Consider the following 55,219-nt stretch of genomic DNA (forward strand, 5'->3'; position numbering starts at 1 on the left):
GTGCGACCTGGAAGGCGTGCTTGCGGACGATCTTCGACTCGGAAACGCCGTAGGCGCGGGCGAGCTTGACGTACTCGCCCTGGAGCGACTCCACCATCGACGACCGTTCGATCCGCGTGATCTGCGCCATCTGGAGCGTTCCGAGCGCCACCATCGGCATCACGAGGTGGTACAGCGACGTCCGGAGGACCTGGAGCTGCGTCTCGGCTCCCCTGACGTCGGCCGGCGACGCCCACGGCACCGGGAGTCCCCGCGCTGGGAACCACCCTAAGTAGAACGCGAAGACGATGATGAGCATGAGGCCGATCCAGAACGACGGCGTCGACACGCCGATGAGCGAGACGATCCGCGAGACGTGGTCGGCGGGCTTGTTGCGCCGCTTCGCCGAGATGACGCCGAGCGGTATCGCGGTCACGATCGCGAAGACGAACGCCGACACGGTGAGGTACAGCGTCACCGGGAGCCGGAGCATGATCATCTCGAGGACCGGCCGGTCGTAGTAGATGCTCCGCCCGAGGTCCCCGGTCGCCACCCCGCCGAGGTAGGTCAGGAACCGCTGGTACGCCGGGCGGTCCAGCCCGTACCGCGCCCGGATCGCCTCGACCTGTTCCTGTGCCGGGGTGGGCCCCAGCATGATCTCGACCGGGTCCCCCGGGATCTGGTTCGCGAGGAAGAACGTGATCGTGATGATACCGATCAGTACCGGGATCGCCTGTGCGAGCCGCCAAAGTGTGTACCGTAAGAGCCCCATCTGTGTCGTTGCTATCGTCGATGTTCTTGGACGGTTATTTAGTCTGCCCGATTTTTGCCGCTTTCGCTGCGCCGCTGTTCCTCGAAGCGTTCGAACCGGAGGCAGACTCACCGCGTTCCGGTTTCGAATTGGTGCGGACGAGGCGGTTCGGGACCGAACCACCGCTCGACCGGACCGCTACCTGACCGAACCGTTACTCGACCGCGACGTTGTTGTGCCCCGTGAAGAGCTGGATCTCGCTGGAGATGGCGTGGGAGCTGAAGTCCGACACGCTGTTGTGGATGCCGTAGGAGTTCTTGAGGTTGTACGCCGGGAGGTGGACGCGCTCCTCGAGCAGCTCCGTCGTCGCGTCGATGTAGAGCTGGCGCCGCTCCTCGTAGTCGGCGCTCTCGCGGGCCTGAGTCAGCATCTCCGAGGCCTCGTCGTACCCGTGGAACGTCCCGTTGGTCGTCCCCTCAACTTCCTGGCTCAGCAGCTGGTACGCGAACGCGTCCGGGTCGGGCGAGCCGGACCAACCGAGCGTGTACATGTTGTACTGCTCAGAGTCGCCGGTGATGTACGCGTCGAGGAACGTGCCCCAGTCCAGCCGCTGGACCTGAACGTTGTTGAACCCGGCGTTCTGGAGCCCGTCGCCGATCGAGATGCCGATCTGTTCGCGCTTGTCGTCCGGCGGGACGATGATGCGCCAGTTGTAGTCCATGTCCACGCCGGCCTCCTCGAACAGCGCCTGCGCCTGCTCGAGGTCCTGATCGTGGGAGATGTCGCCCCACTCGTCGAGCGGGAACTCCCACTCCTCGGCCATCGTCCGCGGGTACGGACTCACCTGTCGCACGCCGGCCGGCTCGACGAAGTTCGAGACCGCCTGGTCCATCGAGACGCAGTAGTCGACCGCCTCGCGAACGAGCGGGTCGGACGTCGGCCCCTCGCCGCAGTTGAACGCGAGGTAGTAGTAGCCGATGCCGGGCGTCTCGCTGATCGTGGCGTTCTCATTGTTCCGGACCGTCTCGTACAGCTGCGGCGGGATCGTCTCGATGATGTCGACGTTGCCCGTCTCGAGCTCCGTCACCCGCGTGGTCTGCTCTTCGATCGGGTCAAACTCGACGGTCGCGAGGTTCGGCAGCCCGTCCGAGTCGCCCCAGTAGTCGTCCCAGCGCTCGAGTGTGGCGGAGCTCTCGGGCTCCCACTCGGCGAGTTGGAACGGCCCCGAGCCGACCGGGTCGGTGTTGTACGCCTCGCGGTCGCTCGTCCGGACCTCCTTGTTGACGACGCTCCGGACCAGTGCGGTCTCGAACGCCCCGTAGGGGTACGCCAGGTCGAACTGGACGGTCGTCTCGTCGATCACTTCCGCCGTGTCGACCATGTTGACCTCGGAGGCGTTCTCCGTCTCCTCCTCGGCGGGCGCGAGGACCGTGTGCATCACGTCCTCCGCCGTCACCGGGTCGCCGTTCTGGAACATGGCGTCGTCGCGGACCGGCACGATGAACCGGGTCCCCTCGCGCTCGACCGTCGGCATGTCGGAGGCGACCCCCGGCACGAGTCCGACGCCCTCGTCGTACTCGTAGATCCCGTCGAAGATCCGGCCCGCGATCTGCGCGGACGGGACGTCGTTGATGATGATGGGGTCCATGTCGAGCGGGCCCTTCACCTGCGCGAAGAACAGCTCCTGGTTCGGCAGGTCGCTCCCGTCGCCGCCGTCGCTCCCGTCGCCGCCGTCGCTCCCGTCGCCGCCGTCGGACCCGTCTCCGCCGCCGGAACACCCGGCGAGGAAGAGCGAGGTGCCGGCCGCGGTGCCGGCGAGGACTTTTCGTCGCGAAACGCGCTGTGTGCTTTCTCGTCGCATACAGGCAACTCTTGTTTTCATCTAATAAGGCTTGGGGTCGGCGTGTTCGTACGGTCACTCTGTTCGGCCGGTTGTCCTTTTGTCGAGACAAATTCGCACGCTCACCGCTCGGATCAGCGAAAACAACGGAATCTGTCGGTAGATGTCGGTCGAAACTCGGATCAGCGTTCGGCGACGGTCGAACCTCCGGATCAGCGGTCGGCGGCCGACGGCCCGCCGTCCGTCCCCCCGATGTCCGTCACCGTCCCGACGCCCTTGCTCGACCCCTCCCGGAAGACGAACCGCTGTCCCGACTCGATCAGGTACGGCCGGAACTTGAACCGGACGCGCGCGTTCCCCGTGTCGCCCGGGAGCAGCCGCCCCTCGTCCGGGAAGAACGCGGCCGCCTCGGAGAGCGTCTCCAAGTGGACCACCGGCTCGTACCCCTCCTGGATCCGGGTCGGGTGGTTGAGCACCATCACCTCGGCTTCGAACTCCCGGACCGGCCGGGGCTCGCTGTCTCTCGGCACCAGCGCCATTCCGCGTTCGATCTCCGCCTCGTCGACGCCCTTCAGCGCGATGCCGACGATCCGCCCGGCGGTCGCCTTATCGACCCGGTGGTAGTGCATCTCGATCGACCGCACCTCCACCTCGCGGAACGAGCCGTCGGGCATGGGCCCGAGCAGGAGCTCGTCGCCCGTCTCGACGGTTCCCGAGTTCACCGTGCCGGACGCGACCGCGCCCACGCCGGTCACCTTGTAGCTGCGGTCGACGTACATCCGGAACGCCTCGCGGTCGGGCGTCGCGCGCTTCGGGAGGCGCTCGAACAAGCGGTCGAGCGTCTCGATTCCGTCCTTCGTCACCGCGCTGGTCCGGAGCAGGGGGACGACGCCGTCGCCGACCTCCGCGACCGCTGTATCGACGCCGTGCCGGTCGACCAACAGCGGGGTCTGGCCGGCGTCTCGAAGCATCGACTCGACCTCTCGCTCGACCGCGGCGAGCCGGTCGTCGCTCACGGCGTCCGCCTTCGTGACCGCGACGATCGTCGGGAGTTCGGTCGCGAGGAGGATGCCGAGGTGCTCGCGGGTGGTCTTCGTCGGGCCGTCGTCGGCGGCGACGACGAGGAGCCCGTAGTCCAGCTTTTGACCGACGATCCCGCGGATCGTCGTCCGCAGCCACGGCTCGTGGCCGACGGTGTCGACGAAGGAGACGAGCCGGTCGGCGGCCTCGACGACCCCCGCGCGGTCGGACTTGCGGTGCGGGTTGTCCATCCTCACCGGCTCGTCCGCGCCGTCGGCGAAGCCGTACACCGCGTACGAGAGGTCGGCCGAGAGGCCGCGCTCGACCTCGTGGGGCTGGACGTCGAGGAAGCCGCGCGTGCCGCCCTGACCGTCGTCGGCGCGCCCCGTGACGAGCGTCCCGACGAGCGTCGACTTGCCGTGGTCGACGTGGCCCGCCGTGCCGACCACGAGGTGGTCCTCGTCGGCCTCGAACACGCCGCCGTCGCGGAGCGTGGCGAGCCCCACGAGCCCCGCCTCGTCGCCGTCGCCGCCGGAGCCGGCGCTCCACGTCTCCACGTCGGCGATGTGGGCGTCGGCCTCGTCGGCCAAAAGCGAGAGTACGTCCATCGTCTCGGAGAAGGCGTCGGGGGAGACGCCCGCCAGTCCCCCGTCGTCGGTCACGCCGAGGACGTAGGTGGCCTCGCCGTCGCCGGAGAGGACGCGGTGGCGGAGCTGGGCCACGAGCGACTCCATGCGCCCGTCGGCGAGGTGGACCTCGCGCGTCAGCCGCTCCTTGAACTCGATCGCGCCGCCGTCCCGCTCGCCGCGCTCGATGGCCCGCCTGAGGGCGGACCGGTCAGCGCTCATAGGCGAACGTAAGCGACAGCCGGGCTTAACGGTTTTCGTGGTACGTGGCCTCACGGCACGTGATCGGTACCGAGCGCTCCGGCGGACTATTTAACAGACCGCCGCGAGGAACGGCGGTATGGACACCTCGGTCCCCAGCGTCGCCGAACGCCGCGTCCACGTGGTCCCGCTCGGCTACGAGCGCGACCGGATCGTCGAACCCCTCCGCCGCCACGGTACCGACGTCGCCTACCTCCTCGTCGACGCCCCCGACCGCGACGGGGCCCGCGGCGACGTGGACTTCGACGCGGCCGCCGCCGCCGACCCGACAGACACCCGCATCGATCCCGACGGGCTCACCGACTACCAGCGGGACGCGTGGACGACGGTCGCCGAGTTCGCGGAGGTCCGGCCGATCCCGGTCGCGCACGCGGACGTGTACGACGTGCTTGGCGTGACGACGACGGTCGCCGCCCGCCACCGCGCCGCCGCGGCGGACGGTGACCGGCTCTTCGGCAACGTCTCGACCGGGCCGCGGATCGCCGCGGTCGGCGTCGCGTTGGCCTGTATGATCGTTGGCGCGCGCCCCTACAGCGTCGAGCCCGAGCGCCACCGCCACGACCGCCGCAGCGAGCCGCTCACCGAGGGCGTCGAGCGCACCGTCGACCTCCCCATCTACCCGATGGACGCGCCGACGACCGACCAGGTCGCCGTCCTCGGCCGGCTCCTCGACCGCGCCGACGAGAACCGGACCACGGACAAGTGGAACCTCATCGAGTGGGCGCGCGAGCGCGGCCTCACGTTCCTTCGCGAGGCCGGCGAGAGCCGGACCGCGAAGTACCGAGCCCTGGAGACGCACGTGCTCTCGCCGCTGCGCGAGCGGGGGTACGTCGAACTGGAGGACGTCGGGCGTTCCGACACCGTGCGGCTCACCGAGACCGGCCGCCGCGTCTTCTTCGCGTTCGAGCACAAGGTCGACGGGTAGCGGGACCCTGTATCCGCCCCCGAGCGGTGACCGGTCGGCACGCGCGACCCGATGCGTCCGATCCGCCCGCATTGTACGGTTTGTCCGTACTATCGACGGCTAACGTAGAATTGCCCTCCGGCCTTCGATCCGAATGCGTGACGCCCGCCGGGCGGCCGGGGTGCCCTCCCTGCCCTCCACGCCGCCTGTCCGCTATCAGCCGCCGGCCGCCACCGCTCCCTCCCGTGGCGACCGGCCCCCGCTGACGCCGCCGCGGCCGTCCGGTGGCCCGTCACGGCCGACGGAGCCCCGTCGGTGCCCTTTCGACTTACTCCGCCGTCAGGTCGACGTACGTCCGCCGGACAGTCACCGGCGTCACGCCGGCCACGTCCGCGGCCTCTCGTTGGGTACACTCCGCGTCGAGCTCGCGGGCCGCGGTGTAGAGGCAGGCGGCCGCGACCCCGACCGGGTTGCGGCCGTTGGCGATCCCCTCCTCGACGGCGCGTTCGGCCAGCTCGCCGGCCCGGCGCTCGACGGCGGTATCGCAGCCGAGGTCGCTGGCGAACCGCGGGAGGTACTCCGCGGGACCGCTCGGCGCGATGGGGAGGCCGAGCTCGCGGTTCATCGCGTCGAAGGCGGCCTGGTGCTCGTCCTCGGTCGCCTTCGCCTCGGCGCACACCTCGCCGACCGTGCGCGCCACGTCGGCGGTGCGGCAGGCGACGTAGACGCAGGCGGCCGCGAACCCCTCCAGCGAGCGCCCGCGGAGCAGGCTCTCCTCCTGCGCGGAATCGAACAGCGCGCAGGCGGCGTCGCGGACGCTGTCGGGGAGCTCCAAGACCCCTGTGAGCCGCCGGATCTCGGTGTACGCGTACACCTTGTTGCGGTCGCGCTTCGTCGAGATCTGCGCACGGTTGTGCTGGGTCCGCATCCGCGCGAGCCGGCGGCGCTTGCGGCCCTTCACCTTCGTCGACCGGCCGATCTCCGTCGAGAGGCCGCGGTCGTGGCGCGACCGCGTCAGCGGCGCGCCGGTCCGCTTCGGGTCCGCGTCGTCGTCGTCGAACGAGCGCCACTCGGGGCCGTGGTCGATCCGGTCGGCCTCGACGACCAGCCCGCAGTCGGCGCAGACGCGCTCCGCGCCGTCGACGCGCGTGCGACCGCCGCACTCCGGGCACGTCTCGCGGTCGCCGGTCTCCTCGGTCGTCGCGGCCGTCTCGCTCGCCCGGCCTTCGTCGGCGGCCGCGGGGCGATCGGTCGTCGCGGCGTCGTCGGTTTCGGTCCGGGGCGAACGAACGCGGGTCGAGCGTGCGTCACTCATCACACGTCGAACTCCGGCCCGATCCCTTACTTAAACCCGGGCGAATCGGCGGTCGATCGGCCGGATCGCCGCGGTCGAACCGACCGATAATCGGTCGGTGATCGAGGGACCGATCGCGACGCAGTACGGTGGTTTTAACGTGCAGTGCGAGACAGCGATTCGCATGACGCTGTCGGAGATCGCGGCGGGGGTCGAGGTGACCGCCCACCAGCGCGACCGCGGTGTCGCCCTCGCCGACGACACGGAGACGCCGCTCGTCGACCGCCTGTCGGACCACGCCGAGTCGCTCCCGTGTACGCCCGAAGCCACCGCCACGCTCGTCGACGCTTACACCGCCGGACGGAGCGTCGGCGACGCGGCGAGCGAGGCCGGCGTCTCCCCGATGACGGCCGCGAAGACGCTCCACCGGTGCGGCGTCGCCGGCGTCTGTCCGCTCTCGCCCACCGCCCGCGACGTCGTCCGCGATTGGCTCGCCGGCCGGACCGCCCGCAGCGAGGCGGTCACGCTCACCGGCGGCGACGAGGCGGACTTCGCGCTGGCGACGTACGTCGAGACCCACGACCCGGTCGGGCCCGTGGCGGAGGCGGTCGACGCGCAGGTCGCCGGCTCCGCGCCGCTGGGCGACGGCCTCGGCGCCGACGACCCCCTCGGCGACGCGCTCGGCTCCACCGACGGCCTCCGCTGAGCGCCCTTCGCTTCCTTCCGCTCCGCTTCAGGGCGCGAACCGCTCGACGAGCCCCGGTTCCGGAAACTCCACGTCGAGCGTCGCGTCGAACGCCGCCTCATACGCGGTCGCGACCGCCCGCGTGTACGCGTCATCTCCCACAGCCACGGTCGGCGCGGCCGCCACCTCGGTGTCGGTCGCCGGCACGCGGACGACGCCGTCGCCCTCCTCGCCGTCGTCGTCATCGCTTCCCGGCCGCTCGACCGCGAGCGTCGCGTCGAGACTCCCGCCGACGTCGGCGATCCGCCCGCGGAGCCGCTGGGCCGCGTCGCGCCCGTGGACCGTCGCCGGCCTGACCGCGACCGCGCGGTCGGCGGTCGTCGCGGCCGCGACCGCCTCGTTCGACCCGACCGGCGCGGCGTCGACGACCACCGCGTCGTACGTCGTCGCCGCCTCGTCGATCCGGCGCTCCAGCTTCCGGGCCGCCTCCGCCGTCTTCGCCCGGGCGACGCGCTCGAACGGCGCTCGCGCCGGCACCGCGTCGACCCGGCCGGGGAGGTCCGGCGCGTCGTCCTCGTCGTTTGCCGCTCGGCCGCCGTCCCCGCCGCCCCCGACGACCGGGTACGCCGCCGCCGACAGCTCGGCGTCCGGATCGTCGGTGAGCAGCGCGGTGAGATCGGGGTCGATGCGTCCGGTCACGTACTCGGAGAGCCCCTGCGTCGTGAACGCGGCGTCGACGACCGCCACGTCGTCGCCGTCGCGCGCGCCCATCGCCGCCAGCTCGACGGCGGTCCGCGTCGTCCCCGCGCCGCCGGTCGCCCCGACCAGCGCGAGCGTCGTCGCCTGCATGTCCCGGCCTCGCCGGAGGCCGTTCTTAAAAATCGCGAAACCGGGCGACCGCGCGGCGGCCGACCGCGCTACCCGTCTATCGCCGACCCGACCTCGTCGGCGACGATGTCGAGCTCGTCCTCGGAGAAGACCGGCCGCTCGCCCGCCACCGCGTGGATCGGCGCGCCCCCGTCGCCCTCGAACCGCGGGACGACGTGAACGTGGACGTGCGGGATCTCCTGGCCCGCCGCCTCGCCGTCGTTGACGCCGACGTTGGCCCCGTCGGCGTCGACGGCGGCCTCGATCTGCGGCGTGAGCGACGCGACCGCGCCGAACAGGTCGCCCGCGAGGTCGGCGTCGAGGTCGCCGACGTGTTGCGCGTGCGGCTTCGGAATCACGACGGTGTGCCCGCGGGCGAGGGGGTTCGCGTCCAGAAACGCCAGCACGGAATCGGTCTCGTAGACGGTGCGCGCCGGGATGTCGCCGGCGACGATCGAACAGAAGACGCAGTCGTCGGACATACTCGGGCGATCGCTCGGCCGTCTCATCAAGCTTTCCCGGGGCGGCGGTCCCTCGGTCGCGTCGTCGCGGCGGCGTCCCGCGCCGCCAACGGACCTATATTCGCCGCGCCGAAACTGCCCGTATGGACGACCGGCTCGAACGCGTGATCCGCCAACAGCTCCGCAAGGCGGGCAAACAGTTCGAGGAGGCCAGGCGCGCCTACGCCGAGGGGCGCGACGACCCCGAGGGCGACGCGGCGGCCGCGGCGCGGTTCGACCTCCCAACCGACGAGTCCGGCGCGGCGCGCATCGTCTGCCGCCGCCACGCGGAGCGCCGGACCGTGCCGGTCGACGACGAGGGGCGGCCTGCCTGTTTCGCGTCCGGCCACCCCGACTGCGAGGGGTGTGCCGAGGACGTCCGCGACGGCGTCGTCGAGACGTGGTGAGCGTCGCGGCGACCCGCGATCGCGGTCGGGCGGCGATCTCTCCCGAACACGTTTGTTTCCCGAGCCACAGGTGCGGCGCATGAACCGGACGGCGGCCGTCGCCGCGCTCCTCGCCGTCGTCGTCGCCGGGCTCGCGCTCTCCGGGGTCTTCGCCGGACCGGCCGCGGAGCCCGCGGCCGGCAACGTCGCGGGCGACAGCCTGATCGCGGTCAACAGCGACTACCGGCTCTGGCCGCACACGAGCCGGAGCCGGAGCGTCGAGGGGCGGACGCTGGCGATCAACCTCGTGGTCCACGCCGACGCGAACGCGACGCGGGCCGCCATCGAGGGCGACACGGCCGGCGACTGGGAGGGGACGCCCCCCGACGAGGCGGCGGCGACGGTCGACGACGGCGACCAGGTCCGCGAGTTCGTCGCCCGCGACTGGCGGGACGCGCACAGCTCGCTCCGCTACTCGTACGTCGAGGGCCCGACCGGGGGCCGGTGGCTCGACGAGACGTTCGAGCTCCACGACGGCCGGTACCTCGGCGTCCGCGACCACCTCCGCGCGTACGAGGCCCCCGACGGCGAATACACCGCGATACAGGCCCACGAGGAGTACTACGACTGGTTCCGGCTCCGCCACACCGTCCCCGACATCGACGCGCCCGCGACGCGGCTGGAGGACGAGTTCACCGAGTCGGACCGCGCGACGGAGGTGCGACGCGAGTACCGCGGCATTGACGGCGGCCGCAGCGACGGCTGGCTCTCCGTGATCGAGCTGGCGGCGGCCGCGGCGCTCGCCGGGACGCTGCTCGGCCGGCGCACCCGCGAGGCGGCCCTCGACCTCGCCCGGCGGCTCCGGACCGACGCGAGCCGACACGCCGCGGCCGCGACGCTGGGGGTCGCGCTCGGCGCCGTCCTCCTCGGCGTCCGCGTCGCCGGCGTGACGCTGGAGGCGGCGCTGCCGGGGCTGTCGCCGAAGGCGATCGCGAGCCCGCTGTACCTCGTCCTCGCGGCCGGCCTCCCCGCGCTGGTCGTCTGGCGCGCGCCGCGGGCGGACCCGGCGGCCGCGGCGGTCGCCGTCGTCGTCGGGCTCGGCGCCGGATTCCTCGCCGATTTCGCCGCGCTCGGGGTGGCCGTCCCGCCCGACCTCATCCTCCACCGGGCGGCGCTCCTCGCCGCGCTCGGCGTCGTCGCTATCGGGCGCGCGGTCACGGACCGGCCGGTCACCGCCGTCGGCCTTGCGGCGTGGGCCGTCGGGTTGGCGCTCCCGCTGGCGAACGTCGTCTGAGGCGGCTCCCGGCCGCTCGGCGCGACGATGGCACAGAAGAGATATACCGAGTGACGGAAAACAGGGGAAGACGAATGACGCGACCGATCAGTCGACGAGCGGCGCTCGCGGGTCTCGGCCTCGCGGCCGCCAGCGCCGGCTGTCTCGGTCGCACGGAGAACATCGCCGGTCGGGACCCACCAGAGCAGCTGACCCTCGAGATCAACGCCACGCCGGCGGACGCCGACCCCAACGGGATCCGGATCGCCAGGCAGCTCGAGGAGCACCTCACCGCGGTCGGCATCGACGTCCGGCTCAACACGGTCGGGCAGACCGACCTCTGGCGGAAGGTGCTCATCAACCAGAACTTCGACCTCTACGTCGGGCAGTTCGTCGAGACGGAGCCGTTCGACCCCGACGCGCTGTACGGGCTGACGCACTCGCGATTCGTCGCGGAGTCCGGGTGGCAGAACCCCTTCGGCCTCACGGAGATGGCCGTCGACGACCTGCTCGAACGGCAGCGCCGGACCGACGGCCGCGACCGCAACGACGCCGTCGCCGCCCTCCAGGAGACGGTGTGCGAACTCCAGCCGTTCTCGGTGATCGCGTTCCCCGACGCGCTCACCGCCGTCCAGGAGAACCGGTTCGACGGCTGGACGGAAGACCGACAGCCGCTCTCCGTCACCGGCCTCCTCGAACTCGACCCCGTCGCCGTCGACGGCTCGGGAGACGACGGCTCTGCGACGAATACGTCGACGGGCGGCAACGAGACGGTCACTGACGAGGCGGCCGGCGACGCCCTCCGGCTCGTGACCACTGACGACCGGATCACGGAGAACTGGAACCCGATCGCCGCCGAGTACCGGAAGTACGGGACGTTCACCGGACTGCTGTACGACTCGCTCGCCCGCGCCGACGGCGACGCGGTCTTCCCCTGGCTGGCGGCCGGCTGGGAGCAGGTCGACGACACCACGCTCGAGGTCACGCTCCGGGACGCCTGGTGGCACGACGGCGAGCCCGTGACGGCGAGCGACGTCGCGTTTACCTACGAGTTCCTCCGCGACACCTCGCTCGGAAACGTTGAGACCCCGGTGCCGACCCCGCGATTCCGGGGCCGCAGTTCCCTCGTTGATGGCGCGCGCGTCCGCGACGACGCGACGGTCCGGCTCACCGTGCCCGAGGTGAACGAGACGGTCGCCGCCAGGGCGCTCCGGGTGCCGATCCTCCCGGAACACGTCTGGGCGGAGCGGGCCCGCGCGGCGACGATCGCCGGCTTCGAATTCGACTTCGAGACGACGGAGGCGATCGTCTCGAACAACCCCGACCCCGTCGGGAGCGGTCCGCTCCGCTTCGTGGAGGCGACCGCGGGGGAGTCGGTTACCTTCGAGCGCAATCCCGACCATTTCCTCGTCCGGCCGGCGCCCGAGGACCCGGATGCGACCGACGACTCCACCGACCCACGAGTGGGGATCCCGCCCCGATACCACGGGAAGCCAGCGTTCGATCGACTCCGCATCGAGGTGCTACCGTCGGACATCCCGGCCGTGGAGGCGGTCGCCGAGGGGCTCGCGGACGCGACCGTCTCAAACCTCGGGCCCGAGTCCGTCCCGCGAATCGGCCGCTCTACTGACGCCCGGCTCGTGAGCGGCCGGTCGGCGGCGTTCTACCACGTCGGCTACAACGTGCGGCAGAGCCCGCTGTCGAACCCCCGGTTCCGGGCGGTGATCGCGCGGCTGATCGACAAAGCCGCGATCGTTGACGACGCCTTCGACGGCTACGCGCAGGCGGCGACCTCGCCGCTCGCGGCGTCGCCGACCGCGGTCCCGGAGTCGGTCGCGTGGACCGACGGGCGCGACCCGATCCACCCGTTCTTCGACGACGACGGGTCGCTGGACGTCGCGGCCGCCCGGGCGGCGCTGCGCGACGTCGGGTACCGCTTCGACGACGAGGGACGCCTGCTCTCGCGGGGACGATGACGCCGTTGCTGTCCGTCCTCACCGCGGTGCTCGCGCGGGTGGGGGCGCTGCTGGCGGTCGCGAGCGTCGCGGTGATCGGCCCTGCGCGGCTCCGCGAGGCGTGGGGCGGGGTGCGCGAGCGGATCTGGGACGCCCGTCGCGCCGTCGCGGTGCTCTGTGCGGTGCTGCTCGTCAGCGCCGTCGGCCGCGGTTCGTTACAGGTGGTCTCGGAGCTGTTTGGGCTCCAGGCGACCGCGCTCATCTACACGCTGGAGGGCGGGTTCGTCGCCTGGATCCAGGCGACGTTCGCGACGCCCGCGCTGACCGCGTACTTCTCGTGGGTGTACGTGTACGGCTACGCGTTCCTCCTCGCGTTCCCCGTGGTCGTGTACCTCGCGCTCCCCCGGACAACGACGCTCAGGCGCGTCCTCGTCGCGTACGCGCTCAACTACGGGATCGGGCTCGCGCTGTACACGGCGGTGTTCGCCCACGGCCCCCGGAACGTGATGCCCGACATGGTGACGCCGCTGCTGTTCACCAATCATCCCAACGTGACGTTACTCGCGAGCGAGGTGAACGTGAACACGAACGTCTTCCCCTCGCTCCACACCTCGCTCGCGGTCACCGTCGGGACGTTCGCCGTGCTGACCCGCGACGAGTACCCCCGGTGGACGCCGGTCGCGGTGTGGCTCTCGCTGTCGGTCGTCGTCGCGACGATGTACCTCGGCATCCACTGGCTCACCGACGTCGTCGCCGGGTTCGCGCTCGCGTTCGGCTCCGTCGCCCTCGCGTACCGGACCGTGGACCCGCGGAGCGACCCCGGGGTCTCGCACGAGGACCCGGGCGACGAGCCGCCGCCGTCGGAGCCGAACGCGGGCGACTGAGCGACGCTCCTCGACCGCCGCTGAAAACACCGTTTTGTATCGCCGGGCGCTACGCGGACGTATGAGCGCCGACCGCCAGACCATCACGGTGTACTCGGACTACGTCTGCCCCTTCTGTTACCTGGGCCGAGAGTCACTCTCACAGTATCAGGCGAGCCGCGACGAGGAGCTCGCGATCGACTGGCACCCGTTCGACCTGCGGAGCCAGAAGCGGCGCCCGGACGGGACGATCGATCACTCCGTCGACGACGGGAAAGACGACGAGTACTTCGAGCAGGCGAAACAGAACGTCCGCCGGCTCGCCGACGACTACGGCGTGGAGATGGACCTCGACATCGCCGCGGACGTCGACTCGCTGCCCGCCCAGATCGTCTCGTACTACCTCCGCGAACACCACGACTACGAGACGTGGCTCGCCTTCGACGAGGCGGTCTTCGCCGCGCTCTGGGAGGACGGCGAGGACATCGGCGACGCCGACCTGCTGGCCGAGCTCGCCGCCGACGCGGGCGCCGAGGCCGACGAGGTCCGGTCGGCGCTCGACGACGAGACACTACGGGAGACGGTCAGGGAGCGGTTCACGGAGGCGCAGCGGGAGGGGATAACCGGCGTGCCGACGTTCGCCTACGACGGGTACGCGGCGCGCGGCGCCGTCCCGCCCGAGCATCTCGAACGGCTCGTCGAGGGGACCTGAGTCGGTTCGCCATCCGCGGCGAGGCACCGACCATTTGCCCTCCGAGGGTACCGGGATCCCGACCGAGTAGGGAGAACACTACTAATTAATATCACTAGGTAGTACCACGCGGTATGACAGAGTACGACCCGGTCGACCCGCCGGTCGCGCTGACGATCGCCGGCAGCGACAGCGGCGGCGGGGCGGGGATCCAAGCTGACCTGACCGCGATGACCGCGCACGGCGTCTTCGGCACCGCGGTCGTGACGGCGACGACCGCCCAGAACACCCGCGGCGTCGCGGACGTCAACCCTCTCCCTGCCGACCACGTCGGGAGCCAGTACGCGGCGGTCGCCGACGACTTCGACGTCGCAGCGGTCAAGACGGGGATGCTGGCGACCGCCAAGATCGTCGAGCGCGTGACGGAACTGGCAGCGGAGGCGGACGCCCCGCTCGTCGTCGACCCCGTGATGGTCGCGGCGACCGGCGACCGACTGCTCTCGCCCGCCGCCGAGGACGCCTACGAGGAACTGATCGCGGCCGCGACGCTCGTCACGCCGAACGCCGACGAGGCCGCGGTGCTGACGGACGAGCCGGTCGAGACCCCGGTCGACGCCGAGCGGGCGGGCCGCGAGATCGTCGCGCTCGGCGCGGACGCGGCGCTGGTGAAGGGCGGCCACCTCAACGGCGAGCCAGGTGACGGGAGCGTCGTCGACACCCTCGTCCGCGCCGGTGACTCGGACGGTGACCAGACGGACCCGACCGTCGACCGCTTCGAGACGCCGCGGATCGACACCGACGCGACGCACGGCTCCGGCTGCGCGCTGTCGAGCGCGATCGCGGCGCGGTTGGCCCGCGGGGAGCCGCTCCGCGACGCGGTCGCCGGCGCGGTCGAGGAGATGACCGAGGCGGTCCGGCGCGGCTACGACGTGGGCGAGGGGCCCGGCGCGGTCAACCCCACGGCGTTCGGCGGGGAGTGACGGCCCGCGCCGCCGGATCTCACAGGTACGCGAGCGGGATCATCAGCGCGACGCCGAGCGCCACGCCGCCGGCGAGGACCCGCTTGCCGCCATGCGGGAGGCCGGCGCCCGTCTCGAGCGCCTCGGGGATGAACTCCGAGAGGACGAGGTAGATCATCGCGCCCGCCGCGAAGCCGAAGCCGTACGGGAGGACCTCGCGGGCGTACCGCACGAACGCGAACGCGATCAGGGCCCCGATCGGCTGCGGGAGGCTGGAGAACACCGACCACCACACCATCTTCCACTTCGAGACGCCCATCGCCCGCAGCGGGATCGAGATCGCCGTCCCCTCGGGGACGTTGTGGATCGAGATGGCGACGGTCATGAACACGGCCAGGAGCGGGACGGTGAAGCCGAACAGCGCGGTGCCCCCCGCCAGCCCGAGGTCGGCGAAGGAGACGCCGACCGCGATCCCCTCGGGGAAGCTGTGGACCGTCAGCACGCCGAGGATCAAGATCAGCTTCTTGAAGTCCGCCTCCTCGTACTCCCGCGGGTCGATCTCGGCGTCGGTCAGGACCTCGTGCGCGACGACGACGAGGACGACGCCCGCGAGCATCCCGACGGCGATCTCCCTCGGCGTACCCTCCGCGAGCCCCTCCTGGACGAGGCCGAACAGCGACGCCGACAGCATGATCCCCGAGGCGAAGCCCCACAGCGCTACGTTGCCGCGGTCGCTGATCGAATCGAAGAAGAAGAACGGCAGCGCGCCGATTCCGGTCGCCAGCGCCGTGATCAGGCCGGCCACGAAGACGAACGCGTAAGCGTCGAGGGCGACCATCTATCGGATTGTCGTACGTCGATTCGACTGATAACTCCGGCGGGCGGGTCCACCAGTTGAGAACGGCGCTCACCGCCCCCTCCGGATACGCGTACGCGGCGCTCTCCGTGTTCGCGTTCGGCGCGGCCGGGCTCGTCCACCGGGCGTCGACGAAGCGGAACCGGCTCGGGTGACGATCTTCTCTTCTGTGGACCTGGCCGGTCCGAGCGCGCTGACACCCGCAGGGTTTTAGCCGCGCACGGCGGGAGTACGGACATATGGCAACGGGGATCGTCGGGGAGTTCCTCGATCTCAAGGCGGAGACGGACGCTGACGTCCTCGCGATGCAGTGCGGCGACTTCTACGAGTTCTTCGCGGACGACGCCGAGCTGGTCGCCGACGAGCTCGACCTGTCGATCTCGCAGAAGTCCTCCCACGGCTCGTCGTACCCGATGGCGGGCGTTCCCCTCTCGGAGCTGACGCCGTACGTGAACGCCTTGGTCGAGCGCGGCTATCGGGTCGCGGTCGCCGACCAATACGAGACCGAGGGCGGCGACCACGCCCGCGAGATCGTCCGCGTCGTCACGCCGGGCACCGTCCTCGAGACGAGCGACGACGACGCGCGCTACCTCGCCGCGGTCGTGCGGGAGGACGGGACGGACTCCGGGGACGGCCCCTACGGACTCGCGTTCGCCGACGTGACGACGGGGCGGTTCCTCGCCACGACGGTCGACGACGGAGGTGACCTGCGCGCCGAGCTCTACCGGTTCGACCCGGCCGAGGTGCTGCCCGGTCCACGGGTCCGCAACGACGACGGCCTCCTCGGCGCGGTCCGCGAGGACCTCTCGGGGCGCGTCACCGCCTTCGACGCGGAGGCGTTCGCGGCCGGGCGCGCGAGACACGCGGTGCGCGAGCAGTTCGGCCGCGAGACGACCGACAGCGTCGGGCTCGACTCGACGCTCGCCGTCCGCGCCGCGGGCGCGGTCCTCTCGTACGTCGAGGAGACGGGGGCGGGCGTGCTCGCCTCGATGACCCGCCTGACGGCGTACGGCGCGGCCGACCGCGTCGACGTCGACGCGACCACGCAGCGCAACCTCGAGATTACGGAAACGATGCGGGGCGACGCGGACGGCTCGCTGTTCGACACGGTGGACCACACCGTCACGGCCGCCGGCGGGCGACTGCTCCGCGAGTGGCTCACCCGGCCGCGACGCGACCGCGAGACGCTCGAACATCGGCTCGACGCGGTCGAGGCGCTGGCATCGGCGGCGCTCGCCCGCGACCGGCTCCGCGACGTCCTCGGCGACGCCTACGACCTCGAACGCCTCGCGGCGCGCACGACGAGCGGGAGCGCGGGCGCCCGGGAACTGCTCTCGATCCGCGACACGCTCGCGCTGCTGCCGGCCCTCGCGGACGCCGTCGACGACACCCCCCTCGCTGACTCGCCCGCGACCGCCGTGCTCGGTCGGGTCGACCGCGACGCGGCGGCCGCCCTCCGCGCGGAACTCGCCGACGCCCTCGCCGAGGACCCCCCGAAGGCGAAGACGGGCGGCGGCCTCCTGAAGCGCGGCTACGACGACGAGCTCGACGACCTGATCGAGCGCCATGAGGAAGTGAACTCGTGGCTCGACGGCCTCGCGGAGCGCGAGAAGCGCAAGCACGGGCTCAGCCACGTCACCGTCGACCGCAACAAGACGGACGGCTACTACATCCAGGTCGGGAAGTCGGTCGCCGACCAGGTCCCGGAGCACTACCGCGAGATCAAGACTCTGAAGAACTCGAAGCGGTTCGTCACCGACGAGCTCGCCGAGAAGGAGCGGGCGGTCCTCCGCTTGGAGGAGGCCCGCGGCGAGCTGGAGTACGAGCTGTTCGAGGAGCTCCGCGAGCGCGTCGCCGAGCGCGCCGAACTGCTTCAGGACGCCGGGCGGGCGGTCGCCGAGCTCGACGCGCTCGCCTCGCTCGCGACCCACGCCGCGCGGCGCGACTGGACGCGCCCGGCGCTGACGGACGAGCGTCGGCTCGACGTTGAGGCCGGCCGCCACCCCGTCGTCGAGGGGACGACCGACTTCGTCCCGAACGACCTGCGGCTCGACGCCGACCGCGGCTTCCTCATCGTCACCGGCCCGAACATGAGCGGCAAGTCGACGTACATGCGGCAGGCCGCGCTGATCCAGCTGCTCGCGCAGGCGGGCTCGTTCGTCCCCGCGCGCGCCGCCGAGGTTGGGCTCGTCGACGGCATCTACACGCGCGTCGGCGCCCTCGACGAGCTGGCCCAGGGCCGGTCGACGTTCATGGTGGAGATGCAGGAGCTGTCGAACATCCTCCACTCGGCGACCGTGGACTCGCTCGTCATCTTAGACGAGGTCGGCCGCGGCACCGCCACCTACGACGGTATCTCCATCGCGTGGGCCGCGACCGAGTACCTCCACAACGAGGTCCGCGCGCGGACGCTCTTCGCTACTCACTACCACGAGCTGACGACGCTCGCGGACCACCTCCCGCGCGTCGAGAACGTCCACGTCGCCGTCGACGAGCGCGACGGCGAGGTGACGTTCCTCCGCACCGTCTGCGACGGCCCGACGAACCGCTCGTACGGGGTCCACGTCGCCGACCTCGCGGGCGTCCCCGACCCCGTCGTCTCCCGCGCGGACGAGGTCCTCGACCGGCTCCGCGAGGAGAAGGCGATCGAGGCGCGCGGCGGGTCGCGAGGGGGCGAGAACGGCGACGGCGAGCGTTCCGGCGACGGCGACGGCACGCAACAGGTCGTGTTCGACCTCTCCTCCGGGTCGTTCGCCGGGGACGGCGCGTCCAACTCCGATCGGGAAGAGGACTCGGCCTCTCGGAACGGGACCGCCGCGACCGGGTCGGAATCGCCCAGCGCGACCGGGCCTGAGTCGCCAACCCCGGCGGCTGAGTCCGACGCCGCGGCGGCGCGGCTCGACGCGGAGACCCGCGCCGTGATCGAGGAACTGAGCGACGTCGACGTCGCGGAGACGCCCCCGGTGGAGCTGCTCTCGCGGGTCCAGGAGTGGCAGGATCGGCTCGACTGAGCGGTGCGTCTGACGTAAGAACTAATGTCTGACCTCGTCGTGTGGTGTGTATGGGCATCATGAGCAAGATCCTCGGCGGGGGTGGGAGCCGCTCCGTCGACGACTACGTCGAGCTCGACACGGACGACTTCGCTGACGCGCACGCGGAGACCGGCACGCAGGTACACTTCGCCGAGATCGCCGACCAGAGCGACGTCATTCCGATCAAAGACGCGGTGTACGACGGCGACTTCGTCGTCGCCGACATCACCCGCCACTCCACGTCGGACCGGACGATAGAACACGTCTACGACGAGCTCCGACAGGTCGTCGAGGAGGTCGACGGCGACATCGTCCAGAAGGGCGACGACCAGATCATCGTCACTCCGACCGGCGTCAAGGTCTCGCGGCAGAAGCTGTAGGCCTTCTCTCCAGACGTCTCGCCCCCGTTTCCCCTCGTGACACCGGCCTCGCGGCCGGCATTCGGGCGTACCGGCCGAACCGTGTCATATATGCCGTTCTCCCGCCCACGTAGAGTCGAATGGACGAGCCGGTCCTCCTAACGGGCGCCGGCGGACGGGTGGGACAGGCCATCCTCCGCGGTATCGGCGACGACTACGACTGGCGGCTCCTCGACCGCGAGCCCCTCCCGGCCGCGAAGGTGCCGAACGGGGTCACCGACGCCGACCGGTACGTCGCCGACATCACCGACGAGCGCGCCGTCCGCGAGGCGGTCGCCGACGTCGGCGCGGTGATCCACCTCGCCGGCGACCCCCGGAAGACGGCCCCGTGGGACTCGGTCCTCCGGAACAACATCGACGGGACGCAGGTCGTGATGCGCGCCGCCGCCGACGCCGGCGTCGAGAAGTTCGCGTTCGCCTCCTCGAACCACGCCGTCGGCGGCTACGAGACCGACGAGCGCACCCCCGACCTCTACCGGCCCGAGGACGAGTACCGGCTCGACGGGAGCGAACTCCCCCGTCCCGGCAACCTCTACGGCGTCTCGAAGGCGGCGGGCGAGTCGCTCGGACGCTTCTATCACGACGAGTTCGGGATGAGCGTCGTCTGCGTCCGCATTGGGAACCTCACCAAGGACCACCCGCCCCGCGAGTACGAGCGCGGACAGGCGATGTGGCTCTCACACCGCGACTGCGCGCACCTGTTCGACCGCTGCCTCCGGGCGACGTACGGCTACGAAGTCGTCTACGGCATCTCGAACAACGACCGACGGTACTACTCGATCGAGCGCGCCTGCGAGGCGCTCGGCTACGACCCAGCCGACAACTCCGCCAATTACACCTTCGAGGGCGAGCCGAAGCCGGACCGCGACACCGAGACGAACGGGGGTCGCTACGCGGCGGACGGGTTCGACGCCGACCGCGCCGGCGACGCGCCGCCCGCCGAACCGAACTTCCCGGCGGATCCGGACGCGCCGGGCGACGACACCTGAGCGCCGCGGCGCGACCGACGCTCGCCTCCGGACCGGCGCCGCTAGAACAGTCCGTCGACGTCTCGCCGCTTCCGTTCCTCGCGCTCGACGTGATCGCCCAGCCGCGCGGCCACCTGCGGTCGCGCGTCCGGCGTCCGCAGGTACGCGAACAGCAGTTCGGCGAACTCGGTCCGGCCCGTCCCGCGCGCCGCAGACGCGAACTCGGCCGCGGTCGCGAGCGTCGTCTCGTCGCCCGGCTCGCCTGCCGCCGCGAGCGCCGGGGCCGCGAGGTCGGCCGCGCCGAGAGACAGATCGCCGAACGTCGGCGCCTCGTCATCGACGCGAACCCGCGGCGGCGTCGCCGACTCCGCCGCTTCGGGTGCCACGGCGAGGCGCTCCGCCCACTCTCTGACGGGCGCCACCGCGACCCCCTGCGGGTCGGTCACGGCTGCCAGCGCCGCGGCGGCGTCCTCCGCGCGATCGGAGGCCTCCTGACCGTCGCCGTCGACCGCGCGTTGCGTCGCTGTCGCGGTCGCGGCCAGTCCCCGGAACAGTCGATCGGCGTCCTCCTCACGAGCCTCGCTCGATGCCGTCGGCGTCGCTTCCCAGACGCTCCGCGCCGCGACGAGATGTCGCTCGTTGAACAGCGCGGCACCAGCGACGACGCGCTCGACGCTGGCGGCGGTGTCGCGGTCGCTCACGCGTCGCGGTCGGTGGCGGCGAGCAATAAATGTCGAGTTCCGCGACGGTGCGGCGGAGGGTTCGGGCGTCAGCGGAGTGGCGGAGGGCCCGCGCGGCAGAGAGCGGTGGAGGGTTCGGGCGTCAGCGGAGTGGTGGAGAGTTCGAACGTCAGCGGTTCGATCAGGTCTCTCGGACGCTCGCGTCGCCGTCCGGCAGCCGGAGCGTCCGACCGACCGCGGTCGGATACCGGCGGTGGAGCGCCGCGCCGACGACCGCGCCGGCGAGGGCCGCCAGCGCGACCGCGGCCGCGACCGGGAACGATATGACCGCGACCGTCGCCACCGGCAACGCCGCGAAGGCGATTGCCGCGCCGGGCGACGGGAGGGGGTCGGACGGGTGCGGACCCGCGCACGGGTCGGGATGGTCGGTGCGTCTGGAGGGGGATCGGTCTGCTGTCATCGTCGGATTTGAGTGGTGGTGCGAGGCGTGCGCCTCGCGGTCGGCGTCGACTCGGCCGCCGCCGACCGCACCGCGCGGTCGGGAGACGGCGAACTGGTGTCAAGAGCGGTCCGTTGGAGACTATCACTCGCGTCTGCCGCGAGCGGGCCGTCTCCGCGCCGGGGTCACGCGGCGACGGCACCGAGGAGAGCGGTGACCGGCCCGCGGCCCCGTTTCCGGGCGCTCCAGCGGGGGGCGAACGTCGGAATGGGGTTGCGGACGGTCATGGATTCGACCCGGCGGTGGGGACCGACCGGACGTACATTCATCCAGTGACGGAACTAAGTTAATAGTTTCCTGAGTGTGCGAACCAATGGCGTGGGCTCGCCGTCCCGGCAGCCGGCGGTATCGGCGCATCCACCAGTACACTAAGGACATCGGGGGTCGTATCTCTGGTAGACGTGTCAGGTAGCCTACTCCCGGTGATCGCCGTCATCCTCGTCTCGGGACTCGCGGTCCAGCTCCTCGCTCACCGGCTGCGCGTGCCGAGCGTCATCTTCTACCTCGCGATCGGGGTCGTGTTGGGGCCCGAAGTCTTGGGACTCGTCACGCTGGAGACGTTCGGCGAGGGACTGGAGATCATCGTCGGCCTCAGCGTCGCGATCATCGTCTTCGAGGGGGCGTTCGCGCTCCGGTTCGACCGGATCCGCCGCGCGTCGACGGTCTCGCTCCGGCTGGTGACCGTCAGCGCGGTCGTGATGTTCGTCGGCACGGCGGCGGCGGTCCGCGTCTTCACCGGCGGTGAGTGGGAGATCGCGCTGCTCGTCGGCGCGCTGCTCGTGGCGACGGGCCCGACCGTCATCACGCCGATCCTCAACGTGGTCCGGGTGCGGGACCACGTCGCCACCGCGCTGGAGACTGAGGGGATCGTCAACGACGTGACGGCCGCGATCGTCGCGGTCGTCATCTTCGAGACGCTGCTGCTCGACGACCTCGGCGTCCCCGCGACCGTGCTCTCGTTCCTCCAGCGGTTCGGCGTCGGGGTCGCCGCGGGGCTGCTCGCGACGGCGATCATCTACCTGCTGCTGGACAGCGACATCGTCCCCGAGCGCGACGTCCAAGCGTCGCAGTTCCTCGTGCTGGCGGCCGCGATCGGGTCGTTCGCCGCCGCAGAGGCCGTCGCCGCGGAGGCCGGTATCGCGGCGGCCGCGACGAGCGGGATCCTCCTCGGGAACCTCGATCTGGACAACCGTGAGGAGATCGAGCGGTTCGCCCAGAACACGACGCTCATCGTCCTCTCGTTCGTGTTCATCTCGCTCGCCGCGCTGATCGACGTGGCGGCGATCGCCGGGCTCGGCGTCGGCGTGATCGCGCTCGTGCTCGTCATCATGTTCGTCCTGCGACCGCTCGGCGCGCTCCTCGCGACCCTCGGCGTCGAGCGGTTCACCCGCCCGGAGCGGCTGTTCATCGCGAGCGTCGGCCCGCGGGGGATCATCCCGGCGAGCGTGGCGACGCTGTTCGCCATCGAGCTGGAGCTCGCGGGCAGCGTCGCCGCCGGCGAACTGCTCGTCGGCACGGTGTTCGCGGTCATCTTCGCGACGGTCCTCGTCGAGGCGGGGTTCGCGCGGCAGATCGGAGAGTTCCTCGGAGTGTCACCAATGCGCACGATAATCATCGGCGGGGGTCGGGTCGGCCAGGCGCTCGCCACGCGACTGGAGAACAGGGGCGAGTACGTCGTCGTCGTCGAGACGGACCCGGACGTCGCCGAGCGGGCGCGCGCGGAGGGGTTCACCGTCTATGAGGGCGACGGCAGCGACACGGAGACGCTGCGCGCCGTCGACATCGATGACGCGAAGCGGTTCATCACGACGACGGCCGACGACGATATCAACCTCCTCGCGTGCCAGCTCGCGATCACCAAGTTCGACGTCGAGTCGGTGTACTCGCGGGTGAACGACCCGGACAACGTCGACGCCTTCGACAGTATCGGCGTCACCGGCATCGACGCCACGACGGCGACCGCGGCCGCCATCGACGACGAGATCGAGCGCCCCGCGCTCACGCACTGGATGAACGAACTCGGCGACAGCCACGACGTTCAGGAGGTTGAGGTGACTTCTCGGGAGCTGGCGGGGAAGAGCATCCGCGACCTCAACAGCCGGATTCCGGACGGGACGTTCGTCGCCGTGATCAGCCGCGACGGCGAGAACCGCGTCCCGTCGGCCGACAGCGTCCTCGAGATCGGTGACCACGTGACGTTCATCGGCAACACTGACGGGGTCCGTCGGGCGATGGAGCGGTTCCACCCGCACGATTGATTGGTGACTTGGCTCGGTCGGCCCGTCTGCTACGCTCGGCTGAGGGGATCTAAGCCACTCCTCCCGAGGCTGACGTACGCTCGCTACTCTCGCCTCTGGTGTGGCCGAAGATGTCCTGACGGAGTCCCACGCGAGCGGTGCGAGGGCGACCGAAGGGAGCCCTCGACAGTGAGCGGCGAAGCCACGAACGAAGCGAGCGTGGGGGCAAGTCAGGACGTGAACGCAGCTGCTATCGAACGAAGCGAGGCAGCCGCAAAGTGAGCGTCCTGACGGAGATTTGAACTCAAAAAGACGGTCGCCCTCGCTTCGCTCGGGCGCTGCGTCTTTTCTGCTCAAAGCTCCGCGGAGTTTCTTTCAGCACGTACTGCTCGCTACGCTCGCAGTATTGTGCTGAAAGAAACGTCCTGACGGAGATTTGAACTCCGGTCCCTGGCTCCGCAAGCCAAGAGGATAGTCCACTACCCTACCAGGACTCATCTTTACGTATCGCGGTAGAACTTAAGACGGTTACGGTCCGGCGGCCGCGTGCCTGCGGTCCGCATGCCTCCCGCGTCGGATGAACACCTTTTGTATCGACGGGACCGATGGACGCCTATGAGACGTCTTCGAGCCGCGACCGCGATCCGTTCCGGTCGCCGCGCCGACCGGAACGGATCCGGCGCGAACCCCGACCAACGGCAACGCTTATCCGCGAACTCGCCGACCACGGAGGTACGCGCATGGGAGCCATAGAGGAGGTGTACGAGGACCTCGACACCGACGTCGAGTTCGAGGAGTTCGAGGCCGCCGTCGAGGACAAGGTGGATCAGATGGGCGGGCTGGCGGACGAGGAGACCGCCGCGATGCTCATCGCGCACGAGCTGCGCGACGAGGAGGCCGACACCATCGCCGACATCGAGCCGGGCATGAACGACGTGAAGTTCCTCGGCAAGGTGACTGCCATCGGCGAGGTCCGGACCTTCGAGCGCGACGACGAGGACGCGGAGGAGGGCCGCGTGTGTAACGTCGATGTCGCCGACGCCTCCGGCTCCGTCCGGGTCGCCCTCTGGGACGACATGGCCGCGGCGGCCGCGGAGGAGCTCGAAGTCGGGCAGGTCCTCCGAGTTATGGGCCGCCCGAAAGAGGGGTACAGCGGCCTCGAAGTGAGCGCGGACAAGGTCGAGCCGGACGAGGACGCCGAGGTCGACGTCCAGGTGCTCGACACCTACCGCGTCGAGGACCTCGCGCTCGGCGCGTCCGATGTGGACCTCGTCGGGCAGGTGTTAGACACGGACTCGATCCGGACGTTCGACCGCGACGACGGCAGCGAGGGGCGCGTCGCCAACCTCACGCTCGGCGACGAGACGGGGCGCGTGCGCGTCACGCTGTGGGACGGGAAGGCCGACCTCGCCGAGGAGTTCGCGGCCGGCGAGGTCGTCGAGGTCGGCGACGGCTACGTCCGCGAGCGCGACGGCGACCTAGAGCTCCACGTCGGCGACCGCGGCACGGTCGAGCGCGTCGACGAGGACGTCGAGTACGTCCCGGAGACGACCGACATCGCCGACCTCGAGATCGACCAGACAGTCGACATCGGGGGCGGCGTCATCGAGACCGACCCGAAACGGACGTTCGACCGGGACGACGGCAGCGAGGGGCAGGTCCGCAACGTCCGGATCAAAGACGAGACCGGCGAGATCCGCGTCGCGCTGTGGGGGGACAAGGCCGACCGCGAGATCGAACTGGCCGACCGCGTCGTCTTCACCGACGTCGAGATCCAGGACGGCTGGCAGGACGACCTCGAGGCGTCCGCGAACTGGCGGTCGACCGTCTCCGTCCTCGACGAGGGGAGCGACGCGGCGGCCGGCGTCGGCGGCGCGTCCGGGTCCGGGAGCACCGGGGGCGACGGCGCCGACCGCGGCGCGGACGAGACCGGGCTCGGCGCGTTCGCCGAGGACGGACAGAAGGCGGCCGCGGAGGCCGTCGCCGGCGAGGGCGGCGACGACGGCAGCGGCGGCGCGGCGACCGCGACGGCGGAGCAGTCGGGCGGCGCGGTCGAGTTCACCGGAACCGTCGTCCAGACCGGGGACCCGGTCGTCCTCGACGACGGACAGCAGACGAGGACGGTCGACACCGACGCGAGCCTCCGGCTCGGCGAGGAGATCACCGTCCGCGGGCCGGAACGCGACGGAACCATCGACGCGGACGACGTCTTCTGACGCGGTCGAGATTTTCTGCCGCGGTCGAGGCTTTCGGGTTCGGCTCGTTCCCCCTCCGGAGCCGGCGGCGATGCGGGTAACGGAAAGCGTTATACGATACACGGACGCGACTGTGTGTATGAGTGTCGAGTTGCCGTTCGCGCCGGTCGACGGGATCATCCGGCGGAACGCCGGGGAACTCCGCGTCAGCGCGGACGCCGCCGAGGAGCTCGCCCGACGGATCCAATCGCACGGCGCGGACCTCGCCGTCGACGCGGCGGAGCGGGCGACCGCGGACAGCCGGAAGACGCTGATGGCGGCCGACTTCGGCGTCGAGCAGGTCGTCAGCCGCGAGGACCTCACCCTGCCGGTCGCGCCCATCGACCGGATCGCGCGACTCCGGATCGACGACCGATACCGGGTCGGCGTCGACGCGCGGGTCGCGCTGGCCGATATTCTGGAGGACTACGCCAACAACGTCGCGAGCGCCGCCGCCACGCTCGCCCGCCACGCGGACCGCCGAACGGTACAGGCCGAGGACATCGAGACGTACTTCGCGTTGTTCGAGTAGATGCGGTTCGGCTACAGCGACCGGTGTCTCGACCACGACACCGGCGAACGACACCCGGAGAACCCGGATCGGCTCCGCGCGATCCGCCGCGGGCTCACCAAGCGCCACGGCGTCGAGTACGTCGAGGCCGACCCCGCAGAGAAGGCGGCGATCACCGCGGTCCACGACGACGGGTACGTCGACGAACTGGAGTCGTTCGTCGCCGACGGCGGCGGGAGCTGGGACCCCGACACCGTCGCCAGCGACGGCACGTGGGACGCGGCGCTCACCGCCGCCGGCCTCGCCCAGTGGGCGGCCCGCGAGGCGCTCGACAGCGCGACCGGTCGACAGACGCCGTTCGCGATCGGCCGCCCGCCGGGCCACCACGCCGTCACCGACGACGCGATGGGGTTCTGCTTCTTTAACAATGCCGCCGTCGCCGCACAGGCCGCGATCGACAAGGACCTCGCGGACCGGGTCGCCATCTTCGACTGGGACGTCCACCACGGCAACGGGACGCAGGACATCTTCTACGACAGCGAGGACGTCTTCTACGCGTCGATCCACGAAGACGGGCTCTACCCGGACACGGGCGCGCTCGACGAGACCGGCGAGGGAGACGGCGAGGGGACCACCGCGAACCTCCCGCTGGCCGCCGGGGCCGGCGACGCGGACTACCTGTACGCCGTCGACGAGGGGATCGCGCCCGCGGTCGACCGGTTCGACCCGGACCTGTTCATCGTCTCCGCCGGGTTCGACGCGCACCGCCACGACCCCATCTCGCGGATGCGCGTCTCCTCCGAGGGGTACGCGCTGTTGACCGACCGGATCCGAACGCTCGCCGACGATGTCGGCGCGGCCGACGCGTACGTCTTGGAGGGCGGTTACGGGCTCGACACCCTCGCCGAGGGCGTCTCGATGGTCCACGAGACGTACGACGGTCGGACGCCGGTCGACACCGACGAGGAACCGGACCAGAAGACCGAGTCACTCGTCGACGACCTACGGACGGAACTGGACCTGTAACGCGCTGCCTCACCGGCCGCTCCGCTCTCGGTTTTGTCTCTCAAACTTGGATTCGTCGACGCCGGACTCGCTCGTCACTGTTGCCCCTCGATTGTTGTTGCGGCGTCGAAGGAACGCCCGGAGCGGGATTTGAACCCGGAGGACTTCGCTCACTCCGTTCGCTCGTCCTCAGATTCAAACCCCTCTGCTCGCGTTTTCGACCAACGGCTTGCTCCGCTCGCCGTGTTGTTCGTCGAAAACGCCCGGAGCGGGATTTGAACCCGCGTCACGACCGTGACAGGGTCGTATGATGGGCCACTACACCATCCGGGCAAACAGCGACAGCGCCCCGAAACGTGGGGACGCCCGGAGCGGGATTTGAACCCGCGTCACGACCGTGACAGGGTCGTATGATGGGCCACTACACCATCCGGGCTTGTCGCATCAGTTCGTACCCCTGTCTGGCAAATAAGGCTTGTCATCCCTATCGGGAGTGCGGGTTGGTGACAGGGAATCCGGGGCCTCGAACCGCGACGCAGAGGGGGTCGCCGGGTCCGCGATTGCGGTCGCCTCCGGTATCCTTTTGTGTCGACCTCGCGTGTGTGGGAGTGTCGAACGCCCCCCGACCCGCCAGCCGTGCGCGGCGGCGCTTGGTAAGTCTTATGCCGCTGGCGTATATACATATCTGTAGTATCTCGTGATAGCTTCTCCCCACCACCAGCACCCATGGTAGACGTAAGCCAACACGAACTCGTCCCGGACCACGTCCTCCTCGACGACCCCGAGGAGGTCGAGGAGGTCCTGGCGGAGTACGACGTGAAGAAAACGAACTTACCGAAGATCAAACGCACGGATCCCGCGATCCCCGACGAGGCCGAGGTCGGCGACGTGGTGAAAATCGTTCGCGACTCCCGCACGACCGACGAGGCGGTCGTGTACCGACTGGTCGTCTCATGAACAGGCAAGATCGACGCGTTGTTTCACGCGAGTATTTCTCGGACGAACGGCTCGCCGAACACCACTTCCGCTCGTTCAACAACTTCCTAGACCGCGGCATGCAGGAAGTCGTCGACGAGAAGGAGACGATCGAGACGGACATCGGCGACAAGGAGGGCCAAGAGCCCGTCTACGTCGAACTCGGCGATGTGCGGATGGTCACGCCGCGCGTCCGCGAGGCCGACGGCTCCGAGGAACTGCTCTACCCCCAAGAGGCGCGTCTCCGGAACATCACCTACTCGGCTCCCGTGTTCATGGAGATGTCCATCGTCCGCGGCGGTGAGGACGAGCCCGAGCAGGTCGTCGACACGACCGAGACGAAGGTCGGTCGGATGCCGATCATGGTCGGCTCGGACAAGTGTAACATGGCGGGCTTCTCCGACGAGGAGCTCATCGACATCGGCGAGGACCCCGTCGACCCCGGCGGCTACTTCATCGTCAACGGCTCCGAGCGCGTGCTGATGACCTCGGAGGACCTGGCGCCGAACAAGATCCTCGCCGAGTACGACTCGAAGTACGGCGACGAGATCCAGGTCGCCAAGACGTTCTCCCAGCGCCGCGGCTACCGTGCGCTGGTGCTCTGTGAGCGCAACCGCGAGGGGCTGCTCGAAGTGTCGTTCCCCTCCGTCTCCGGCTCTATCGACTTCGTGACGCTCGTCCGGGCGCTCGGGCTCGAGTCCGACGAGGAGATCGTCCACCGCGTCTCGGACGACCCCGAGATCGTGAAGTTCATGCTGGAGAACTTAGAGGAGGCCGACGTACAGACCACCGAGGGGGCCATCGAGACCCTCGGCGAGCGCGTCGCGAGCGGTCAGGGGAAGAACTACCAGCTCAAGCGGGCGAACTACGTCATCGACCGCTACCTCCTCCCGCACCTCCACGAGGAGGGCGTCGACGAGGAGGACGTGCGGATCAACAAGGCGTACTACCTCTGCCGGATGGCCGAGGCGTGCTTCGAGCTCGCGCTCGACCGCCGCGAGGCCGACGACAAGGACCACTACGCGAACAAGCGCCTGAAGGTCTCCGGCGACCTCATGCGCGACCTGTTCCGCACTGCGCTCAACAAGCTGGCGCGCGACGTGAAGTACCAGCTCGAACGCGCCAACATGCGGAACCGGCAGCTCACCGTCAACACGGTGGTCCGCTCCGACGTGCTGACCGAGCGCCTCGAACACCCGATCGCGACGGGGAACTGGGTCGGCGGCCGCTCGGGCGTCTCCCAGCTCGTCGACCGGACGGACTACATGGGCGTGCTCTCGCACCTCCGCCGGCTGCGCTCGCCGCTGTCGCGGTCGCAGCCGCACTTCGAGGCGCGGGACCTCCACGCGACCCAGTGGGGTCGCATCTGTCCCTCCGAGACGCCGGAGGGGCCGAACTGCGGGCTCGTGAAGAACTTCGCGCAGGCGATGGAGCTCTCACAGACCGTCGAGGACGAACAGGGGCTGAAACGAGAACTGGCGTCGATGGGTGTCGAGGGGATCCCCGGCATCGAGGGCGTCGAACGACAGACGGCGGACGACTAACATGGCACAAGCAGAACGCGAAGCGAAGGTGTACGTCAACGGGAGCCTCGTCGGCACCCACGAGAATCCGGACGAGCTCGCCGAGCAGATCCGCGAGGCGCGCCGCCGCGGCGACGTCTCGGAGATGGTGAACGTCTCGGTGAAAGACCGGACGCGTGAGGTCATCGTCAACGCCGACGCGGGGCGGGCGCGACGCCCGCTCATCGTCGTCGAGAACGGCGAGCCGCTCCTCGGAGACGAGGAGGTCGAGGCGCTCGAACGCGGCGACGTCGAGTTCGAGGACCTCGTCGAGCGCGGCTACGTCGAGTTCATCGACGCCGAGGAGGAGGAGGACATCCTCGTCGCCGTCGACGAGGAGGACGTGACCGACGACCACACGCACCTCGAGATCGACCCGCAGCTCGTCTTCGGCATCGGCGCGGGGATGATCCCGTACCCCGAGCACAATGCGAGCCCGCGGATTACCATGGGCGCGGGGATGATGAAGCAGTCGCTCGGACTCCCCTCGGCGAACTACCGGATCCGGCCGGACACGCGTCAGCACCTCCTCCACTACCCGCAGCTGGCGATGGTGAAGACGCAGACGTCCGACCAGATCAGCTTTGACAAGCGGCCGGCGGCGCAGAACTTCGTCGTCGCCGTGATGTCCTACGAGGGCTTCAACATCGAGGACGCGCTGGTGATGAATCAGGGCTCCGTCGACCGCGCGCTCACCCGCTCGCACTTCTTCCGGACCTACGAGGGCGAGGAGCGCCGGTACCCCGGTGGCCAGGAGGACCGCTTCGAGATCCCGGACCAAGACGTGCGCGGCGCCCGCGGTGAGGACGCGTACACGCACCTCGACGAGGACGGCCTCGTCAACCCCGAGACGAAGGTCGACGAGTCGTCCGTCCTGCTCGGCAAGACCAGCCCGCCGCGCTTCCTCGAGGAGCCCGACGACATGGGCGGGCTCTCCCCGCAGAAGCGCCGCGAGACCTCGGTGACGATGCGCTCGGGCGAGTCGGGCGTCGTCGACACCGTGACGCTGATGGAGGGCGAGGACGGCTCCAAGCTCTCGAAGGTGAAGGTACGCGACCAACGGGTCCCCGAACTCGGCGACAAGTTCGCGTCCCGCCACGGCCAGAAGGGCGTCGTGGGCCACCTCGCGCCGCAGGAGGACATGCCGTTCACCGAGGAGGGGGTCGTCCCCGACCTGGTGATGAACCCGCACGCGCTGCCGTCGCGGATGACGGTCGGCCACGTGCTGGAGATGCTCGGCGGAAAGGTCGGCTCGCTCCGCGGCTCGCGCGTCGACGGGACGCCGTTCCAGGGCGAAGACGAAGAGGAGCTCCGCGACCAGCTCGAGGAGCACGGGTTCGAGTCCTCCGGGAAGGAGGTCATGTACTCCGGCGTCACCGGCGAGAAGATCGATGCCGAGATCTTCGTCGGGACGATCTTCTACCACAAGCTGTACCACATGGTGTCGAACAAGCTCCACGCCCGCTCGCGCGGGCCGGTCCAGGTGCTCACGCGCCAGCCGACCGAGGGGCGGGCCCGCGAGGGCGGGCTGCGCGTCGGGGAGATGGAGCGCGACACGATCATCGGCCACGGCGCGTCGATGGTGCTCAACGAGCGGCTGCTGGAGTCTTCGGACGCCGAGACGGTCCACGTCTCCGCGGAGACCGGGCTCGTCGCCGTCGAGGACCGCGAACAGCGCCGCGTGTACGACCCGGTCACGGGCGACGAGGACGACATCCACGAGCTGGAGGTCAGCTACGCGTTCAAGCTGCTGCTCGACGAGATGATCGCCCTCGGCATCCGACCGAAACTCGAACTGGAGGACGCGATTTAGATGTCAATGCAAACACCGAAAGTGCTCGGCGGGATCGACTTCGGCCTCATGGACCCGGAGACGTACCGGGACATGTCCGCGACGAAAGTGATCACGGCCGACACGTACGACGACGACGGCTACCCGATCGATATGGGGCTGATGGACCCGCGACTGGGCGTCATCGATCCCGGCTTGGAGTGTCGGACCTGCGGCTCCCACTCCGGCTCCTGTAACGGCCACTTCGGCCACATCGAACTGGCCGCGCCGGTCATCCACGTGGGCTTCACGAAGCTCATCCGGCGGCTGCTGCGCTCGACGTGCCGCGAGTGCGGTCGCCTCGCCTTGGACGACGCGCAGCGCGACGAGTTCCGCGACCGCTACGAGCGGGCGAAGGAACTCGGCGACGACGAACACGACGTGCTGAAGGCCGCCGTCCGGCAGGCCCGCAAGGCGTCGACGTGCCCGTTCTGCGGCGAGCCGCAGGCGGACATCAAACACGAGAAGCCGACCACCTACTACGAGGTCCAGGACGTGCTCTCGGGCGACTACTCCGAGCGTATCGCGGCCGCGATGCAGCCCGACGAGGAGGAGGACGACCCGGGCACCTCCCCGCAGGAGCTCGCCGAGAAGACGGATATCGCCGTCGACCGGATCAACGAGATCATGGCCGGCGAGTTCCGCCCGCGCAAGGAGGACCGCCGCGCCATCGAGAAGGCGCTCGACGTGGACCTCACCGAGGAGGACATGAACAAGCTGATGCCCTCGGACATCCGCGACTGGTTCGAGGACATCCCGGACAAGGACCTCGAGGTCCTCGGCATCGACTCCGAGCACTCCCGCCCGGAGTGGATGATCCTGACGGTGCTCCCGGTCCCGCCGGTGACCACCCGTCCCTCGATCACGCTCGACAACGGCCAGCGCTCCGAGGACGACCTCACGCACAAGCTGGTCGACATCATCCGGATCAACCAGCGGTTCATGGAGAACCGCGAGGCGGGCGCGCCGCAGCTGATCATCGAGGACCTCTGGGAGCTGCTCCAGTACCACGTCACCACGTTCGTCGACAACGAGATCAGCGGGACGCCGCCGGCCCGACACCGCTCCGGCCGTCCCCTCAAGACCCTCAGCCAGCGGCTGAAGGGGAAGGAGGGCCGCTTCCGCGGCTCCCTGTCGGGGAAGCGCGTCAACTTCTCCGCCCGGACCGTCATCTCGCCGGACCCGACCCTCTCGCTGAATGAGGTCGGCGTCCCGGACCGCGTCGCCAAGGAAATGACCCAGACGCTCAACGTCACCGAGCGCAACGTCGAGGAGGCGCGGCAGTACGTCCGGAACGGCCCCGAGGCCCACCCCGGCGCGAACTACGTGCGCCGCCCCGACGGCCGCCGGCTGAAGGTGACCGAGAAGAACTGCGAGGAGCTGGCCGAGAAAGTCGAGGCCGACTGGGAGGTGAACCGCCACCTCGTGGACGGCGACATCGTGATCTTCAACCGGCAGCCGTCGCTCCACCGGATGTCCATCATGGCCCACGAGGTCGTGGTGATGCCGTACAAGACGTTCCGGCTCAACACCGTCGTCTGTCCGCCGTACAACGCCGACTTCGACGGCGACGAGATGAACATGCACGCGCTCCAGAACGAGGAGGCCCGCGCCGAGGCCCGCGTCCTCATGCGCGTCCAAGAGCAGATCCTGAGCCCCCGCTTCGGCGGGAACATCATCGGGGCCATCCAGGACCACATCTCCGGGACCTACCTGCTCACGCACTCGAACCCCGAGTTCTCCGAGACGCAGGCGCTGGACCTGCTCCGCGCGACCCGCGTGGACGAACTGCCCGAGGCGGACGGCGTCGACGACGCCGGTAAGGAGTTCTGGACCGGCCGGACGCTGTTCTCCGAGCTGCTCCCGGACGACCTCGACTTATCGTTCTCCTCCTCGGCCGGCGACGACGTCGTCATCGAGGACGGCCAGCTGATCGAGGGGACCATCGACGAGGACGCGGTCGGCGCGTTCGGCGGCGAGGTCGTCGACACCCTCACGAAGGCTTACGGCGAGACCCGCGCCCGGGTGTTCATCAACGAGATCGCGTCGCTGGCGATGCGCGCGATCATGAACTTCGGGTTCTCGATCGGGATCGACGACGAGTCGATCCCGCCGGAGGCCGAAGAGCAGGTCGACGAGGCGATCGAGAGCGCCTACGACCGCGTCCAGGAGCTGATCGAGACGTACGAGGCCGGCGAGCTCGAGTCGCTGCCCGGCCGCGGCGTCGACGAGACGCTGGAGATGAAGATCATGCAGACGCTCGGCAAGGCCCGCGACTCGGCCGGGGAGATCGCCGACCAACACTTCGGCGACGACAACCCGGCGGTCGTGATGGCGCGCTCCGGCGCGCGTGGCTCGATGCTGAACCTGACGCAGATGGCCGGCTCAGTCGGCCAGCAGGCGGTCCGCGGCGAGCGGATCAACCGCGGCTACGAGGACCGGACGCTCTCGCACTACCGGCCTGACGACCTCTCCTCGGAGGCGCACGGGTTCGTGGAGAACTCCTACCGCGGCGGGCTCACCCCACAGGAGTTCTTCTTCCACGCGATGGGCGGCCGCGAGGGGCTCGTCGACACGGCGGTCCGGACCTCCAAGTCCGGCTACCTCCAGCGACGGCTCATCAACGCGCTCTCCGAACTGGAGGCGCAGTACGACGGCACGGTCCGGGACACCTCGGGCCGGATCGTCCAGTTCGAGTTCGGCGAGGACGGCACCTCGCCGGTGAAGGTCTCCTCCGGCGAGGAGGACGGGATCGACGTCGACGGGATCGTCGACCGCGTCGTCGACGCGGAGTTCGCTTCCGACGAGGAGAAAGAGCGGTTCCTCGGCGAGCGCGAGCCGCCGACGAACCTCTCGGAGCACGCCGGGCCGGGCCTGAACAAGGCCTCCGAGCTGGAGGTGGAGTCGGATGACTGAGTTCGACAACGTCACCGACGACATGGAGGCAGTCGTGGAGGCGACTTCTCTCCCCCGTCGGCTCAAGACGAAGGTGTACGACGCCATCGACCGGAAGGCCGAGGAGGCCGGCGGCGTCACCATCGAACAGGCGACCGACATCGCCGAGGGCGTCGCGAACCGCTACGAGCGGACGCGGGTCGACCCCCTCGACCCGGTCGGCACCGTCTCCGCGCAGTCGATCGGCGAGCCCGGGACGCAGATGACGATGAACACGTTCCACTACGCGGGCGTCGCGGAGATCGACGTCACGCAGGGGCTCCCCCGGCTCATCGAGCTGGTGGACGCCCGGAAGACGCCGGACACGCCGATGATGACGGTCCACCTTGACGGCGAGTACGCGACCGACCGGGAGAAGGCCCACGAGGTCGTCTGGTCGATCGAGGCGACGCGCATCCTCGCGCTCGGCGACGTGTCGACGAACGTCGCGGACATGCTGGTCCGAATCGACCTGAACGACGACACGCTCTTAGAGCGGTGGCCGACCCACTCCGACCCGACGGAGATCGCGGAGATCATCGCCGAGACAATCGAGGACGCGCTCGGCGTCGAGACGCGACAGGCCGGCACGGTCATCGAGTTCGGCCCCAACGAGCCGAGCTACCGCGAGCTGCTCCAGCTCGTCGAGCGCTTGCGCGAGATCGTGTTCAAGGGCATCGAGGAGATCGAGCGCGTCGTCATCCGCAAAGAGGAGATCGACGGCGACGAGGAGTTCGTCCTCTATACCGAGGGGTCGGCGTTCGGCGACACCCTCGACATCGAGGGCGTCGACGCCTCGCGGACGACGTGTAACAACATCCACGAGATCTACCGCAACCTCGGGGTCGAGGCCGCCCGCGAGACGATCATCGACGAGACGAAGAACACGCTCGAAGAGCAGGGGCTCGACGACGTGAACGTCCGCCACCTCATGCTCGTCGCCGACATCATGACGAACAACGGCGAGATCGAGTCGATCGGCCGGCACGGCATCTCCGGCAACAAGGACTCGGTGCTCGCCCGCGCGGCGTTCGAGGTCACGGTCAACCACCTGCTCGACGCGGCGATCCACGGCGAGTATGACGACCTCGACGGCGTCATCGAGAACGTCATCGCCGGCAAACCGATCTCGATGGGGACCGGCGACGTCGACCTCCGGATGGGGTCGCGCGTCGTGAGCGACGACTAATGCGCGTCGAGCTCTCCGACGAGGCGCGGCGCTACATCGGCCGGTTCGACGAGCTGACCGGCGTCGCGCCGACCGACTGCCTCGTGGAGGGCGACCGACTCGTGTTCGTGGTGCCCGCCGGCGAGATGGCGAGCGCGATCGGCCAGGGCGGCGAGACCGTCGCGGAGGCCGAGCGGCGGCTCGGGAAGTCGATCGAGCTGGTCGAGGACGCCGACACCGCCGAGGCGTTCGTCGCGAGCACGCTCGCGCCGGCGGCCGTCAACGCCGTCACCATCTCGGAGCAGAACGACCGCGTGGCGTACGTCGAGGTCCCGGAGGCGGACCGCGGCGTCGCCATCGGCGCGGAGGGCGCGAACATCGAGACCGCTCGCCGGCTCGCAGCGCGGCACTACGACGTCGACGACGTCCAGCTGACCTGAGCCGGAACCCACGCCCTTTTGCCGACGCGACCGTTCCTCGTCTCATGAACCGGAGGCGCTTCCTCAGCGGAGTCGGAGCCGGGGCCGCGGTCGGCGTGGCCGGCTGCCTCGGCGACGGCGACGAGAACGGCGGCGCGGACCGGCCGTTCCCCGACGCCGACTGGCGGACAGAGGACGGGCTCGACGTGGCCCTCCTCGCGGATCGACACGTCGAGGCGCTCGTCGGCGCCGGGGGTGCCACGCTGTTCTCGACGGCGGCGACGAGCCACGACGGCGACGCGGAGCCGACCCCGTGGTTGCCCTCACAGGAGTACGAGGCCGCGTACGACCTCGAGAACGGACGACAGTACGTGCGACAGGAGCTGACGGAGGCGGAGGCCGCCGACGTCTCGGAACTGTACGTCACCGCCGACTTGGCGCTCATCCGCCGACGGAGCGGCGACGAGACGCGGTACGCCCGTCGCGCGGTCAAGCGGTCGGACGGCGACTTCGCGGAGGTGATGCGCGGCGAGGTCGTGACCGGGATCCGCGTCGAGGGACAGACCGCGGAGGGCGAGACGGAGTACGAGGGGCTGAACCTCTGGAACCCCACGAGCGACGGGGCGGGCGAGGTGCGCGGCGAGCGGACGGCGCGGTTCGCCGCCGACGCCTTCGCCGGCGACCGGGCCGTCCCCGAGACCGTCGACACGGCGTCGGCGACGATCCACGTGTACGAGTCCGCCGTCGTCCCACGGCTCCGACAGTCGTGGGCAGGCGAACACGACGGCCAGTCGGCGAGCGTCGACGTCGACATCGACTACCGAGACCTCGGCGCGACGGTGCCGGAGCCGGACTGGGCCGAGACGGCGCGCGAGGAGACGAGCGGCTGACCGTCGCCGGCCAAAACGACGGCCGCTCGCGCCGGCTCACCGGCTCAGCGGGAGCGAACGGCCGTCGTTCCCGACCCGCGGTCGGTTCGCGAAACCCCCTCAGATCCGTCGAGAGGTAGCGCTCGGAGGATCTGAGGCCGTTTCGCCGCGGAGAAAGACGACGCTTAAGTAGCTCCGTTTGGAAATAGGCGTACGATGGCGAACGGCAAGTACGCGGCCCGTAAGCTCAAAAAGGACCGGCAGAAGCGCCGCTGGTCCGACTCCGAGTACGCTCGGCGCGAGCGCGGGCTCAAGACGAAGTCCGACCCCCTGGAGGGTGCCCCGCAGGCGCGCGGCATCGTCCTCGAAAAGGTCGGTATCGAGGCAAAGCAGCCGAACTCCGCGATCCGAAAGTGTGTTCGGGTTCAGCTCATCAAGAACGGGAAGCAGGTCACCGCGTTCTGTCCCGGTGACGGTGCGATCTCCTTCATCGACGAGCACGACGAGGTCACCATCGCCGGGATCGGCGGTGCGAAGGGCCGCGCGATGGGCGACCTCTCCGGCGTCAACTACAAAGTCGAGAAGGTCAACGGCGTGTCGATGATCGAACTGGTTCGCGGCAACGCGGAGAAGCCGGTCAGATGAGCGGCGAGGAGACCGAGGCGCCGTCCGAGGAGGACGTCGCCGCCGACGAGCCGGACCCGGACGCGCCCGCGTCGAGCGAGGCCGCCAACGAGAACGCCAAGCTGTTCGGCGTCTGGGACGTCACCGAGATCGCCTACGAGGACCCCTCGACGAAGCGCTACATGACCGTGACGCCCATTGCGCACACGATGGGTCGGCACGCGTCCAAGCAGTTCAAGAAAAGCGAGATCTCCCTGGTCGAGCGGCTGATCAACCGCCTGATGCAGACCGAGGAGAATACGGGCAAGAAGCAGCAGGCGACGCGGATCGTCCGCGACGCCTTCGACATCGTCCACGAGCGGACCGAGGAAAACCCGGCCCAGATCCTCGTGAGCGCCGTCGAGAACGCCGCGCCCCGCGAGGAGACCGTCCGCCTGAAGTACGGCGGCATCTCCGTCCCGAAGGCGGTCGACGTCGCGCCCCAGCGCCGCGTCGACCAGGCGCTGCTGTTCATCTCCGACGCCGTCGCGAGCGCGACGTACAAGTCGTCGACCCCCGCGGCCGAGGCGCTCGCGAGCGAGCTCGTCCTCGCCGCCGACTACGACGTCGAGCGCTCGTACTCCATCTCGCAGAAGGAAGAGCGCGAACGCGTCGCCGCTGCGGCCCGCTGACCCGGGTTCGCCGGCAGCCGACCCCTCTCCGTTTTATTCTCTCTCCACCTACCGACAGGTCCGTGCCGACCGCTCGTCACGTCGAGCGGCTCCCTTCGGGACCGCCGGCCACGGAAGGCGGTGCCGCCGCTGGCGACCATGAAATAGTGAAAAGCGGGACTGCGACCGCGCGCTCGCGGTTCAGTCGTCGGCCGGGGCCGCGCCGGAGCCGCCGTCCGCGTGCTGCTGTTTGACCCACGAGAGCTTGCCGCCGGCCGCGAGGATGTCGCGCTCGCGCTCGGAGGCGTCCAGGTCGGCGGTAAACTCCCACTCGCCGTTGACGCTGACGGTGAACTCCTCCTGGCCGGAGGAGACGCCCGCGGGCACGTCGTCGACGATCTCGAGGTCGTCGCCCTGGTCGATCTCCTCGTACGTCTCCTCGTCGATCGCCAGCGGGACGATCCCGAAGTTGAAGAGGTTCGCCTTGTGGATGCGGGCGAAGCTCTGCGCGAAGACCGCCTCGATGCCGAGGTACATCGGACAGAGCGCGGCGTGTTCACGGGAGGAGCCCTGCCCGTAGTTCTCGCCGGCCACGAGGACGCCGCCGTCGGCGTCGAGCGCGCGCTCGGCGAACGTGTCGTCGACGCGCGAGAGCGTGAACTCGGAGAGCTTCTCGATGTTCGAGCGGAACTTCAAGATGTCCGCGGTCGCCGGGATGATGTGGTCGGTGGTGATGTTGTCCTCCATCTTGAGGAGGGCCTCGCCGCCGTCCACGTCGATCCCGTCTTTCAGCGGCACGTCGCCGATGTTCGGGCCCTTGACCAGCCCATCGTCGATCGACTCGTCGGGCGAGATGATGTCGGAATCGTCCTCGCCCATCCCGGGGCCGTACTTCGTGCCCATCTCGAGGCCGGGGGCCTCGAGGTCGCCGAGGTCGTCCGCGAGGTCACGCGGGTCGACGATCTCGCCGGTGATGGCCGCCGCGGTGGCGACCTCGGGCGAGCAGAGGAAGACGGAGTCGTCCTCGATGCCCGAGCGGCCCTCGAAGTTGCGGTTGAAGGTGCGCAGCGAGACGGAGTCGGAGGCGGGCACGTGGCCGATGCCGATACACGCGCCGCAGGTCGCCTCGGAGAAGTTGACGCCGGCCGCCATCATCTCCGCGGTCCAGCCCTCGCGGGCCAGCATCTCGGAGGCCTGCTTCGAGCCGGGCGCGACGATCATCTCGGTCTGCTTGGCGACCTCGCGGCCCTCCAGCATCTTCGCGCTGGGGAGGATGTCCTCGTACGCGCCGTTGGTACAGGAGCCGACGATGACCTGCTCGACGTCGGTGCCCTCGAACTCGCTGACGGGGGCGACGTTGTCGGGCATCGACGGGGCGGCCACGAGCGGCTCGAGCTCGGTCAGGTCGACCTCGATCGTCTCCGCGTACTCCGCGTCCGCGTCGGGCTGGAGGTCGACGTACTCGTGCTCGCGGTCCTGGCGCGCGAGCCAGTCCTTCGTCTTCTCGTCGGTCGCGAAGATCGAGGAGGTGGCGCCGAGCTCGGTGCCGAGGTTCGTGATCGTGGTGCGCTCGGGGATCGTGAGCTCCTCGGCGCCGGGGCCGGTGTACTCGAAGATCTTGCCGACGCCGCCCTTGACGGTCAGCTCGCCGAGGAGGTGGAGCGCGATGTCCTTCGCGGTCGCCCACTCGGGGAGCTCCCCTTCGAGGTGGACGTTGACGACTTCCGGCATCTCGACGTAGTAGGGGCCGCCGCCCATCGCGACGGCGATGTCGAGTCCGCCGGCGCCGATCGCGAGCTGGCCGAGCCCGCCGGGGGTCGGCGTGTGCGAGTCGGACCCGAGCAGCGTCTTGCCGGGCGCAGCGAAGTTCTCCTTGTGGACTTGGTGGCAGATCCCGTTGCCGGGCCGCGAGAAGTACGCGCCGTACGTGCCGGCCGCAGAGCGGAGGAAGCGGTGGTCGTCGGTGTTCTTGAAGTCGAACTGGTACGTCTGGTGGTCGCAGTACTGCGCGGCGAGCTCCGTCTGGACCTCGTCGAGGTCCAGCGCCTCGAACTGGAGCCACACCATCGTCCCCGTGGTGTCCTGCGTCAGCACCTGGTCGATCTCGATGCCGATCTCCTCGCCGGGCGTCAGCTCGCCCTCGACGAGATGATCATCGAGGATCTTCTCTGTAATCGTTTGTCCCATATCATCCGCAGTTGGCTCTCCCGTGGATATAAAACCCGCGAGTTTCCCGAAGATCGACCGTGTTAGATCGTTTGATGCGGCAACGCTCGCGCGTATCTCGGCGTGATACCACGCACCGTGAAATACGTAGCCGTGCCGAGTATTTTAGGTCATTAAACGCCTGAAACGGCCGAAAAACACCGCCTCAGCGGTCGCGGCGAGACCGCCCGCTTCCCGTGCGAGCGGCGCGCGGCGCGGCCGACACCGTTTAGGCTCGGCCGCGGTTCCGGACGGGCATGTTCGACTCGGGAGCCGCGGTCGCGGCGGCGCTCTCCGCGGCCGGCGCCGACCTCGACGACGAACAGCGACAGCCGAACGGCGTCGACCTCACCGTCGACGCGGTGTTCGCACAGACCGAACCGGGCCGGCTCGGCCGCGACGGGAAGCGCGTCGGGGAGCGACGGGAGCTGGAGCCGCGGGGCGACTGCTACCGGCTCGAACGCGGGAGCTACGTCGTCCGGTACGGCGAGCCGGTGCGCATCCCGGAGGGGCGGATCGGCTTCGTCCTCCCGCGTTCGACGCTGCTGCGGAACGCCTGTACCCTCGACACCGCGGTGTGGGACGCGGGCTACGAGGGTGTCGGCGAGGGGCGGCTCGACGTCGGCCACCCGATCGAGATCGAGCCGGGCGCGCGGATCGCGCAGCTGGTGCTCGCCGAGGCCGACCACGACGGAACGTACGAGGGCGCGTACCAGGAGGAGCACCTCTGAGCGGGTCCGAGCTACGCCCCCTCCCAGTCTCCGCCGACGCGGTCGATCCCCATCATGTCCTCGCCCGCGTGTTCGGTGAAGACGACCTTACAGTTCGGCTCCGGGACGCCCAGCGTCGCCACGGCCCGCTCCATCACCGCCAGTGCGAACGCCCGCTTGTACTCGAAGGGGCGTCCCTCGCGGATCTCGGCGTCCAGGAAGAACAGCGGCCCCTCGACGCCACGCCCGATCGCCATCGCGGACGGCTCGTGTTCCGCGATCGTCACGGCGACGTGGCCGGGAGTCGTCGCCATCTCCTCGGTGTACCGCTCGGTGACGAACGAAGTGAACTCCTCGCGCTCCGCGGGCGATAGGGACAGCGTCGTCGCGAACTGTAACAGCGGCATACCGTCGGCTCGGTCGGCAGCGACTTCGGCTTACCGGCCCTCGGAGCGCGGACGCGACGCTCGTCGGTCGTCTCGATGCGCCGCCGCCAGTATCGCGATTCGGCGGGCTAGCGGCTCAGCGTTCAAAGGAACGAACGGCACGCCCGTGCCGGGAAAAGGTGGCACGAGCGTGTCGTTCCGTAGGTCCCCGCTGACGCTTCGGCCCTCCAAGCGAAGCGTCACCTGAACATACCGATGGTAGACACTTAATCTTGCCGGGGGCGGCAGGGTTGTCGTATTAGTTCGCGGCAATCCGTTCACAACGCTCGACTGACACGACATGGGATTCGGTCGACCGCGATCCGGTCGTCGTGGACGTGCCGAGGCCGCGCTCCGGACTACTGTCTGGCGGGGTGGTCCGCGCGGAGCCGCGATTGTCCCTCGCCGAGGAGCCGCTCGCGGAGCGTCTCGCCCGGTGGTTCGGCGTCGGTCGGGGGGACGAGTCCGCGCTCGCGCAGCTCCGGAACGACGAGGTCGACGAAGTCGACGAGCGAGTCGGGCCGGACGACCTCCTTCACGTTGAACCCATGGACGCCGACCTCCTCGTGCCAGTGCTGGAGCTCGTCGGCGACCTGCTCGGGGGTGCCGACCAGCTTCGGCGAGGTGGTACCGAGCCCACAGAACTCGGCCACCTCGCGCACCGTCCACTCCCGGTCGGGCTGGGCCTTCGTGAACGCGTTCATCGTCCCCTGGATCGCGTCCGTCTCGATGTGTTCGACCTTCTGGTCCGGGTCGAGCTCGGAGAGGTCCATGTCGAGGAAGCCCGACAGCAGCGCGAGCGTCGCCTCGACGTCGACGTGGCGCTTGTACTCCGCGTACTTCGCCTCCGCGAGCTCCCGCGTCTCCCCGACGATCGGCACCACGCCGATGAAGAAGCGGAGGCTCTCCGGGTCGCGGCCGGCGTCGGCCGCGCGCGACTTCACGTCCGTCATGTACTCGACGACGCCCTCCTCGGTCGGCTGGCTGGCGAAGACGGCCTCGGCGTTGCGCGCCGCGAACGACCGCCCGTAGTCCGAGGAGCCGGCCTGGTAGACGACCGGCGTGCGCTGCGGCGACGGCTCGCAGCCGTGCGGGCCCGGCACCGAGAAGTGCTCGCCCTCGTGGTCGATGGCGTGGACCTTCTCCGGGTCGCTGTACCGGCCGGTCTCCCGGTCGGCCTCGACCGCGTCGTCCTCCCACGACTCCTCCCACAGCTGGTAGCAGACGTCGAGGAACTCGTCGGCGCGGTCGTAGCGCGTCTCCTTGTCCATCCGCTCGTCGAGACCGAGGTTCGCCGCGGCCGACTCCAGGTAGGAGGTGACGACGTTGATCGCGACCCGGCCGTCGGTGAGGTGATCGAGCGTCGAGAACTCCCGCGCGAGCTGGTATGGGTGATTGTAGGTCGTCGAGCGCGTCACCGCGAAGCCGATGTCGTCCGTGACCTCCGCCATTGCGGGCACGACGAGCTGCGGGTCGTTCGCGGGGGTCTGGACCGCCCGCTCGACGGCCGTCTCGCGGTCGTCGCCGTACACGTCGTAGATACCGCGCACGTCCGCGAAGAACACCGCGTCGAAGCCGCCACGCTCGGCGGTGCGCGCGACCTCCGTCCAGTACTCGCGGTCGGCGTAATCCGCCGACCGGTCACCGGGGTACCGCCACGACCCGGGCGAGACGTGCTCGACCGAGGCCATGGTGAAGAGGTTGAGATGCAGGTGATCGGACACGGAGCCCGGTACGCGCTCCGGGGTAATACGGACACAGGAAGTGGCGGCACTTGTCGCGGTCGCGGACGGTCGACGAGCAGGCGCGGCGACGGCCGGATGTCGCGACGGTCGGCGGACGACCGCGCTACGCCGAGACGGACTCCGGCGACGAGACGTACGCCGCGAAGTCGGAGGTCGTGATGATCCCGATGGGCTCGTCGCCGTCGACGACCGGGACGTGGTGGAAGCCGTGTTCGAGCATCGTCGCGGCGACCGCCGACACGTCGTCCTGCGCGCTCGCCGTAATCGGGTTACGCGTCATGTACCGCTCGACGGTCGTCTCGGCCTTCGGCTGGCTCTTCGCGACGATGTCGACGAAGTCCGTCGAGGTGAGGATCCCGCCGAGCGACCCGCCGTCGTCGACGACCAGCACCGAGCTGATGTCGTTCTCGAGCAGCACGGCGGCCGCGTCCTCGACCAGCGTGTCCGGCGTCACGGTGTGGAGGTCCGACGACATTAGTCGCGCGACGAAGACGTCTTCGATCTCGTCCATGCCCGAAACACCCGCCCTCACCGTATAAGCGTTCTCACAGATACCGTGAGAGGCCCGACTGGCGGCGCGGGCCGTCCCCCTCGGGCGCGGCGACCCATGCCGTCCGCTCGTCACGGAGCCGATCTCGGTCCGCGGCCGGCGGGTCGGCCGCCTCGAACGCCGGACATCCGTCGCCGCACTCGCGACCGGGGTCGACGACGCGCTCGAAGTGCGCGCAGCGCGGCCGCCCGTCGGCGGTCGCCTCGCTGTGGACGCAAGCCGGCGGGTCGGGTCGCCACCCCTTCCCGTACGCGCGCTCGGCGATCCGCCGCCGCTTGCGCGCCTTCGCCGCGGGGCCGACGAGCGCGACGTCCGTGCGGGAGGGTCGCTCGTCGCGGATCTCGACGCCCGGAGCGCCCGGATCGAGCGGCGTCGGCTCGCGGACGACCTCGCGCTCGCCCGTCTCCGGGTCGAACCGCCAGACGCCGACCGGCTCCGGGATCCGGTTGAGGTGCGCGCGGGTGACGTAGGAGGCGGTCGCGAGGACCACCTCGTCGAACAGGCCGAGCGCGACGTCGTATCGCAGCTGGGCCTCCAAGTCGCCCGGCGTGCCGAGGTCCGGCTTGTTCTCGACCGCGACGAGGTCGCCGACCCAGTCCTCCGGGTAACGCGCCGTCGCCCGCACGACCGGTCGCCCGTTCCGGCGCTCGCGTTCGAGGTAGCCGACCTCGACCGCGCGCTCGACGACGGCGGCGGCCCGGTCCGGCGGGAGGTCGAAGGCGTCGGCGACGGGGACCGCCTCGCCCGGGCCGACAGCGGCCTCGATGGCGGGGTCGGGGATCCGCTCGGCGCTGATCGCGGTGCGGTCGTCGAAGCCCGCTCCCGGCGAGAGCAGACAGACGTCGACGATGCGCGTGCCGGGCGTCTCGACGCCCGCGCCGAGCTGGCGGGCGACGACCCGGTCCGGAGATTCGAGCGCGGCGCACAGTGCCAGCTCGAACCGGTACTCCATGACGGCGGAAGGGACGCAGCGGAGTAAAACGCGTCGGCGGCCGCGCCCGCGTTCCGGCTCGCCTCCCGGTCGACGGCCTCAGCGCCCCGGGTCGAAACCGGTATTCCCCGCGGGACCGTACGGCAACCATGCGCCGGGTCACCCGGAACCTCCTCGTAGCCATCGCCCTCGTCGTCGTCGCGCTGCTCGCGCTCGGGGCGCTCCCGAGCTACCTCGGGAGCGGCGATCCGTACTACCTCACGGCCGAACAGATCGAGACGAACGGCACCGCCGCCGACGTGAACAACGTCTCCGACCGGCGGTACCCGTACCTTATCGGCGCGATAGAGAGCGCTGACGGGCGCTCTGACGGCTACCAGACTGGCTCCTTCGGCATGAAGGAGTGGTTCACCCACACTCCGTTCGACGAGGTCGACGCGATCACCCAACAGTCCCCGGCGGCCGCGACGGAGACCGGCGTGCGGGTGCGTCGCAGCGGCGAGACGTACCACGTCGAGGTGGTCCGCCCGTGACGGGCGACCCCGACGACGCGCCGGCCCCGACTGACCCGTCGGACGGCGGCTCCGGGTCGTCTTCCGCCGCCGACCTCCACGACCTCCCCGCGTTCAACGACGGGCGGAACCACTCGCTGCCGGGCGAGCCGGAGTGGCCGGTCCGCGAGGTCGTCGTCGAGTACGACGAGGGGTGGTTCGTCGGCGGCTACGACCGCGTCGAGCAGCCCGACGGGACGGAGAAGCGGTACTACTGGGCGGAGCTGTCGCCCGCGACGGTGATCGTCGCGGTCGCCGACGGGCAGGTGTTGTTCGTCGAGCAGTACCGTCCCACGGTGCGGAACACCCAGCTCGAACTCCCCGCGGGGGTCGTGGAGTCGGGCGAGTCGTACACCGAGGCCGGAGCGCGCGAGCTCGCCGAGGAGACCGGCTTCGAGCCGTCCGCCACGTCGCTGCTCCAAGAGGTGTGGTGTTCGACGGGTGTGTTGCGACACCAACGCGGCTACGTGTTCGCGGAGGGGCTGGAGCCGGTCGACGTCGACCACGACAGCAACGAGTTCCTCACCCCGCGTGCGGTGCCGGTCGACGAGGCGCTGGCGCTCGCCCGGGAGCCGCCGACGAACGACGCGACGCTCGAGGGCCTCCTCCTCGCCGAGCGCGAGGGGTTGCTATGAGGGCCCGCTGTCGAGCCACGTTTAGCGCCGAGTAAAACCCGACGCGCGTCCAGTTCACGGGGCTAACGCGGAGGTATTAGTCGCTGCGGCCCCTCGATAGACGTATGAGTCATGCCTCGGAGCAGTCGGTGTTGCTGTCAGACGACCCTCCGCTCGACCTTCGCCTCTCGGACGACGAACTGGCGGCGACCCGCGAGCGCATCGTCTCGTTCATCCGCGACGTCGTCGACGACGCCGGCGCGGATGGCGCGGTCCTCGGCCTCTCTGGCGGTATCGACTCGACGCTCACCGCCCACCTCGCGGTCGAGGCGCTCGGCGAGGACGGCCTCCACGGCCTCACGATGCCCTCGGCGGTGAACGATGCGGACGTGATGAGCGACGCGGAGCGCGTCGCCCACGACCTCGGAATCGAGTACGACGTGATCGAGATCCAGCCGATCGCGGAGGCCTTCTTCGACGCGGTCCCGGAGGCCGCGACCGACCAGATGGCCGCCGGGAACGTCTACGTCCGCACCCGCGCCGTATTGAACTACTTCGTCGCCAACGCCGAGAACCGGGTTGTCCTCGGGACGGGCAACCGCGCCGAGGCGATGACCGGCTACTACACGAAGTACGGCGACCAGGCGGTCGATTGTAACCCCGTCGGCAACCTCTACAAACAGCAGGTGCGCCAGCTGGCCGCGCACGTCGGCGTCCCCCGCGAGCTCGTGATGCAGGAGCCGACCGCGGGCATGTGGGAGGGCCAGACCGACGCCGAGGAGCTGGGGCTCGACTACGACACCGTCGACGCCATCCTCGCGGTCCACGTCGACGGCGGCCTCTCGCGGTCGGCGACGGTCAGCGAACTCGACGTGCCGGAAGAGGCCGTCGACCGCGTGGTCGACCTCTACGAGCGCAGCGCCCACAAGCGGGCGATGCCGCCCGCCCCCGAGCGCGGACTGTAACGTCCCGAGCGCGCTCCGGCAGTTGCTCACCACGGAGCGACGCGGTGACGCGTACCCGACCGCCCGGCTCGCGACTTTCGGCCGGGTTCCGCCGTCGATCCGTTCCGCCAGACGCGTTCTAGCCCGGACCCCTCGGCTACCGAGTGCCGTCCGCGAAGTGATTCAGTATTTTCATACCGGGAATCTACAACGTTTCGTCTATGGTCAGCGCGCGCGTCCCACTCGTTACCGCTCATCCGCTCGCGGCGTTTCTGGGTATCGCCTGTGCGTTCTCCTGGAGCACGTGGTTCCTCGGGTCTCTCATCCAGTCCACGCGGACGCTCGCGGTCGCCACGATCGTCGTCGGCGGGTTCGGTCCCGCGCTCGCCGCGGTCGCGGTTCGCTGGGCGGCCGGGCGAACCGTCCGGACGTGGCTCGCCACCCGACTCCGCTGGCGAGTCGCTCCTCGCTGGTACGCCGCGGCGCTGCTCGTCCCGGTCCTCATCTACGGGATCGGCGCCGCCGCGCTCGTCGCCGCCGGCGCGACCGTCCGCGTCGATCGGTTCGGTTGGGGCGTACTGGCCTTTCTGGGCGGGCTTCCGGTCGCCACGCTGGTCACCGGGGGAAACGAGGAAATCGGCTGGCGCGGATTTCTCCTCCCGCGCCTACAACGACGACACGGCGCATTCCGAGCGAGCATCCTGGTCGGCCTCGCATGGGCCGGCTGGCACCTGCCGGTGTACGTCCTCCCGTTCGGGCTCGTCGAGGGACCGTACGTCCTCTTCGTCCCGTTCATCGTCCTCGTCTCGGTGGTGCTGACCTGGTTGTACAACAGCACCGAGGGGAGCGTGTTTCTCGCGATGATCACGCACGGTGCCGTCAACTCCGCGACGGGGTTGTTCGTCGGCCTCCTCGCCGTGGAGTCGGTCGACGCGTTCATCCTCTAGAGTGCCCGCGTCGTCGGCGCCGTCGCGGTCGTGGCCGGCCTGCTCGTCCGCTACGACCGAGGGACCCTCTCTCCCCGAGGTAAGATCGCCGCTCGGGCGGTTGAGACGATAGTCGACTGACGCGACGGGTCGCCGAGGGATCCCGCAGCTCTTTGAGCGTGCCCCGCGTGTTGTAAAAAAGCCGGTAGTCGGAGACGGGTCCGCGGAGCCGACCGGGTTCAGAATTCTCGCATCGCTTCGAGCACGTCGCGGGCGGAGCCGTCGTCGATGGCCTCCCGCGCCGCGTCGAGGCCCTCCTCGATGGAGTCCGCGTCGCCGCCCGCGTAGATCCGGAGCGCGGCGTTGACCGCGACCGCGTCCGCGAAGGGGCCGTCGCGCTCGCCCGCCAGCACTGCCTCCGTGATCTCGGCGGAGTCGGCCGCCACGTCCTCGACCGCGAGGTCGTCCTCTTCGAGGTCCATCCCGTAGTCGGCGGTCTCGATCTCGAAGTCGTCAAAGGACGCGCCCTCGCTGCCCTCGCCGTCGCCGCCCGCGGCGTCCCACTCGGCGACCTTCGTGTAGCCGGGCCGCACGTCGTCGTACCCCTCCATGCCCTGGAACATCAGGACGCGGTCGAGGTCGTGGAACTCGCTCTCGACGAACGTGTCGACCACCTTCTTCGCGAACGCGAGGTGGTAGAAGGAGCCGAGGTGGACGGACGCGCCGGCGGGGTTCGCCAGCGTCTCGACGGTGTTGACGAACGACCGGACGCCCATCATGTCGCGCCGGTCGAACAGGTCGTCGACGGCGGGGTTGAACGCGGGCTGGTAGTAGAAGCCGAAGCCGGTCTCGTCGACCATGTCCGCGGAGTCGGAGGGCGTCAGCTCGGTGTGAACGCCGAGCTCGTCGAGGACGTGTTTGTACGCGTCCTGCTTCTGAGTGGGCACGCGGTCGCCCGAGTGGACGACGACCGGGGTGCCCGCGGCGGCCGCGACCGCGCCCGCCGCGACGCCGAGGATCGCCGTCCGCCCCTTCCCGTCGTAGTTCGCGCCGCAGTCGACGGGGTCGGCGTCGGGTTCGGCGTACTCGACGCGGTCGCACATCACGTCGACGTACGCGCCGAGCTCCTCGGGCGTGTTCCGCTTCCAGCGGTTCGCGAGCCAGAACGCCCCGAGCGTGGTGGGGTCGGGCTCGCCCGCGAGGATGCGCTCGAACGCCTCGGTCGCCTGCGCGCGCGTCAGGTCGTCGGCCGACTTGTGACCGGAGCCGCAGACCTCGGTCATCAGCCGCTTGAGGGGCCAGTCGCCGAACTCCTGGGTCGCCTGAGCCATACGCCCCGTTGGGCTCCTCGGACGAAAAGTCCCCCGTTCGACTCCCGCCCTGCGGGAACGGAACCGGAGGGGGTCCCGCCGACCGGGCCGGCGCGACGCCGCTGCGCGCGAGCGCCGAACCGGGACGCTGCGACCGCTCTCGCCCGATCTGTGTTACTCGTTCTCATACAACTATCGAACGATCGTGTCGCTATGAGACAAATATCTAGAAAAACAACCAGTTCTGGGCTATTTGTATTCTGTATCAGTAGCTAAACAGCGTCAGAGTTATATGTGCGTCCATCTGTTTGGTTATCGTACCCGATGACATCAAAATCCGTCGCCACCGCGCTCACGCTGTATCGGTCCCGTACGCTGACGCTGGAACAGGCTGCGACCGTCGGCGGCTGCTCGACGGCCCAGCTCGAGGAGAGCGCTCGGGCGTTCGCGCCCGCGCCGGGCGAGGCCCCCGCCGACGACTGAGGCCGACCGCGTCGACACCGGTCGTCACGCCGGGTCGCGCGCGCCGACCGCTGTCTCGACCCACTCGCTGTCGCTCCCGCCCTCCTCGCCGTCGCCTCCATCAGGTCCGGCGTCCCGGTCCCCGCTCACGAGGAACTCCACCACGCCGGCGAGGAACTGGTCGTTGTCGCCGACGTTGTACCGGTCCGCGGCGATGAACCGCGCGTCGCCGACCGCGAGGACGTTCCCGTCTCGCACGGCGAGCGTATGCTCGCGTTGCGTGTCGCTGTCGGCCGTCCGCGCGTTCGGTCCCGTCACCAGCACCGGCTCGGCGTCGGCGGTCGAGCGCACCTCGGTCGGGGTGTACAACACCACCGACTCGGCGTCGCCGACTGACCCGTTTCCGTCCGTCAGCGAGGCGTTCTCCGGCGGCGCGGCGACGACGTGCCGGTAATTGCCGTCGTTTCGCTCCTGGTCGTACACGTACCGCGTGTCGAAGTAGAGTTCGAAGCGCTCGCCGAGCCCGCGCAGGTCGCTCTCCCGCTCCCCGAGCGAAGCGCCGAGGGCCCCGCCGGTCACCTCGAACCGGTTCGGGTTGCCGAATATCACGACTCGACCCCCCTCGTCCGCGAACGCCTCGATCGCGTCGAGCTCGTCCGCCGAGTAATCGGTGTCCGGGTCGACGATCACGAGCGCGTCGGCGCCGTCGATCGCGGACTCGAGCCGGTCGGGGTCGTACTCCACGTCGTGGTTGGCCTTCGAGATCGCCTCCGACAGCGGCCCCAGCCGGCTCCGCCCGGCGCCCTCGGCGTCGATCACGACCGTTCCGCCGGCAGGAACGACCGGCGGCTCCGGCTCGATGGTCCCCGTCGACGGGAGGCCCTCGGTGACCGTCCGCTCGGTGTCGAACGTCTCGAACTCCGGCTGCGGCGGCGAGTCGACGGCCAGCAACGGGACGACGGCCGCCGCGCCCGCGATCGCCGCGGCGAGGACGACGGTGACGAGGAGCCCCTTCGCGACGGTGCCGCGTCGGCCCGCCAACGCCCCGCCGCTGGACGCGTCGGCGTCCGAGTCCTCACTGGGAGGTTCGCTCATCCGGCCACCTCCGCAGCGTCGATCCGGCCCGCGTCGGTCGCGTTCGCATCGGTCGCGTTCGCCCCCGCGTCCGCGCCGGAGCCGGTCCCGCCGACCGACCGGTCGTCGCCTGTCGGTGCGACCTCGACCGCCCCCCGCGAGTCGAGCGTCACCAGCGTCGCGTCGCCGGCCGCGACGGCCCCCGGGTGGGCCATCAGGACGGTCGGGAACGACCCTTGTCGCGGGGTGTTCGCGGTCCGGATCGGTTCGAACCGCTTCTCGTCGGCACCTCCGGCGTAGTACGCCGCCCGCAGCGAGTACGTCGCGGTCCAGTCCCCGCCGCCGACGTCGGCCGGGGTGATGACCTCGACCGACGGGCGATCGAGTCCGGCGCGGTCGGCCGCCGCCCGGATCGCTGCCCGGCGGTCGCCGATCGCGTCGGCCATGCCGTTGTCGACCGCGACCGACCCGCCGAAGACCCGTGCCGTCGCGACCTCGTTCTCCGTGAGTTCGAGCCGGTCGCCGCGGTGTTCGACCACGGACCCGACGAAGGCGTTCCGCGACGTCTCGAGCGTGGCGAAGAACTCGCGGTTGCCGAACCCTTCAACCTTCCTCGGGCCGGTGGTTCCGACCACGTCGTTCGGCTCGACGTCGGGCGGGAGGCTCCCGATCACGCCGACGCTCCCGACGAACGAACTCGGCTTCACGTACACCTCGTTAGCGGGCGCGATGGCGAAGTACGCGCCGGACGCCGCGACGCCGTCGACCGTCGCGACCACCGGCATCGACTCCCGCAGCCGCAGCGTCTGTATGTACATCGCCTCGCTGGCGGCCGCCGACCCGCCGCCGCTGTTGGCGACGATCACCACCGCGTCGGCCTCCGCGCGGGCCTCGGCGAGCATTGCCTGGTATTCGGTCGACAGTTCCCCGTCGATCGTCCCCTGAATCGGGACGACCGCGACCGTTCCGTCCGGTCCCGTCGCCGTGTCCACGGCGACGGGCGCGACGGCCGCGCCGAGGACCACACCGAGGAGCACGAACAGGACGTAGCTGTCGACGGCCCACGCGAGCGCGGACCGCGTACGCTCAAACATCGTGTGTATTGTACACGCACAGCATGATAAGTGCCGTGCCGGGCGTCCCGAAACGCGTAGGTACGACCGCCGCGTAGCGGACGTAATGAGTTTGGACGCCGACTGGCGGGCCGACCTCGACGCGGTCGACGCGGCCCTCGTCGACGAGTACCAGAGCGGCTTCCCCGTCGAACACCGCCCGTTCGAGCGGGTCGCCAGCGAGATTGCGGCCGAGACTGGCGTCGCGGTCGACGCCGATGGGCTCCTCGACCGCGTCCGCGACCTCCGCGAGCGCGGCGTGTTCCGCCGGTTCGGCGCGGTCCTCAACCCGCCCGTCATCGGATCGTCGACGCTCGCGGCGGTGCGCGCGCCCGACGACCGGTTCGACGAGGTCGCCGAGGTGATCAACGGCTACCGGCAGGTGAACCACAACTACCGGCGCGACCACGAGTGGAACCAGTGGTTCGTCGTCACCGCGGGTTCCCGCGAGAAGCGCGACGAGATCCTCGAAGAGATCGAGGCGCGCACCGGCTGCGAGGTGCTGGCGCTCCCGATGCTCACGGACTACTACATCGACCTCGAGTTCCCCGTGGTCAACGCCGACCGGTTCGCGCGGGAGTCGCTCGAGTACACCGACGTCTCCGCCACCCGCATCTCCGAGGACGCGCGCGGCGACCTGAGCCCGCTCGAAGCCGACCTCCTCCTCGCGATCCAAGACGGTTTCCCGCTGTCCGCGACCCCCTACGCCGACGTGGCGGCCGAGATCGACGCGCCCGTCGACGACGTGCTCGCGGCGGTCGAGCGCCTGCTCGCCGACGGCTGTATCAAGCGGATCGGCTGCGTCGTCAACCACGTCGTCACCGGGTTCACGAACAACTGTATGGTGGTCTGGAACGTGCCCGACGACCAACTCGACGAGCGCGGCGAGGCGGTCGGGAGCCTCCCGTACGTCACCCTCTGTTACCACCGGCCGCGCCGCCCCGACCAGGAGTGGGAGTACAACCTCTTCACCATGATCCACGGCCGCGAGGCCGAGGCCGTCGACGCGAAGATCGACGAGCTGGCCGCCGACCACCTCCCGTTCGAGCACGAGCGACTCTACTCGACGGAGACGCTGAAACAGACCGGCGCGCGGTACGAGGACCTCGTCGCCGACTCGCCGGACTCGGAGTCCGCGTAGGCCGCGCCACGGGCCGTAGCCGGGTCGCCCCCGGCGACCGGGCCCGTCTCGATCGCGGGTCAGCCCGCCGGAACGGGCGGACTTTTCCGGCGGCCCGCGGTACGACCGGACATGACCGACGCCTTCGATAGGGTGGGGTACGGGACGTACAAGCTGGCGGCCGGCGAGGAGTGCGCCGGCGGCGTCGCCCACGCGATCGAGACCGGGTACCGCCACGTCGACACCGCGCAGGGGTACGACAACGAGGCTTCGGTCGGCGACGGGATCGACCGGAGCGACGTCGACCGTGAGGACCTGTTCGTCGCCACGAAGCTCTCCACGGACAACCTCTCGTACGACGACGCGGTCGAGACGGCGCGCGAGAGTCGGGACCGGCTCGGCGTCGACTCGATCGACCTGCTGTACGTCCACTGGCCGATCGACAGCTACGACCCGGCGGAGACGCTGCCCGCTCTGGACGCCCTCGTCGGCGACGGCGTGATCGACCGGATCGGGCTCTCGAACTTCGAGCCGGATCAGCTCGACGAAGCGCTCGACCGCCTCGACCACGACGTGTTCGCCCATCAGGTGGAGTGTCACCCCCTGCTTCCACAGGAGCGGCTCCGCGAGTACGCCGTCGAGCACGACCACTGGCTCGTCGCCTACTCGCCGATCGCGCGCAACCGCGTCGCCGAGGTCGACGCCCTCCGCGAGATCGCCGCGAGTCACGACGCGACGCCGGCGCAAGTGAGCCTCGCGTGGCTGCTCTCGAAGGAGCGCGTCGCGCCGATCCCGAAGGCGGCCGACTTCGGGCACGTTGAGGACAACTGGGCGGCTCGCGAGATCGACTTACGCGACGAGGAGATCGCCCGGATCGACGCGCTCGACCGCCGCGAGCGGATCGTCGACTTCGAGCGGGCCGCCTGGAACCGCGACTGACCTCCGGAGCGCTCAATACCGGTACTGACGGCTCATAGTCGGTTTAACGCGTCTCCACGTCGAACACGAGTCCGTGCCGGACCCGAACCCGCCGTCCGACGCCGGTCCGTCCGCGGACGGCTCGCCCGGCGCCGACGCGGACCCCGGCGGCGAGTCCGGCCCCCGCGACCGCCCGGCCCTCCTCGCGGCGACGCCCGGGACCGACGCGGTACTCGAGAAGCTCCGGACGCTCGCCGCCCTCGCCGGCCTGCTCGCCCTCCTCGTGACGCTGATCGCCGTCGAGCTGCTCGTCCGCGTCTGAGCCCGCCGGCGGACCGGAACTGAACGCGAGATCCGCCCGATCCGCCGACGGGTCCGCGCTCGCCGTCGGTTTCACTTCCGCTTTCGGGCGCGTTTTTAAAAGGTCCGGGCACGACGGTCCGGGTATGAGCCAGTCCACGTTCGACGACGACGACCTGTTCGGCGAGGCGGCCGCGGAGACCCGCGCCGAGGTCGAGGAGCACCTCGCGGCGGCGCGCGACCAGCTCCCCGACCCGGACGCGGTGTGGGAGACAGACGCGGACAACGTCCTCGGCGCGCTCAACGGGCTGAAATCCGCGCTCGACGCCGGCGACGCGATAGACAGCGTGCGCTCGGCGAAGAAGGCGTACGTCCTCGGCGAGCGCGCCGACGCGTTCGAGGACGCCGAGGACCTGAAGGCCGACATCGAGGAGCTCGAGTCGCTCGTCGGCGACATCGAGAGCGCCGCCGACGAGGTGGCTTCGCTCACCGGCACCGTCCCCGCCATCCGCGGGGCGCTTCAGGACGCGACGGACGACGACGACGAGTAGCGCCCGTCCGCGCCCTCAGTTCGCCTCTCGCTCGACGACCGCATCCGCTAGCTCCGCGAGCGCCGCGCTCGCGCTGTCGAGCAGTTCCGCGCCCCGCTCGGCGTCGCCCCCCGCGGGGTCGCCGACGACGCCGTTATCGGTGAACTCGTCGGCGTCGTGCGCGAGGTTCACGCCCGCGACCCACTCGCCCCAGCGGTCGGCCGCGCCCGCGCTCGCCTCGCCGACGCGCTCCTCGCGGACGAGGGCCGGATTCGTCGCGCGCAACAGCGCCGTCTCCAGCGGGCCCGCGTGGCCCATGTCGCTCGCGTGCTCGCCGACGGCCTCGAACCAGGTGAACGCGACCCCGTACCCCGCGTGGGCGTCGTCGCGCGAGAACCGGCGGGCGACCTCCGCGAGCGCCTCGACGTTCCCTCCGTGCCCGTTGACGAACACCACGCGGTCGAC

The 55,219-nt window shown here is 70.1% G+C and carries 53 protein-coding genes and 3 tRNA genes (2 of these 56 only partly in view); 35 read left to right on the plus strand and 21 right to left on the minus strand.

Annotated features, from left to right (window positions below; all coding sequences use genetic code 11):
- The 3 genes from ABNG04_RS05785 to ABNG04_RS05795 form a co-directional block, all read right to left on the minus strand.
- Positions 1 to 751, minus strand: partial view of an ABC transporter permease gene (locus tag ABNG04_RS05785; protein WP_371160864.1) — the 5' portion only. 248 nt of this gene lie to the left of the window's left edge; only the first 751 of its 999 coding nucleotides appear in the window; the start codon lies at positions 749 to 751; its stop codon lies off the left edge, out of view.
- A gap of 193 nt (positions 752 to 944) precedes the next feature.
- The gene (locus ABNG04_RS05790; RefSeq protein WP_371160866.1) at positions 945 to 2,591 is read right to left on the minus strand and encodes an ABC transporter substrate-binding protein; all 1,647 of its coding nucleotides are present in this window, start codon (positions 2,589 to 2,591) and stop codon (positions 945 to 947) included.
- 191 nt (positions 2,592 to 2,782) lie between these two features.
- A complete protein-coding gene (locus ABNG04_RS05795) occupies positions 2,783 to 4,438 on the minus strand; it encodes a GTPBP1 family GTP-binding protein (RefSeq protein WP_371160868.1) in 1,656 nt (551 codons plus the stop codon).
- A 118-nt stretch (positions 4,439 to 4,556) separates the two neighbouring features.
- Here ABNG04_RS05795 and ABNG04_RS05800 point away from each other — a divergent pair, with 118 nt between their 5' ends.
- Positions 4,557 to 5,402, plus strand: coding sequence for an HFX_2341 family transcriptional regulator domain-containing protein (locus tag ABNG04_RS05800; RefSeq protein ID WP_371160870.1), 846 nt, complete (start codon positions 4,557 to 4,559; stop codon positions 5,400 to 5,402).
- Positions 5,403 to 5,709: 307 nt separating this feature from the next.
- Here the strand turns inward: ABNG04_RS05800 and ABNG04_RS05805 are convergent, their stop codons facing one another.
- On the minus strand, positions 5,710 to 6,696 hold the full coding sequence (locus tag ABNG04_RS05805; protein ID WP_371160872.1) for a transcription initiation factor IIB: 987 nt from the start codon (positions 6,694 to 6,696) through the stop codon (positions 5,710 to 5,712).
- Between the two features lie 163 nt (positions 6,697 to 6,859).
- On the opposite strand from ABNG04_RS05805, the gene ABNG04_RS05810 reads away from it, so the two are divergent.
- A complete protein-coding gene (locus ABNG04_RS05810; RefSeq protein ID WP_371160874.1) occupies positions 6,860 to 7,381 on the plus strand; it encodes a DUF7858 family protein in 522 nt (173 codons plus the stop codon).
- 27 nt (positions 7,382 to 7,408) lie between these two features.
- Here the strand turns inward: ABNG04_RS05810 and ABNG04_RS05815 are convergent, their stop codons facing one another.
- Positions 7,409 to 8,209: a P-loop NTPase family protein gene (locus ABNG04_RS05815; RefSeq protein WP_371160876.1), complete on the minus strand. Its 801-nt coding sequence runs from the start codon at positions 8,207 to 8,209 to the stop codon at positions 7,409 to 7,411.
- A 68-nt stretch (positions 8,210 to 8,277) separates the two neighbouring features.
- Positions 8,278 to 8,709: an HIT family protein gene (locus tag ABNG04_RS05820; protein WP_371160878.1), complete on the minus strand. Its 432-nt coding sequence runs from the start codon at positions 8,707 to 8,709 to the stop codon at positions 8,278 to 8,280.
- 122 nt (positions 8,710 to 8,831) lie between these two features.
- Here ABNG04_RS05820 and ABNG04_RS05825 point away from each other — a divergent pair, with 122 nt between their 5' ends.
- From ABNG04_RS05825 to thiD, 6 genes are all read left to right on the plus strand, one after another.
- Complete coding sequence (locus ABNG04_RS05825) at positions 8,832 to 9,134, plus strand: DUF7091 family protein (protein ID WP_297887565.1); 303 nt, start codon at positions 8,832 to 8,834, stop codon at positions 9,132 to 9,134.
- 79 nt (positions 9,135 to 9,213) lie between these two features.
- Positions 9,214 to 10,407, plus strand: a complete 1,194-nt coding sequence (locus ABNG04_RS05830; protein WP_371160880.1) for a hypothetical protein — start codon at positions 9,214 to 9,216, stop codon at positions 10,405 to 10,407.
- A gap of 74 nt (positions 10,408 to 10,481) precedes the next feature.
- On the plus strand, positions 10,482 to 12,362 hold the full coding sequence (locus ABNG04_RS05835; RefSeq protein ID WP_371160882.1) for an ABC transporter substrate-binding protein: 1,881 nt from the start codon (positions 10,482 to 10,484) through the stop codon (positions 12,360 to 12,362).
- Entirely contained in the window at positions 12,359 to 13,225 is an 867-nt protein-coding gene (locus ABNG04_RS05840; protein ID WP_371160883.1) for a phosphatase PAP2 family protein, read from the plus strand. The genes ABNG04_RS05835 and ABNG04_RS05840 overlap by 4 nt, the downstream gene beginning before the upstream one ends.
- Positions 13,226 to 13,286: 61 nt before the next feature.
- On the plus strand, positions 13,287 to 13,916 hold the full coding sequence (locus ABNG04_RS05845) for a DsbA family oxidoreductase (protein WP_371160885.1): 630 nt from the start codon (positions 13,287 to 13,289) through the stop codon (positions 13,914 to 13,916).
- Positions 13,917 to 14,029: 113 nt separating this feature from the next.
- Entirely contained in the window at positions 14,030 to 14,875 is an 846-nt protein-coding gene (gene thiD / locus ABNG04_RS05850) for a bifunctional hydroxymethylpyrimidine kinase/phosphomethylpyrimidine kinase (RefSeq protein WP_371160887.1), read from the plus strand.
- A gap of 19 nt (positions 14,876 to 14,894) precedes the next feature.
- On the opposite strand, the gene ABNG04_RS05855 is transcribed toward thiD, so the two are convergent.
- On the minus strand, positions 14,895 to 15,692 hold the full coding sequence (locus tag ABNG04_RS05855; protein ID WP_371160889.1) for a ZIP family metal transporter: 798 nt from the start codon (positions 15,690 to 15,692) through the stop codon (positions 14,895 to 14,897).
- An 8-nt stretch (positions 15,693 to 15,700) separates the two neighbouring features.
- Between ABNG04_RS05855 and ABNG04_RS05860 the strand changes: the two genes are divergently transcribed.
- From ABNG04_RS05860 to azf, 4 genes are all read left to right on the plus strand, one after another.
- Positions 15,701 to 15,865 (plus strand): hypothetical protein, encoded by a 165-nt coding sequence (locus tag ABNG04_RS05860; protein ID WP_371160891.1) that lies wholly within the window; start codon positions 15,701 to 15,703, stop codon positions 15,863 to 15,865.
- An 84-nt stretch (positions 15,866 to 15,949) separates the two neighbouring features.
- Complete coding sequence (mutS, locus tag ABNG04_RS05865; RefSeq protein ID WP_371160892.1) at positions 15,950 to 18,721, plus strand: DNA mismatch repair protein MutS; 2,772 nt, start codon at positions 15,950 to 15,952, stop codon at positions 18,719 to 18,721.
- 50 nt (positions 18,722 to 18,771) lie between these two features.
- On the plus strand, positions 18,772 to 19,122 hold the full coding sequence (locus ABNG04_RS05870; protein ID WP_297884576.1) for a cell division protein SepF: 351 nt from the start codon (positions 18,772 to 18,774) through the stop codon (positions 19,120 to 19,122).
- Positions 19,123 to 19,241: 119 nt separating this feature from the next.
- On the plus strand, positions 19,242 to 20,150 hold the full coding sequence (azf, locus tag ABNG04_RS05875) for an NAD-dependent glucose-6-phosphate dehydrogenase Azf (RefSeq protein WP_371160895.1): 909 nt from the start codon (positions 19,242 to 19,244) through the stop codon (positions 20,148 to 20,150).
- Between the two features lie 41 nt (positions 20,151 to 20,191).
- Here the strand turns inward: azf and ABNG04_RS05880 are convergent, their stop codons facing one another.
- Both ABNG04_RS05880 and ABNG04_RS05885 read right to left on the minus strand, forming a co-directional pair.
- A complete protein-coding gene (locus ABNG04_RS05880) occupies positions 20,192 to 20,830 on the minus strand; it encodes a hypothetical protein (protein ID WP_371160897.1) in 639 nt (212 codons plus the stop codon).
- Positions 20,831 to 20,990: 160 nt separating this feature from the next.
- On the minus strand, positions 20,991 to 21,269 hold the full coding sequence (locus ABNG04_RS05885) for a hypothetical protein (protein WP_371160898.1): 279 nt from the start codon (positions 21,267 to 21,269) through the stop codon (positions 20,991 to 20,993).
- Positions 21,270 to 21,730: 461 nt separating this feature from the next.
- Here ABNG04_RS05885 and ABNG04_RS05890 point away from each other — a divergent pair, with 461 nt between their 5' ends.
- Positions 21,731 to 23,566, plus strand: a complete 1,836-nt coding sequence (locus ABNG04_RS05890; protein ID WP_371161929.1) for a cation:proton antiporter — start codon at positions 21,731 to 21,733, stop codon at positions 23,564 to 23,566.
- A gap of 400 nt (positions 23,567 to 23,966) precedes the next feature.
- On the opposite strand, the gene ABNG04_RS05895 is transcribed toward ABNG04_RS05890, so the two are convergent.
- A tRNA-Arg gene (locus ABNG04_RS05895) sits at positions 23,967 to 24,039 on the minus strand.
- A 246-nt stretch (positions 24,040 to 24,285) separates the two neighbouring features.
- On the opposite strand from ABNG04_RS05895, the gene ABNG04_RS05900 reads away from it, so the two are divergent.
- The 3 genes from ABNG04_RS05900 to ABNG04_RS05910 all read left to right on the plus strand — a co-directional run bounded on the left by ABNG04_RS05900 (position 24,286) and on the right by ABNG04_RS05910 (position 27,316).
- Positions 24,286 to 25,761: a single-stranded DNA binding protein gene (locus tag ABNG04_RS05900; protein WP_371160900.1), complete on the plus strand. Its 1,476-nt coding sequence runs from the start codon at positions 24,286 to 24,288 to the stop codon at positions 25,759 to 25,761.
- Between the two features lie 118 nt (positions 25,762 to 25,879).
- Complete coding sequence (locus tag ABNG04_RS05905; RefSeq protein ID WP_371160902.1) at positions 25,880 to 26,311, plus strand: histone family protein; 432 nt, start codon at positions 25,880 to 25,882, stop codon at positions 26,309 to 26,311.
- Positions 26,312 to 27,316 carry a histone deacetylase family protein gene (locus ABNG04_RS05910; protein WP_371160904.1) on the plus strand — a complete coding sequence of 335 codons (1,005 nt, stop codon included), beginning with the start codon at positions 26,312 to 26,314 and terminating at the stop codon, positions 27,314 to 27,316.
- A 239-nt stretch (positions 27,317 to 27,555) separates the two neighbouring features.
- Here the strand turns inward: ABNG04_RS05910 and ABNG04_RS05915 are convergent.
- Both ABNG04_RS05915 and ABNG04_RS05920 read right to left on the minus strand, forming a co-directional pair.
- A tRNA-Asp gene (locus tag ABNG04_RS05915) sits at positions 27,556 to 27,628 on the minus strand.
- 30 nt (positions 27,629 to 27,658) lie between these two features.
- Positions 27,659 to 27,731, minus strand: a tRNA-Asp gene (locus ABNG04_RS05920).
- A 290-nt stretch (positions 27,732 to 28,021) separates the two neighbouring features.
- Here ABNG04_RS05920 and ABNG04_RS05925 point away from each other — a divergent pair.
- The 9 genes from ABNG04_RS05925 to ABNG04_RS05965 all read left to right on the plus strand — a co-directional run bounded on the left by ABNG04_RS05925 (position 28,022) and on the right by ABNG04_RS05965 (position 38,348).
- Positions 28,022 to 28,252, plus strand: a complete 231-nt coding sequence (locus tag ABNG04_RS05925; RefSeq protein ID WP_371160906.1) for a DNA-directed RNA polymerase subunit H — start codon at positions 28,022 to 28,024, stop codon at positions 28,250 to 28,252.
- Entirely contained in the window at positions 28,249 to 29,814 is a 1,566-nt protein-coding gene (locus tag ABNG04_RS05930) for a DNA-directed RNA polymerase subunit B'' (RefSeq protein WP_173229174.1), read from the plus strand. Before ABNG04_RS05925 ends, ABNG04_RS05930 begins: the two co-directional genes overlap by 4 nt.
- Position 29,815: 1 nt before the next feature.
- A complete protein-coding gene (gene rpoB / locus ABNG04_RS05935) occupies positions 29,816 to 31,645 on the plus strand; it encodes a DNA-directed RNA polymerase subunit B (RefSeq protein ID WP_149799274.1) in 1,830 nt (609 codons plus the stop codon).
- Between the two features lie 6 nt (positions 31,646 to 31,651).
- Positions 31,652 to 34,579 (plus strand): DNA-directed RNA polymerase subunit A', encoded by a 2,928-nt coding sequence (locus ABNG04_RS05940; protein WP_371161931.1) that lies wholly within the window; start codon positions 31,652 to 31,654, stop codon positions 34,577 to 34,579.
- Positions 34,572 to 35,786, plus strand: coding sequence for a DNA-directed RNA polymerase subunit A'' (gene rpoA2 / locus ABNG04_RS05945; RefSeq protein ID WP_371160909.1), 1,215 nt, complete (start codon positions 34,572 to 34,574; stop codon positions 35,784 to 35,786). Before ABNG04_RS05940 ends, rpoA2 begins: the two co-directional genes overlap by 8 nt.
- The gene (locus tag ABNG04_RS05950; RefSeq protein ID WP_297887178.1) at positions 35,786 to 36,205 is read left to right on the plus strand and encodes a NusA-like transcription termination signal-binding factor; all 420 of its coding nucleotides are present in this window, start codon (positions 35,786 to 35,788) and stop codon (positions 36,203 to 36,205) included. The genes rpoA2 and ABNG04_RS05950 overlap by 1 nt, the downstream gene beginning before the upstream one ends.
- Before the next feature lie 44 nt (positions 36,206 to 36,249).
- Positions 36,250 to 37,074: a hypothetical protein gene (locus ABNG04_RS05955; RefSeq protein ID WP_371160911.1), complete on the plus strand. Its 825-nt coding sequence runs from the start codon at positions 36,250 to 36,252 to the stop codon at positions 37,072 to 37,074.
- Between the two features lie 195 nt (positions 37,075 to 37,269).
- On the plus strand, positions 37,270 to 37,698 hold the full coding sequence (locus tag ABNG04_RS05960) for a 30S ribosomal protein S12 (RefSeq protein WP_006111505.1): 429 nt from the start codon (positions 37,270 to 37,272) through the stop codon (positions 37,696 to 37,698).
- Entirely contained in the window at positions 37,695 to 38,348 is a 654-nt protein-coding gene (locus tag ABNG04_RS05965) for a 30S ribosomal protein S7 (RefSeq protein WP_371160913.1), read from the plus strand. Before ABNG04_RS05960 ends, ABNG04_RS05965 begins: the two co-directional genes overlap by 4 nt.
- Before the next feature lie 180 nt (positions 38,349 to 38,528).
- Here ABNG04_RS05965 and ABNG04_RS05970 read toward each other — a convergent pair whose 3' ends face one another.
- Positions 38,529 to 40,514: an aconitate hydratase gene (locus tag ABNG04_RS05970; RefSeq protein ID WP_371160915.1), complete on the minus strand. Its 1,986-nt coding sequence runs from the start codon at positions 40,512 to 40,514 to the stop codon at positions 38,529 to 38,531.
- A 275-nt stretch (positions 40,515 to 40,789) separates the two neighbouring features.
- Between ABNG04_RS05970 and ABNG04_RS05975 the strand changes: the two genes are divergently transcribed.
- The gene (locus ABNG04_RS05975; RefSeq protein ID WP_371160917.1) at positions 40,790 to 41,263 is read left to right on the plus strand and encodes a deoxyuridine 5'-triphosphate nucleotidohydrolase; all 474 of its coding nucleotides are present in this window, start codon (positions 40,790 to 40,792) and stop codon (positions 41,261 to 41,263) included.
- Between the two features lie 11 nt (positions 41,264 to 41,274).
- On the opposite strand, the gene ABNG04_RS05980 is transcribed toward ABNG04_RS05975, so the two are convergent.
- From ABNG04_RS05980 to ABNG04_RS05995, 4 genes are all read right to left on the minus strand, one after another.
- Entirely contained in the window at positions 41,275 to 41,649 is a 375-nt protein-coding gene (locus ABNG04_RS05980) for a tautomerase family protein (protein WP_371160919.1), read from the minus strand.
- A 377-nt stretch (positions 41,650 to 42,026) separates the two neighbouring features.
- On the minus strand, positions 42,027 to 43,391 hold the full coding sequence (locus ABNG04_RS05985; RefSeq protein ID WP_371160920.1) for an LLM class flavin-dependent oxidoreductase: 1,365 nt from the start codon (positions 43,389 to 43,391) through the stop codon (positions 42,027 to 42,029).
- A gap of 124 nt (positions 43,392 to 43,515) precedes the next feature.
- Positions 43,516 to 43,923, minus strand: coding sequence for a CBS domain-containing protein (locus tag ABNG04_RS05990; protein WP_371160922.1), 408 nt, complete (start codon positions 43,921 to 43,923; stop codon positions 43,516 to 43,518).
- Positions 43,924 to 43,957: 34 nt separating this feature from the next.
- On the minus strand, positions 43,958 to 44,914 hold the full coding sequence (locus ABNG04_RS05995) for a DUF5787 family protein (RefSeq protein WP_371160924.1): 957 nt from the start codon (positions 44,912 to 44,914) through the stop codon (positions 43,958 to 43,960).
- Between the two features lie 128 nt (positions 44,915 to 45,042).
- Here ABNG04_RS05995 and ABNG04_RS06000 point away from each other — a divergent pair, with 128 nt between their 5' ends.
- The 4 genes from ABNG04_RS06000 to ABNG04_RS06015 all read left to right on the plus strand — a co-directional run bounded on the left by ABNG04_RS06000 (position 45,043) and on the right by ABNG04_RS06015 (position 47,949).
- Positions 45,043 to 45,426, plus strand: coding sequence for a hypothetical protein (locus tag ABNG04_RS06000; protein ID WP_371160926.1), 384 nt, complete (start codon positions 45,043 to 45,045; stop codon positions 45,424 to 45,426).
- Complete coding sequence (locus ABNG04_RS06005; RefSeq protein WP_371160928.1) at positions 45,423 to 46,079, plus strand: NUDIX hydrolase; 657 nt, start codon at positions 45,423 to 45,425, stop codon at positions 46,077 to 46,079. Before ABNG04_RS06000 ends, ABNG04_RS06005 begins: the two co-directional genes overlap by 4 nt.
- Before the next feature lie 104 nt (positions 46,080 to 46,183).
- Positions 46,184 to 47,023 (plus strand): NAD+ synthase, encoded by an 840-nt coding sequence (locus tag ABNG04_RS06010; RefSeq protein ID WP_371160930.1) that lies wholly within the window; start codon positions 46,184 to 46,186, stop codon positions 47,021 to 47,023.
- Positions 47,024 to 47,223: 200 nt separating this feature from the next.
- A complete protein-coding gene (locus ABNG04_RS06015) occupies positions 47,224 to 47,949 on the plus strand; it encodes a CPBP family intramembrane glutamic endopeptidase (RefSeq protein WP_371160932.1) in 726 nt (241 codons plus the stop codon).
- Positions 47,950 to 48,167: 218 nt separating this feature from the next.
- On the opposite strand, the gene ABNG04_RS06020 is transcribed toward ABNG04_RS06015, so the two are convergent.
- Entirely contained in the window at positions 48,168 to 49,259 is a 1,092-nt protein-coding gene (locus ABNG04_RS06020) for an anthranilate phosphoribosyltransferase (RefSeq protein ID WP_371160934.1), read from the minus strand.
- A gap of 303 nt (positions 49,260 to 49,562) precedes the next feature.
- Between ABNG04_RS06020 and ABNG04_RS06025 the strand changes: the two genes are divergently transcribed.
- Complete coding sequence (locus ABNG04_RS06025; RefSeq protein WP_297886506.1) at positions 49,563 to 49,721, plus strand: DUF7317 family protein; 159 nt, start codon at positions 49,563 to 49,565, stop codon at positions 49,719 to 49,721.
- 24 nt (positions 49,722 to 49,745) lie between these two features.
- Here the strand turns inward: ABNG04_RS06025 and ABNG04_RS06030 are convergent, their stop codons facing one another.
- Positions 49,746 to 50,795, minus strand: coding sequence for a DUF4350 domain-containing protein (locus ABNG04_RS06030; RefSeq protein WP_371160936.1), 1,050 nt, complete (start codon positions 50,793 to 50,795; stop codon positions 49,746 to 49,748).
- Complete coding sequence (locus tag ABNG04_RS06035; protein WP_371160938.1) at positions 50,792 to 51,868, minus strand: S49 family peptidase; 1,077 nt, start codon at positions 51,866 to 51,868, stop codon at positions 50,792 to 50,794. The genes ABNG04_RS06030 and ABNG04_RS06035 overlap by 4 nt, the downstream gene beginning before the upstream one ends.
- A gap of 85 nt (positions 51,869 to 51,953) precedes the next feature.
- Between ABNG04_RS06035 and ahbB the strand changes: the two genes are divergently transcribed.
- The 4 genes from ahbB to ABNG04_RS06055 all read left to right on the plus strand — a co-directional run bounded on the left by ahbB (position 51,954) and on the right by ABNG04_RS06055 (position 54,775).
- A complete protein-coding gene (gene ahbB, locus ABNG04_RS06040) occupies positions 51,954 to 53,027 on the plus strand; it encodes a siroheme decarboxylase subunit beta (protein WP_371160939.1) in 1,074 nt (357 codons plus the stop codon).
- A 111-nt stretch (positions 53,028 to 53,138) separates the two neighbouring features.
- Positions 53,139 to 53,945 carry an aldo/keto reductase gene (locus tag ABNG04_RS06045; protein WP_371160941.1) on the plus strand — a complete coding sequence of 269 codons (807 nt, stop codon included), beginning with the start codon at positions 53,139 to 53,141 and terminating at the stop codon, positions 53,943 to 53,945.
- 73 nt (positions 53,946 to 54,018) lie between these two features.
- On the plus strand, positions 54,019 to 54,246 hold the full coding sequence (locus ABNG04_RS06050) for a hypothetical protein (RefSeq protein WP_371160943.1): 228 nt from the start codon (positions 54,019 to 54,021) through the stop codon (positions 54,244 to 54,246).
- Between the two features lie 124 nt (positions 54,247 to 54,370).
- On the plus strand, positions 54,371 to 54,775 hold the full coding sequence (locus tag ABNG04_RS06055; protein WP_371160945.1) for a DUF5790 family protein: 405 nt from the start codon (positions 54,371 to 54,373) through the stop codon (positions 54,773 to 54,775).
- Between the two features lie 15 nt (positions 54,776 to 54,790).
- On the opposite strand, the gene ABNG04_RS06060 is transcribed toward ABNG04_RS06055, so the two are convergent.
- Positions 54,791 to 55,219, minus strand: partial view of a creatininase family protein gene (locus ABNG04_RS06060; protein ID WP_371160947.1) — the 3' portion only. It continues 366 nt past the right edge of the window; 429 of the gene's 795 nt are visible here — the last part of the coding sequence; its start codon lies beyond the right edge, outside the window — the gene reads right to left on this strand; it ends in the stop codon at positions 54,791 to 54,793.

This window comes from Halorubrum miltondacostae (assembly GCF_041379815.1).
GTDB lineage: Archaea > Halobacteriota > Halobacteria > Halobacteriales > Haloferacaceae > Halorubrum > Halorubrum miltondacostae.

What these genes read in the sequence shown, in the direction of transcription:
- ABNG04_RS05790 (WP_371160866.1), bottom strand. Translation starts at nt 2,591, where the DNA reads ATGCGACGAGAAAGCACACAGCGCGTTTCGCGACGAAAAGTCCTCGCC.
- ABNG04_RS05795 (WP_371160868.1), bottom strand. Translation starts at nt 4,438, where the DNA reads ATGAGCGCTGACCGGTCCGCCCTCAGGCGGGCCATCGAGCGCGGCGAG.
- ABNG04_RS05800 (WP_371160870.1), top strand. Translation starts at nt 4,557, where the DNA reads ATGGACACCTCGGTCCCCAGCGTCGCCGAACGCCGCGTCCACGTGGTC.
- ABNG04_RS05805 (WP_371160872.1), bottom strand. Translation starts at nt 6,696, where the DNA reads ATGAGTGACGCACGCTCGACCCGCGTTCGTTCGCCCCGGACCGAAACC.
- ABNG04_RS05810 (WP_371160874.1), top strand. Translation starts at nt 6,860, where the DNA reads ATGACGCTGTCGGAGATCGCGGCGGGGGTCGAGGTGACCGCCCACCAG.
- ABNG04_RS05815 (WP_371160876.1), bottom strand. Translation starts at nt 8,209, where the DNA reads ATGCAGGCGACGACGCTCGCGCTGGTCGGGGCGACCGGCGGCGCGGGG.
- ABNG04_RS05820 (WP_371160878.1), bottom strand. Translation starts at nt 8,709, where the DNA reads ATGTCCGACGACTGCGTCTTCTGTTCGATCGTCGCCGGCGACATCCCG.
- ABNG04_RS05825 (WP_297887565.1), top strand. Translation starts at nt 8,832, where the DNA reads ATGGACGACCGGCTCGAACGCGTGATCCGCCAACAGCTCCGCAAGGCG.
- ABNG04_RS05830 (WP_371160880.1), top strand. Translation starts at nt 9,214, where the DNA reads ATGAACCGGACGGCGGCCGTCGCCGCGCTCCTCGCCGTCGTCGTCGCC.
- ABNG04_RS05835 (WP_371160882.1), top strand. Translation starts at nt 10,482, where the DNA reads ATGACGCGACCGATCAGTCGACGAGCGGCGCTCGCGGGTCTCGGCCTC.
- ABNG04_RS05840 (WP_371160883.1), top strand. Translation starts at nt 12,359, where the DNA reads ATGACGCCGTTGCTGTCCGTCCTCACCGCGGTGCTCGCGCGGGTGGGG.
- ABNG04_RS05845 (WP_371160885.1), top strand. Translation starts at nt 13,287, where the DNA reads ATGAGCGCCGACCGCCAGACCATCACGGTGTACTCGGACTACGTCTGC.
- thiD (WP_371160887.1), top strand. Translation starts at nt 14,030, where the DNA reads ATGACAGAGTACGACCCGGTCGACCCGCCGGTCGCGCTGACGATCGCC.
- ABNG04_RS05855 (WP_371160889.1), bottom strand. Translation starts at nt 15,692, where the DNA reads ATGGTCGCCCTCGACGCTTACGCGTTCGTCTTCGTGGCCGGCCTGATC.
- mutS (WP_371160892.1), top strand. Translation starts at nt 15,950, where the DNA reads ATGGCAACGGGGATCGTCGGGGAGTTCCTCGATCTCAAGGCGGAGACG.
- ABNG04_RS05870 (WP_297884576.1), top strand. Translation starts at nt 18,772, where the DNA reads ATGGGCATCATGAGCAAGATCCTCGGCGGGGGTGGGAGCCGCTCCGTC.
- azf (WP_371160895.1), top strand. Translation starts at nt 19,242, where the DNA reads ATGGACGAGCCGGTCCTCCTAACGGGCGCCGGCGGACGGGTGGGACAG.
- ABNG04_RS05885 (WP_371160898.1), bottom strand. Translation starts at nt 21,269, where the DNA reads ATGACAGCAGACCGATCCCCCTCCAGACGCACCGACCATCCCGACCCG.
- ABNG04_RS05900 (WP_371160900.1), top strand. Translation starts at nt 24,286, where the DNA reads ATGGGAGCCATAGAGGAGGTGTACGAGGACCTCGACACCGACGTCGAG.
- ABNG04_RS05905 (WP_371160902.1), top strand. Translation starts at nt 25,880, where the DNA reads ATGAGTGTCGAGTTGCCGTTCGCGCCGGTCGACGGGATCATCCGGCGG.
- ABNG04_RS05910 (WP_371160904.1), top strand. Translation starts at nt 26,312, where the DNA reads ATGCGGTTCGGCTACAGCGACCGGTGTCTCGACCACGACACCGGCGAA.
- ABNG04_RS05925 (WP_371160906.1), top strand. Translation starts at nt 28,022, where the DNA reads ATGGTAGACGTAAGCCAACACGAACTCGTCCCGGACCACGTCCTCCTC.
- ABNG04_RS05930 (WP_173229174.1), top strand. Translation starts at nt 28,249, where the DNA reads ATGAACAGGCAAGATCGACGCGTTGTTTCACGCGAGTATTTCTCGGAC.
- rpoB (WP_149799274.1), top strand. Translation starts at nt 29,816, where the DNA reads ATGGCACAAGCAGAACGCGAAGCGAAGGTGTACGTCAACGGGAGCCTC.
- ABNG04_RS05940 (WP_371161931.1), top strand. Translation starts at nt 31,652, where the DNA reads ATGCAAACACCGAAAGTGCTCGGCGGGATCGACTTCGGCCTCATGGAC.
- rpoA2 (WP_371160909.1), top strand. Translation starts at nt 34,572, where the DNA reads ATGACTGAGTTCGACAACGTCACCGACGACATGGAGGCAGTCGTGGAG.
- ABNG04_RS05950 (WP_297887178.1), top strand. Translation starts at nt 35,786, where the DNA reads ATGCGCGTCGAGCTCTCCGACGAGGCGCGGCGCTACATCGGCCGGTTC.
- ABNG04_RS05955 (WP_371160911.1), top strand. Translation starts at nt 36,250, where the DNA reads ATGAACCGGAGGCGCTTCCTCAGCGGAGTCGGAGCCGGGGCCGCGGTC.
- ABNG04_RS05960 (WP_006111505.1), top strand. Translation starts at nt 37,270, where the DNA reads ATGGCGAACGGCAAGTACGCGGCCCGTAAGCTCAAAAAGGACCGGCAG.
- ABNG04_RS05965 (WP_371160913.1), top strand. Translation starts at nt 37,695, where the DNA reads ATGAGCGGCGAGGAGACCGAGGCGCCGTCCGAGGAGGACGTCGCCGCC.
- ABNG04_RS05970 (WP_371160915.1), bottom strand. Translation starts at nt 40,514, where the DNA reads ATGGGACAAACGATTACAGAGAAGATCCTCGATGATCATCTCGTCGAG.
- ABNG04_RS05975 (WP_371160917.1), top strand. Translation starts at nt 40,790, where the DNA reads ATGTTCGACTCGGGAGCCGCGGTCGCGGCGGCGCTCTCCGCGGCCGGC.
- ABNG04_RS05980 (WP_371160919.1), bottom strand. Translation starts at nt 41,649, where the DNA reads ATGCCGCTGTTACAGTTCGCGACGACGCTGTCCCTATCGCCCGCGGAG.
- ABNG04_RS05990 (WP_371160922.1), bottom strand. Translation starts at nt 43,923, where the DNA reads ATGGACGAGATCGAAGACGTCTTCGTCGCGCGACTAATGTCGTCGGAC.
- ABNG04_RS05995 (WP_371160924.1), bottom strand. Translation starts at nt 44,914, where the DNA reads ATGGAGTACCGGTTCGAGCTGGCACTGTGCGCCGCGCTCGAATCTCCG.
- ABNG04_RS06000 (WP_371160926.1), top strand. Translation starts at nt 45,043, where the DNA reads ATGCGCCGGGTCACCCGGAACCTCCTCGTAGCCATCGCCCTCGTCGTC.
- ABNG04_RS06010 (WP_371160930.1), top strand. Translation starts at nt 46,184, where the DNA reads ATGAGTCATGCCTCGGAGCAGTCGGTGTTGCTGTCAGACGACCCTCCG.
- ABNG04_RS06015 (WP_371160932.1), top strand. Translation starts at nt 47,224, where the DNA reads ATGGTCAGCGCGCGCGTCCCACTCGTTACCGCTCATCCGCTCGCGGCG.
- ABNG04_RS06020 (WP_371160934.1), bottom strand. Translation starts at nt 49,259, where the DNA reads ATGGCTCAGGCGACCCAGGAGTTCGGCGACTGGCCCCTCAAGCGGCTG.
- ABNG04_RS06025 (WP_297886506.1), top strand. Translation starts at nt 49,563, where the DNA reads ATGACATCAAAATCCGTCGCCACCGCGCTCACGCTGTATCGGTCCCGT.
- ABNG04_RS06030 (WP_371160936.1), bottom strand. Translation starts at nt 50,795, where the DNA reads ATGAGCGAACCTCCCAGTGAGGACTCGGACGCCGACGCGTCCAGCGGC.
- ABNG04_RS06035 (WP_371160938.1), bottom strand. Translation starts at nt 51,868, where the DNA reads ATGTTTGAGCGTACGCGGTCCGCGCTCGCGTGGGCCGTCGACAGCTAC.
- ahbB (WP_371160939.1), top strand. Translation starts at nt 51,954, where the DNA reads ATGAGTTTGGACGCCGACTGGCGGGCCGACCTCGACGCGGTCGACGCG.
- ABNG04_RS06045 (WP_371160941.1), top strand. Translation starts at nt 53,139, where the DNA reads ATGACCGACGCCTTCGATAGGGTGGGGTACGGGACGTACAAGCTGGCG.
- ABNG04_RS06055 (WP_371160945.1), top strand. Translation starts at nt 54,371, where the DNA reads ATGAGCCAGTCCACGTTCGACGACGACGACCTGTTCGGCGAGGCGGCC.